The organism is Flavobacterium gilvum (assembly GCF_001761465.1).
In the GTDB taxonomy this organism is placed as follows: Bacteria; Bacteroidota; Bacteroidia; order Flavobacteriales; family Flavobacteriaceae; genus Flavobacterium; species Flavobacterium gilvum.
In genome coordinates this window covers 173,015-229,525 of record NZ_CP017479.1, presented here as the reverse complement: position 1 = coordinate 229,525, position 56,511 = coordinate 173,015, and the positions used below count along the sequence as shown (strand labels likewise).

General features: G+C 34.9%; 66 protein-coding genes (2 of these 66 only partly in view). 55 read left to right on the top strand and 11 right to left on the bottom strand.

All coding sequences use genetic code 11. The features are described from left to right. From EM308_RS01145 to EM308_RS01115, 6 genes are all read left to right on the top strand, one after another. Positions 1–286 carry the final stretch of a DUF1624 domain-containing protein gene (locus EM308_RS01145; protein WP_035637239.1) on the top strand. 887 nt of this gene lie to the left of the window's left edge, so only the last 286 of its 1,173 coding nucleotides appear in the window; its start codon lies off the left edge, out of view; its stop codon occupies positions 284–286. 313 nt (positions 287–599) lie between these two features. Next, positions 600–1,178: a YdeI/OmpD-associated family protein gene (locus EM308_RS01135; protein WP_035637242.1), complete on the top strand. Its 579-nt coding sequence runs from the start codon at positions 600–602 to the stop codon at positions 1,176–1,178. Between the two features lie 27 nt (positions 1,179–1,205). Next, a complete protein-coding gene (locus EM308_RS01130) occupies positions 1,206–1,781 on the top strand; it encodes a Crp/Fnr family transcriptional regulator (protein WP_035637245.1) in 576 nt (191 codons plus the stop codon). Positions 1,782–1,848: 67 nt separating this feature from the next. Next, positions 1,849–2,289, top strand: a complete 441-nt coding sequence (locus tag EM308_RS01125) for a carboxymuconolactone decarboxylase family protein (protein ID WP_035637247.1) — start codon at positions 1,849–1,851, stop codon at positions 2,287–2,289. Positions 2,290–2,408: 119 nt separating this feature from the next. After that, positions 2,409–3,098: a tetratricopeptide repeat protein gene (locus EM308_RS01120; protein WP_035637249.1), complete on the top strand. Its 690-nt coding sequence runs from the start codon at positions 2,409–2,411 to the stop codon at positions 3,096–3,098. 62 nt (positions 3,099–3,160) lie between these two features. Further along, on the top strand, positions 3,161–4,516 hold the full coding sequence (locus EM308_RS01115; RefSeq protein WP_035637252.1) for a UDP-N-acetylmuramate--L-alanine ligase: 1,356 nt from the start codon (positions 3,161–3,163) through the stop codon (positions 4,514–4,516). A gap of 57 nt (positions 4,517–4,573) precedes the next feature. Here EM308_RS01115 and EM308_RS01110 read toward each other — a convergent pair whose 3' ends face one another. Further along, on the bottom strand, positions 4,574–5,200 hold the full coding sequence (locus EM308_RS01110; protein ID WP_035637254.1) for a DUF1287 domain-containing protein: 627 nt from the start codon (positions 5,198–5,200) through the stop codon (positions 4,574–4,576). Between the two features lie 144 nt (positions 5,201–5,344). On the opposite strand from EM308_RS01110, the gene radC reads away from it, so the two are divergent. Genes radC through EM308_RS01085 form a run of 5 tightly spaced genes read left to right on the top strand, consistent with a single transcriptional unit; the run spans position 5,345 to position 8,579 of the window. Beyond that, a complete protein-coding gene (gene radC / locus EM308_RS01105; RefSeq protein ID WP_051877791.1) occupies positions 5,345–6,067 on the top strand; it encodes a RadC family protein in 723 nt (240 codons plus the stop codon). 54 nt (positions 6,068–6,121) lie between these two features. Next, positions 6,122–6,625: a type II RES/Xre toxin-antitoxin system antitoxin gene (gene parS / locus EM308_RS01100; RefSeq protein WP_035637256.1), complete on the top strand. Its 504-nt coding sequence runs from the start codon at positions 6,122–6,124 to the stop codon at positions 6,623–6,625. Then, positions 6,625–7,083: an RES family NAD+ phosphorylase gene (locus EM308_RS01095; protein WP_035637259.1), complete on the top strand. Its 459-nt coding sequence runs from the start codon at positions 6,625–6,627 to the stop codon at positions 7,081–7,083. The genes parS and EM308_RS01095 overlap by 1 nt, the downstream gene beginning before the upstream one ends. Before the next feature lie 8 nt (positions 7,084–7,091). Continuing rightward, entirely contained in the window at positions 7,092–7,781 is a 690-nt protein-coding gene (locus EM308_RS01090) for a YjjG family noncanonical pyrimidine nucleotidase (protein ID WP_035637261.1), read from the top strand. 3 nt (positions 7,782–7,784) lie between these two features. Next, entirely contained in the window at positions 7,785–8,579 is a 795-nt protein-coding gene (locus tag EM308_RS01085; RefSeq protein ID WP_035637264.1) for a hypothetical protein, read from the top strand. A 132-nt stretch (positions 8,580–8,711) separates the two neighbouring features. Here the strand turns inward: EM308_RS01085 and EM308_RS01080 are convergent, their stop codons facing one another. After that, entirely contained in the window at positions 8,712–9,989 is a 1,278-nt protein-coding gene (locus EM308_RS01080) for a replication-associated recombination protein A (RefSeq protein WP_035637267.1), read from the bottom strand. A gap of 504 nt (positions 9,990–10,493) precedes the next feature. Here EM308_RS01080 and EM308_RS01075 point away from each other — a divergent pair. Then, on the top strand, positions 10,494–11,294 hold the full coding sequence (locus tag EM308_RS01075) for a rhomboid family intramembrane serine protease (RefSeq protein WP_035637269.1): 801 nt from the start codon (positions 10,494–10,496) through the stop codon (positions 11,292–11,294). Positions 11,295–11,387: 93 nt separating this feature from the next. Here EM308_RS01075 and rlmB read toward each other — a convergent pair whose 3' ends face one another. The 8 genes from rlmB to EM308_RS01035 all read right to left on the bottom strand — a co-directional run bounded on the left by rlmB (position 11,388) and on the right by EM308_RS01035 (position 25,564). Beyond that, a complete protein-coding gene (gene rlmB, locus EM308_RS01070) occupies positions 11,388–12,122 on the bottom strand; it encodes a 23S rRNA (guanosine(2251)-2'-O)-methyltransferase RlmB (RefSeq protein WP_035637272.1) in 735 nt (244 codons plus the stop codon). A gap of 227 nt (positions 12,123–12,349) precedes the next feature. Next, complete coding sequence (locus EM308_RS01065) at positions 12,350–13,807, bottom strand: SusD/RagB family nutrient-binding outer membrane lipoprotein (RefSeq protein WP_035637274.1); 1,458 nt, start codon at positions 13,805–13,807, stop codon at positions 12,350–12,352. A 16-nt stretch (positions 13,808–13,823) separates the two neighbouring features. Continuing rightward, positions 13,824–16,985 (bottom strand): SusC/RagA family TonB-linked outer membrane protein, encoded by a 3,162-nt coding sequence (locus EM308_RS01060; RefSeq protein ID WP_035637276.1) that lies wholly within the window; start codon positions 16,983–16,985, stop codon positions 13,824–13,826. 548 nt (positions 16,986–17,533) lie between these two features. Beyond that, the gene (locus tag EM308_RS01055; RefSeq protein WP_051877781.1) at positions 17,534–18,058 is read right to left on the bottom strand and encodes a lipid-binding protein; all 525 of its coding nucleotides are present in this window, start codon (positions 18,056–18,058) and stop codon (positions 17,534–17,536) included. Between the two features lie 7 nt (positions 18,059–18,065). Continuing rightward, positions 18,066–18,863, bottom strand: coding sequence for a DUF5011 domain-containing protein (locus tag EM308_RS01050; protein ID WP_035637279.1), 798 nt, complete (start codon positions 18,861–18,863; stop codon positions 18,066–18,068). A 13-nt stretch (positions 18,864–18,876) separates the two neighbouring features. Then, a complete protein-coding gene (locus EM308_RS01045; RefSeq protein WP_081907277.1) occupies positions 18,877–20,379 on the bottom strand; it encodes a SusD/RagB family nutrient-binding outer membrane lipoprotein in 1,503 nt (500 codons plus the stop codon). Between the two features lie 14 nt (positions 20,380–20,393). After that, entirely contained in the window at positions 20,394–23,591 is a 3,198-nt protein-coding gene (locus EM308_RS01040) for a SusC/RagA family TonB-linked outer membrane protein (RefSeq protein ID WP_051877782.1), read from the bottom strand. Positions 23,592–23,866: 275 nt separating this feature from the next. Further along, on the bottom strand, positions 23,867–25,564 hold the full coding sequence (locus EM308_RS01035; RefSeq protein ID WP_035637285.1) for a BamA/TamA family outer membrane protein: 1,698 nt from the start codon (positions 25,562–25,564) through the stop codon (positions 23,867–23,869). A 269-nt stretch (positions 25,565–25,833) separates the two neighbouring features. On the opposite strand from EM308_RS01035, the gene rpsL reads away from it, so the two are divergent. The 37 genes from rpsL (at position 25,834) to ctlX (ending at position 49,304) form a co-directional block, all read left to right on the top strand. Then, entirely contained in the window at positions 25,834–26,217 is a 384-nt protein-coding gene (rpsL, locus tag EM308_RS01030) for a 30S ribosomal protein S12 (protein WP_007136570.1), read from the top strand. 53 nt (positions 26,218–26,270) lie between these two features. Then, the gene (rpsG, locus tag EM308_RS01025; RefSeq protein WP_035637287.1) at positions 26,271–26,747 is read left to right on the top strand and encodes a 30S ribosomal protein S7; all 477 of its coding nucleotides are present in this window, start codon (positions 26,271–26,273) and stop codon (positions 26,745–26,747) included. A 10-nt stretch (positions 26,748–26,757) separates the two neighbouring features. Next, a complete protein-coding gene (fusA, locus tag EM308_RS01020) occupies positions 26,758–28,914 on the top strand; it encodes an elongation factor G (RefSeq protein ID WP_035637290.1) in 2,157 nt (718 codons plus the stop codon). Between the two features lie 10 nt (positions 28,915–28,924). Further along, positions 28,925–29,230, top strand: a complete 306-nt coding sequence (gene rpsJ, locus EM308_RS01015) for a 30S ribosomal protein S10 (RefSeq protein ID WP_007803605.1) — start codon at positions 28,925–28,927, stop codon at positions 29,228–29,230. Between the two features lie 156 nt (positions 29,231–29,386). Beyond that, positions 29,387–30,004 (top strand): 50S ribosomal protein L3, encoded by a 618-nt coding sequence (gene rplC, locus EM308_RS01010; RefSeq protein WP_035637292.1) that lies wholly within the window; start codon positions 29,387–29,389, stop codon positions 30,002–30,004. Continuing rightward, complete coding sequence (gene rplD / locus EM308_RS01005) at positions 30,004–30,633, top strand: 50S ribosomal protein L4 (RefSeq protein WP_035637294.1); 630 nt, start codon at positions 30,004–30,006, stop codon at positions 30,631–30,633. Before rplC ends, rplD begins: the two co-directional genes overlap by 1 nt. Positions 30,634–30,639: 6 nt before the next feature. Further along, positions 30,640–30,930, top strand: coding sequence for a 50S ribosomal protein L23 (gene rplW, locus EM308_RS01000; RefSeq protein ID WP_035637296.1), 291 nt, complete (start codon positions 30,640–30,642; stop codon positions 30,928–30,930). A 16-nt stretch (positions 30,931–30,946) separates the two neighbouring features. Then, positions 30,947–31,771: a 50S ribosomal protein L2 gene (rplB, locus tag EM308_RS00995; RefSeq protein ID WP_035637297.1), complete on the top strand. Its 825-nt coding sequence runs from the start codon at positions 30,947–30,949 to the stop codon at positions 31,769–31,771. Positions 31,772–31,777: 6 nt separating this feature from the next. After that, positions 31,778–32,056, top strand: coding sequence for a 30S ribosomal protein S19 (gene rpsS / locus EM308_RS00990; protein WP_035637298.1), 279 nt, complete (start codon positions 31,778–31,780; stop codon positions 32,054–32,056). Between the two features lie 6 nt (positions 32,057–32,062). After that, complete coding sequence (gene rplV / locus EM308_RS00985) at positions 32,063–32,476, top strand: 50S ribosomal protein L22 (RefSeq protein WP_007803631.1); 414 nt, start codon at positions 32,063–32,065, stop codon at positions 32,474–32,476. A 5-nt stretch (positions 32,477–32,481) separates the two neighbouring features. Continuing rightward, on the top strand, positions 32,482–33,234 hold the full coding sequence (gene rpsC, locus EM308_RS00980) for a 30S ribosomal protein S3 (RefSeq protein ID WP_035637300.1): 753 nt from the start codon (positions 32,482–32,484) through the stop codon (positions 33,232–33,234). A 19-nt stretch (positions 33,235–33,253) separates the two neighbouring features. Beyond that, complete coding sequence (gene rplP / locus EM308_RS00975) at positions 33,254–33,679, top strand: 50S ribosomal protein L16 (RefSeq protein WP_035637302.1); 426 nt, start codon at positions 33,254–33,256, stop codon at positions 33,677–33,679. Positions 33,680–33,692: 13 nt separating this feature from the next. Then, positions 33,693–33,884 (top strand): 50S ribosomal protein L29, encoded by a 192-nt coding sequence (rpmC, locus tag EM308_RS00970; RefSeq protein WP_031456038.1) that lies wholly within the window; start codon positions 33,693–33,695, stop codon positions 33,882–33,884. Between the two features lie 17 nt (positions 33,885–33,901). Further along, positions 33,902–34,162 carry a 30S ribosomal protein S17 gene (gene rpsQ / locus EM308_RS00965; RefSeq protein ID WP_035637306.1) on the top strand — a complete coding sequence of 87 codons (261 nt, stop codon included), beginning with the start codon at positions 33,902–33,904 and terminating at the stop codon, positions 34,160–34,162. Between the two features lie 2 nt (positions 34,163–34,164). Further along, positions 34,165–34,533: a 50S ribosomal protein L14 gene (rplN, locus tag EM308_RS00960; RefSeq protein WP_007803649.1), complete on the top strand. Its 369-nt coding sequence runs from the start codon at positions 34,165–34,167 to the stop codon at positions 34,531–34,533. 12 nt (positions 34,534–34,545) lie between these two features. Continuing rightward, the gene (gene rplX, locus EM308_RS00955) at positions 34,546–34,860 is read left to right on the top strand and encodes a 50S ribosomal protein L24 (protein WP_035637309.1); all 315 of its coding nucleotides are present in this window, start codon (positions 34,546–34,548) and stop codon (positions 34,858–34,860) included. 2 nt (positions 34,861–34,862) lie between these two features. Further along, a complete protein-coding gene (rplE, locus tag EM308_RS00950; RefSeq protein ID WP_035637313.1) occupies positions 34,863–35,414 on the top strand; it encodes a 50S ribosomal protein L5 in 552 nt (183 codons plus the stop codon). A gap of 3 nt (positions 35,415–35,417) precedes the next feature. Next, positions 35,418–35,687: a 30S ribosomal protein S14 gene (gene rpsN / locus EM308_RS00945; protein ID WP_035637316.1), complete on the top strand. Its 270-nt coding sequence runs from the start codon at positions 35,418–35,420 to the stop codon at positions 35,685–35,687. A 159-nt stretch (positions 35,688–35,846) separates the two neighbouring features. Next, entirely contained in the window at positions 35,847–36,245 is a 399-nt protein-coding gene (gene rpsH / locus EM308_RS00940; protein WP_035637318.1) for a 30S ribosomal protein S8, read from the top strand. Between the two features lie 20 nt (positions 36,246–36,265). Next, the gene (rplF, locus tag EM308_RS00935) at positions 36,266–36,808 is read left to right on the top strand and encodes a 50S ribosomal protein L6 (RefSeq protein WP_035637319.1); all 543 of its coding nucleotides are present in this window, start codon (positions 36,266–36,268) and stop codon (positions 36,806–36,808) included. A gap of 11 nt (positions 36,809–36,819) precedes the next feature. Beyond that, on the top strand, positions 36,820–37,170 hold the full coding sequence (gene rplR, locus EM308_RS00930; RefSeq protein WP_035637321.1) for a 50S ribosomal protein L18: 351 nt from the start codon (positions 36,820–36,822) through the stop codon (positions 37,168–37,170). Positions 37,171–37,173: 3 nt separating this feature from the next. Next, positions 37,174–37,698: a 30S ribosomal protein S5 gene (rpsE, locus tag EM308_RS00925; protein WP_156101349.1), complete on the top strand. Its 525-nt coding sequence runs from the start codon at positions 37,174–37,176 to the stop codon at positions 37,696–37,698. Between the two features lie 12 nt (positions 37,699–37,710). Further along, on the top strand, positions 37,711–37,893 hold the full coding sequence (gene rpmD / locus EM308_RS00920; protein WP_035637325.1) for a 50S ribosomal protein L30: 183 nt from the start codon (positions 37,711–37,713) through the stop codon (positions 37,891–37,893). A gap of 11 nt (positions 37,894–37,904) precedes the next feature. Then, positions 37,905–38,357 carry a 50S ribosomal protein L15 gene (gene rplO, locus EM308_RS00915; protein ID WP_035637327.1) on the top strand — a complete coding sequence of 151 codons (453 nt, stop codon included), beginning with the start codon at positions 37,905–37,907 and terminating at the stop codon, positions 38,355–38,357. 13 nt (positions 38,358–38,370) lie between these two features. Beyond that, positions 38,371–39,717 (top strand): preprotein translocase subunit SecY, encoded by a 1,347-nt coding sequence (gene secY, locus EM308_RS00910; RefSeq protein WP_035637329.1) that lies wholly within the window; start codon positions 38,371–38,373, stop codon positions 39,715–39,717. 3 nt (positions 39,718–39,720) lie between these two features. Beyond that, the gene (infA, locus tag EM308_RS00905; RefSeq protein WP_007136545.1) at positions 39,721–39,936 is read left to right on the top strand and encodes a translation initiation factor IF-1; all 216 of its coding nucleotides are present in this window, start codon (positions 39,721–39,723) and stop codon (positions 39,934–39,936) included. A gap of 11 nt (positions 39,937–39,947) precedes the next feature. After that, positions 39,948–40,064, top strand: coding sequence for a type B 50S ribosomal protein L36 (gene ykgO / locus EM308_RS17840; RefSeq protein ID WP_002987490.1), 117 nt, complete (start codon positions 39,948–39,950; stop codon positions 40,062–40,064). 2 nt (positions 40,065–40,066) lie between these two features. Continuing rightward, positions 40,067–40,441, top strand: coding sequence for a 30S ribosomal protein S13 (gene rpsM / locus EM308_RS00900; protein ID WP_035637331.1), 375 nt, complete (start codon positions 40,067–40,069; stop codon positions 40,439–40,441). Between the two features lie 8 nt (positions 40,442–40,449). Then, positions 40,450–40,833: a 30S ribosomal protein S11 gene (rpsK, locus tag EM308_RS00895; protein WP_035637333.1), complete on the top strand. Its 384-nt coding sequence runs from the start codon at positions 40,450–40,452 to the stop codon at positions 40,831–40,833. 94 nt (positions 40,834–40,927) lie between these two features. Continuing rightward, positions 40,928–41,533: a 30S ribosomal protein S4 gene (gene rpsD / locus EM308_RS00890; protein WP_035637335.1), complete on the top strand. Its 606-nt coding sequence runs from the start codon at positions 40,928–40,930 to the stop codon at positions 41,531–41,533. 21 nt (positions 41,534–41,554) lie between these two features. Continuing rightward, on the top strand, positions 41,555–42,547 hold the full coding sequence (locus tag EM308_RS00885) for a DNA-directed RNA polymerase subunit alpha (RefSeq protein WP_035637337.1): 993 nt from the start codon (positions 41,555–41,557) through the stop codon (positions 42,545–42,547). 38 nt (positions 42,548–42,585) lie between these two features. Then, a complete protein-coding gene (gene rplQ / locus EM308_RS00880) occupies positions 42,586–43,074 on the top strand; it encodes a 50S ribosomal protein L17 (RefSeq protein WP_035637339.1) in 489 nt (162 codons plus the stop codon). 294 nt (positions 43,075–43,368) lie between these two features. Continuing rightward, positions 43,369–44,472, top strand: coding sequence for a glutamine-hydrolyzing carbamoyl-phosphate synthase small subunit (gene carA / locus EM308_RS00875; RefSeq protein ID WP_035637341.1), 1,104 nt, complete (start codon positions 43,369–43,371; stop codon positions 44,470–44,472). Between the two features lie 118 nt (positions 44,473–44,590). Next, the gene (eno, locus tag EM308_RS00870) at positions 44,591–45,883 is read left to right on the top strand and encodes a phosphopyruvate hydratase (RefSeq protein WP_035637343.1); all 1,293 of its coding nucleotides are present in this window, start codon (positions 44,591–44,593) and stop codon (positions 45,881–45,883) included. A gap of 153 nt (positions 45,884–46,036) precedes the next feature. Beyond that, the gene (locus EM308_RS00865; protein ID WP_035637345.1) at positions 46,037–47,308 is read left to right on the top strand and encodes a citrate synthase; all 1,272 of its coding nucleotides are present in this window, start codon (positions 46,037–46,039) and stop codon (positions 47,306–47,308) included. A gap of 79 nt (positions 47,309–47,387) precedes the next feature. Next, the gene (locus EM308_RS00860) at positions 47,388–48,302 is read left to right on the top strand and encodes a dimethylarginine dimethylaminohydrolase family protein (RefSeq protein WP_035637348.1); all 915 of its coding nucleotides are present in this window, start codon (positions 47,388–47,390) and stop codon (positions 48,300–48,302) included. 66 nt (positions 48,303–48,368) lie between these two features. Beyond that, positions 48,369–49,304, top strand: coding sequence for a citrulline utilization hydrolase CtlX (gene ctlX / locus EM308_RS00855; protein ID WP_035637350.1), 936 nt, complete (start codon positions 48,369–48,371; stop codon positions 49,302–49,304). An 83-nt stretch (positions 49,305–49,387) separates the two neighbouring features. On the opposite strand, the gene EM308_RS00850 is transcribed toward ctlX, so the two are convergent. Continuing rightward, positions 49,388–50,017: a MarC family NAAT transporter gene (locus tag EM308_RS00850; RefSeq protein WP_035637351.1), complete on the bottom strand. Its 630-nt coding sequence runs from the start codon at positions 50,015–50,017 to the stop codon at positions 49,388–49,390. A 202-nt stretch (positions 50,018–50,219) separates the two neighbouring features. On the opposite strand from EM308_RS00850, the gene EM308_RS00845 reads away from it, so the two are divergent. The 6 genes from EM308_RS00845 to EM308_RS00820 all read left to right on the top strand — a co-directional run. Further along, positions 50,220–50,588 carry a CoA-binding protein gene (locus EM308_RS00845; protein WP_035637354.1) on the top strand — a complete coding sequence of 123 codons (369 nt, stop codon included), beginning with the start codon at positions 50,220–50,222 and terminating at the stop codon, positions 50,586–50,588. 50 nt (positions 50,589–50,638) lie between these two features. Continuing rightward, entirely contained in the window at positions 50,639–51,259 is a 621-nt protein-coding gene (gene recR / locus EM308_RS00840; RefSeq protein ID WP_035637356.1) for a recombination mediator RecR, read from the top strand. A 71-nt stretch (positions 51,260–51,330) separates the two neighbouring features. Further along, entirely contained in the window at positions 51,331–52,122 is a 792-nt protein-coding gene (locus EM308_RS00835; protein WP_035637358.1) for a polysaccharide biosynthesis/export family protein, read from the top strand. A gap of 15 nt (positions 52,123–52,137) precedes the next feature. Then, positions 52,138–54,588 carry a polysaccharide biosynthesis tyrosine autokinase gene (locus EM308_RS00830; RefSeq protein ID WP_035637360.1) on the top strand — a complete coding sequence of 817 codons (2,451 nt, stop codon included), beginning with the start codon at positions 52,138–52,140 and terminating at the stop codon, positions 54,586–54,588. Positions 54,589–54,615: 27 nt separating this feature from the next. Further along, entirely contained in the window at positions 54,616–55,602 is a 987-nt protein-coding gene (locus tag EM308_RS00825) for an SDR family oxidoreductase (protein WP_035637363.1), read from the top strand. Between the two features lie 61 nt (positions 55,603–55,663). Further along, positions 55,664–56,511, top strand: the 5' portion of a protein-coding gene (locus EM308_RS00820; protein ID WP_035637365.1) for a UDP-glucose 6-dehydrogenase. The gene runs 544 nt beyond the window's last position; only the first 848 of its 1,392 coding nucleotides appear in the window; it begins with the start codon at positions 55,664–55,666; its stop codon lies beyond the right edge, outside the window.

Here is a 56,511-nt window from a genome sequence, read left to right as displayed (position 1 = left end):
TATTATTACGACATTCGGTAGAGCACCTTTCTTTTATTACATTCTGCATCTTTATTTAATTCACATATTGGCATTGATTTTTGCCGAGTTCTCTGGATTTGGTTGGCAAAAAGTCATCTTATCTACATGGATAGGATTGGAGCCCGACATGAAAGGTTACGGTTTTGACCTTTGGGTCGTTTACGCCGTTTGGATTGCAGTTGTCGTAATGCTTTATCCGTTATGCAAAAAATTTGATAAATATAAACGAGCCCACAAAGAAATATGGTGGCTTAGTTATTTGTAAATAGATTTTTTTTTTGGAGCAGAAAGATTAGGTGTTTTTCAGTAAGCATTGGTCCCGCTATCCGCTACAATCTTGTGTGCCGAACCCCGGCCCACAAGGATTTCCACTTCTATCGGGGCTAAAAAGGAAATATTTTCGCATTTTTGTAAACATTCAAAAACAAACTTATATGGGCTTATATATCTTATATGGTTTAAAAAAAAATGAATTAGTTTTTTGATTTTGCGTTTTTGCAATGACCACAAAAACAAACTTAAATGTTCTTATATGCCTTATATGGTTTAAAAAAAGGACGAAAATGATATGATAAATTATGAACCCAAAAGTTGATTTTTATTTCACCAAATCATCAAAATGGAAAACTGAATTAGAGCAATTAAGAAAGATTGCGCTCGATTGTCAGTTAACCGAAGAATTAAAGTGGGGCACGCCTTGTTACACACTTGGAGAAAAAAATATTGTTTTAATTCATGATTTTAAAGAATACTGCGCTTTTTTGTTTTTCAAAGGAGTATTGCTGAATGATTCTGACGGTATTTTAATTCAGCAATCCGCGAACATGCAGGCACAACGGCAAATTCGGTTTACCAATGTCGAAGAAATAATAGAAAATCAGTCTATTTTGAAAGCCTATATTTATGAAGCCATCGAAGTGGAAAAAGCAGGTTTGGAAGTAAAATTCAAAAAAACCGAAGAATTCACAGTAGCCGAAGAATTTCAAATCAAATTGGACGAATTACCCGATTTGAAAAAAGCATTCGAAGCCTTAACTCCTGGCCGACAAAAAGCCTATTTACTACATTTTTCTTCACCAAAACAATCTAAAACCCGAGAGTCAAGAGTCGAAAAATGTATTCCGAAAATTCTTAGCGGCAAAGGGTTAAATGATTAGTAAATTTGGTTAATTCTTTAATGAAACATGTCTCAATTATTTAAAAACCATTTAGATAAATTCATCAAAATAGATGAAAAAGAATTCGCTGCTATTTTATCTTTTTTTGAGATTAAAAATGTAAAGAAAAAAGAAAATTTGTTAGTTGAAGGGCAAATATGTAAGTCGCATTATTTTGTTCTGAACGGTTGCCTTCGAAAATTTTTCATTAACGGAAAAGGCATGGAACAAACCACCGAATTTGCCATAGAAAATTGGTGGATTACAGATAATCTTGCCTATGAGCGAGGATTGTCAACAGAATTTTATATTCAGGCGGTCGAAAAATCCGAAATTCTGGTTATTGACCGAGATGCCCAAGAGAAATTGTTGCTGGAATTTCCAAAAATGGAACGCTATTTTAGATTTGTTTACCAAAGGGCTTATGCTGCGACACAATTGCGATTAAAGTATTTGTATGACTTTTCCAAAGAAGAATTCTACGAACACCTTTGCAACGGACACCCTGAATTTGTCCAAAGGATTCCACAATATTTAATCGCTTCTTTTTTGGGTTTTACACCAGAATATTTAAGCGAAATCCGAAATAAAAAGCGTTCTTAAACTGGTTTAAGTTTTTCCCATTATATATTTCCGTACTTTGTCCTGTTAATTTAAATAAGACAAAAAAATGGAAAAGAGAATAGATATCAACGAGATAGAACCTCAGGCGTATAAAGCGATGTATGCTTTGGAGGGTTATTTGGCAACAACTCAATTGTCACATACACAAAAGGAATTAATCAAAATTAGAGCTTCCCAAATAAACGGCTGTGCGTTTTGTATCGATATGCATACAAAAGATGCGCTGAAATATGGAGAAACCGCACAACGTATTTTTTTACTGAATGCTTGGCGCGAAACCAGTTTGTTTACTGAAGAAGAAAAAGTAATCCTGGCAATTACCGAAGAAATTACTTTGATTCATAATCATGGTTTATCTACAGAAACGTACAAAAAAGCGGAGCAGTTTTTTGATAAAAATACAATCGCTCAGATTATTATGGCTGTTGTGACGATCAATGCCTGGAACAGAATCGCGATAAGCACTTTGATGGAGCCCGCAAAATAAAGAGTATAATAAACAGTAAGAATAGAAAAGCGCAGGAGTCAAGAACTTTTGCGCTTTTTTTGTGGTTAATCAGAGTTCAAATATTGTTATTTTTTCTTTTTTATCTTTATTTTTGGAAGATGAAATTACTGCTAGGCTTTTTTTTACTATTTCCTTTGTTGTTGCTTTCCCAATCTTTTGAAAAAGGGGAAAAGTTATTCGTTGAAGGGAAATACAATCAAGCGCAGCCCATTCTTGAAAATTACCTTAAAAACAATCCATCAAACCTTAAAACCCTGGAATACTTAGGAGATATAGCTTCGTACAATAAGGTTTGGGATAAGGCGATTATGTATTATAAAAAGCTAAAAATTTTGAAACCAACAGAGGCTAATTATTTTTACAAATATGGAGGAGCTTTGGCAATGAAAGCTTCAGAAATTAGCAAAATAAAAGCGTTGGGAATGGTTGGTGAAGTGCGTTCTTCTTTTGAAAAAACTATTACTTTAAATCCAAAACACATCGAAGCAAGATGGGCTCTCATCGAACTGAATTTGGAATTGCCCGGAATTGTTGGCGGAAGCGAATCCAAAGCCATCAAATATTCGTCTGAATTACGTGAATTGTCACCTGTTGACGGGTATTTGTCTCGAGGCCATATTGAAGAATATTTTAAAAGATATACCAATGCCGAAGAGCAATATAAAAGAGCTATTTTGATTGGAAAATCCAAAGTTTGTTATCAAAAATTAGCCGATTTGTATAAGAATAAAATGAAACAACCCGATAAAGCAAATAAGGTTTGGGAAGAGTTTAAAATTAAAAAATAGTGGGTGTTCGATAATAGTATCTTTCGATTAAACCTAAATAACGAATAAACGAATAAACAAATATGAAAACACATTTCATAGCTATAGGCGGAAGCGCAATGCACAACTTAGCATTGGCATTACACAACAAAGGATATCAGGTTACGGGAAGCGACGACGCTATTTTTGAACCTTCAAAATCAAGATTGGAAAAAAAAGGAATTATGCCCGCAGAGCTGGGTTGGTTTCCTGAGAAAATAACTGCCGATATTGATGCCATAATCCTTGGAATGCACGCCAAAGCTGATAATCCAGAACTTTTGAAAGCACAGGAATTGGGGCTCAAAATTTATTCCTATCCCGAATTTTTATACGAGCAATCCAAAAACAAAACCCGTGTCGTTGTTGGCGGTTCTCACGGAAAAACGACCATAACATCAATGATTTTGCACGTGATGCATTATCATAATATCGAAGTGGATTATATGGTTGGAGCACAATTGGAAGGCTTTGACACGATGGTGCATCTTACCGAAGAGAATGATTTTATGGTTTTGGAAGGCGACGAATATTTGTCTTCACCAATAGACAGAAGACCTAAATTTCATTTGTACCAACCCAATATCGCCTTGATTTCTGGAATTGCATGGGATCATATTAATGTTTTTCCAACGTATGATTTTTATGTGGAGCAGTTTGAAATTTTTATCGATAAAATTACAAACGGAGGGATTTTGGTTTACAATGAAGACGATTCCGAAGTAAAACGAGTAGCCGAAAAAGCGACAAATCCAATTCGTAAAATTCCTTATACAACGCCAAAATACGAGGTGAAGGATGGTGTGACGCTTTTGGAAACGCCAGAAGGGCCAATGCCTATTGAAGTTTTTGGTGCGCACAATTTAAATAATTTGGCGGGAGCCAAATGGATTTGCCAAAACATGGGAGTTGATGAAGCCGATTTTTATGAAGCAATTGCCAGTTTCAAAGGAGCGTCCAAGCGTTTGGAAAAAATCGCCGAAAGCAAAACCAAAGTAGCTTATAAAGATTTTGCCCATTCGCCAAGTAAAGTTTCTGCAACGACCAAAGCCGTGAAAGAGCAATATCCAAACCGCACTGTTGTGGCCTGTTTGGAATTGCATACTTATAGCAGTTTGAATGCTGAGTTTTTGAAAGAATACGAAGGAGCATTACAATATGCTGATGTTGCTGTAGTTTTCTACTCGCCCGATGCTGTAAAAATCAAACAATTAGAGGAAGTAACTTATGAGCAAATCGCTAAAGCTTTCAACAGAGAAGATTTGATTATTTACACCAATCCGGTGGCTTTCAAAGAATATTTGTTTAACCTGAATCTTGATAATTCAGCTTTATTATTGATGAGTTCCGGAAATTACGGAGGCCTGAATTTTGATGAGGTAAAAGGTTTGGTTGAGTAAATTTGTCAATTAGGAAATCAGATAATGTGTCAATTGTTTTTGCAGTTGGCACATTTTTTATTTCACATACTTAAAATGCCCGACAATTTCATAATCGAATAAACAATCTTCGAGAACCTGGCCTCGTCCGACATTATGAACGATGAGATTTCGTTCGCCATCTCGTGATTTTTTATTGGTGATGATGCCAATGTGCGGCAACTTTCCGTTAATCATCCAAGTCACTATTTCTCCGGTTTTATAATCGGCTGCATTTTCGGTAACGGGTAATTTTGTTCCTTTTCGTTCAAAGAAAGTCTCCAAGTTTGGAACCCGTCTATGGTCGATATTGGTGTCTGGTTTTGTCATTCCCCATTTTTTTAAATTTGGATATAGCTTAAAATTCGCTTTCATATCCTCGTGAACTTCTTTTTGCAAATCAATTCCAAGTTTTCGATAAGCTCTGATAACTACATCGGTACAAACCCCTTTATTTTTGGGAATATCACCATTTGGATATTTTATCGAATAATAAGCCGGGTCGTATTCTATGGTTGGGTCAATGATGCCGATTGCTGCCAAAGCCAATTTTTCTTCAAAAGTATTAGTAACAGAACTCGAATGGAGGGATTGTGTTTTGTTTTTTTCTTTTTGGCTACAGCCAAGAAAAAGAAACGCAATTAGAAATAGGACTACTAGCTTCATGTTTTTTTTCTTAAATATAATCATATTCAAAATGCGATTAGAATTTATTGTCTGATTTTTCTCTTTTTTTAATATATTAGCAAAACTAAGAGTTTGAATATGAGAACTCAAAGATCAACGTTGTTGGACTTAATTTTAGAGAATATGATTTTAGACGGTTCAAAGGGCTCTTTTCGGGAACAAGAGGGATTTCCGATTACCAATTGGGCAGAAGACGATAAGCCTCGTGAGAAATTAATGCTCAAAGGGAAAAGCGTTTTGAGTGATGCCGAATTGATTGCAATTTTGATTGGTTCTGGAAGTCGGAATGAATCGGCGGTGGATTTGAGCAAGCGGATTTTGGGCAGTGTGGATAATAATTTGAATGCTTTGGGAAAGCTTTCCATAGCCCAATTAATGAATTTTAAAGGAATTGGCGAAGCCAAAGCAATATCAATAATTGCTGCGATGGAGTTGGGGAGACGACGAAAGAATGAAGATGTGGTTGAGTTGACAAAAATAACTTCCAGCAAAGCAGTTTTTGGACTGATGCAACCGATAATAGGGGAATTGGCACATGAAGAATTTTGGGTTTTGTTCCTGAATAATTCCAATAAAGTACTTTTTAAATCTCAATTAAGTAAAGGCGGGATGACGGGGACAATGGTCGATGTTCGGATTGTTTTTAAAATTGCATTGGAACAAAATGCAACGGCTATTATTCTTGCGCATAATCATCCTTCGGGGAAATTGCAGCCAAGTGATGCCGATATTCAGTTAACCAAAAAATTAAAAATAGCTGGACAACAATTGGATATTCCAGTTTTGGATCATTTAATTATCACAGAAAATGGCTATTACAGTTTTGCCGATGAAGGGATTTTTTAAAAAAGTTGTCCAAACAGGACATTTGTCTTATATTTGTAGTCAAATGTCTTTTTTATGGAAGCAATAAAATTTAGATCCAGTGAAGCTATTGATAAAGCGGTTCGGGTTTTGGTCAATAGAATAGAGAAGGAAAGGGGTTATAAAATTTTGAATAAGAAGATTACTTATGAAGAGTTTTTAAAAAACCGAATGTTAATTGTTCATGCCATTCGCGAGGGAATTTCTTATGATTTGTTCAGTTTGATAAAAGAAATAACGCCTTTTAATGAAGAGGACTGGGCTTCTTTTTTAGGAATTTCCACAAAATCACTACAGAGAAATAAAATTAAAGAAGATTTTATTTTTAAATCTTTGCAATCCGAAAAAATATTAGAATTGGCCGAAGTAACTTCTTTGGGGAATACTGTTTTTGATACCGAAGCTCAATTTTATCTGTGGTTGAAAACGCCTTCGTTTGCACTTGGAAATTTGCAGCCAATAGAGTTGCTTAAGGACTCCTATGGTAAAGAAATGGTAGTCAATGAATTGAATAAAATTGATCAAGGAATTTTTATCTAATGGAAGTTTTTCGATTGGCACGGAAAAAATATCCTATTGAATTATCCGGAAAAGGTGCGTCTGTCTCTGGTGCGCGTTGGAATTCAAAGGGGACAGAGATTATATATTGTGCGCAAAACCGAGCTTTGGCAATGGCCGAAGTCTTGGTGCATTTGTCATTGGCGACATTGCCTAGTGATTTTGTAATGCTGACTATTGAAATTCCTGATGCTATTTTTGTTGAAGTGTTAAATATCGGCAAACTAAGTGTCGATTGGAATGTTTTTCCTTGTACCTTTGAAACACCTCTTTTGGGAGACGATTTTATAAGAAGAAATGAAGCTTGTGTTTTGAAAGTTCCGTCGGCGGTTGTGAAAGGTGATTACAATTTTTTGATTAATCCTTATCATTCCGATTTTTATAATATTAGAATTACGGAGCAGGTTGATTTTCCTTTTGATAAACGAATTTTTAAATAATACCATACATGTTTTCTAATACTATTTCTGATGTTTTCTTCGATTTGGATCATACTCTTTGGGATTTTGATGTCAACTCGGGCTTGGCTTTTGAGGCTATATTGAAGAAAGACCACCCTACAATCGAAATAACCGATTTTATCGAAAAATACATTCCCATCAATCAGGCATGCTGGAAATTATATCAGCACGATAAAATTACTCACGACGAATTACGGTATAATCGCCTCAAATACACTTTTGATGCTTTGGAGTATTTTATTTCCGATGACCAAATAGAAAGTATGGCCCATGAATATATCCAACTCTTGCCAGAAAATAATCATTTGTTTGAAGGAGCTGTTGAAGTACTGGAATATCTCGAAAAAAAGTATAAATTGCACATTATTACAAACGGTTTTGCCGAAGTGCAATACAAGAAAATAAAAAATTCCAATATTGCAGGATTTTTCAAGACGATTACCAATTCTGAAATGGCAGGAGTGAAGAAACCAAATCCTACTATTTTTGAGCATGCTCTTAATTTGGCACAAGCCAAAAAAGAAAATAGTGTCATGATTGGTGATTGTCTCGATGCAGACGTGCAGGGAGCGTTAAATGCAGGGTTGGATGCTATTTTTTTTAATGACAAAAAAATTAAAGTCGATCAGGATATTAAACAGGTAACACATTTATTAGAACTAAAAAAATATTTATAAGTTATGAAGTCGAGATTATTATTCCTTTTTTTGCTTGTTTCAAGCTATGTTTTTTCTCAATCTGTTAACGATTACGCAGCTGTATTGGTTCCGTTGAATTATGATTTTCTTAAAAGTGATAATCAGTACAGATTAAATACGTTGACCAAATTCAATTTGCAAAAAGCCGGATTTGTAGCCTATTATACCAATGAAATGATTCCAGAAGAATTAAATGTGAATAACAGATGTAATCTTTTGAATGTAGATGTGTTAAAAGAAAGTGCTTTTTTGGTGACAAAATTATATGTCGTTTTAAAAGACTGTTATGGTAAAGTTGTTTACAAGTCGGAGGTTGGTAAAAGTAAAGAAAAGGAATTTGATGTTGCTTATGTTGAAGCATTGAATAAAGCCTTTGAATATGTTTATGCATTGCATTATAAATACAATGGTAAAACTGCTAGTGTTATTCAAAATGCGGTGCCTGCTTCTTTGGCTGCAGTACCTACATCTTCGACATCAGTTACCGCTCCTGCTGTTGTCGCTACGGCCGCCGCCACTGTTGCGGTAAATGTGCCGAACAACAATGCCGAACCAGATGCAACAACATTGTTTGCGCAGCCAATCAAAAATGGATTCCAATTAATTGACAGCACGCCAAAAGTGATTATGAAAGTTTATAAAACTACAAATCCTTCTGTTTATCAAGCTATTAAAGGGGGTGTTCAGGGAGTGATGACATTAAAAGATAACCAATGGTTTTTTGAATATTATCAAAATGACACCTTGATGTCTGAGAAAATCAATGTGAAGTTTTAATTTCTTAATATAAAATTGTTCTTATAAATACCTCGGTGGCTTTGCTCCGAGGTTTTTTTTATCATAATATCAATGTCAATGATATTCTGAAATTTCTAAGTATTCGTAAAATCTAAAATCTGCAATCAAAAATCAATACCCGTATTTGTCTTTCCATCTGTTTCTTAGGAATTCCCTCGTGGTATTTTCTCTAGAATTGGCTCCCGGAATATAAATTGGAGTATTGCTTAACGCTTCAGGCAGGAATTCCTGTTCTGCAAAATTATTGGCATAATCGTGCGAATATTTATAGTCATCTCCGTATCCCAATTCCTTCATTAATTTAGTTGGAGCGTTGCGTAAATGCAAGGGAACAGGTAGGTCTCCAGTTTGTTTAACCAATTGTTGCGCCGTTCCGATAGCCAGATACGAAGCATTACTTTTGGGTGAAGTTGCAAGGTAAATGGCGCACTGACTCAAAATGATTCGGCTTTCAGGATATCCAATTGTCGATACCGCCTGAAAAGCATTGTTTGCCATAATAAAAGCGGTTGGATTTGCATTTCCAATATCTTCACTCGACAAAATCAACATTCTTCTTGCGATGAATTTTACGTCTTCACCGCCTTCAATCATTCGTGCCAGCCAATAAACAGCTCCATTGGGATCGCTCCCTCGAATCGATTTAATAAATGCTGAAACAATGTCATAATGTTGTTCGCCGCTTTTGTCATACAAAACTGTATTTTGTTGCACCAATTCAAAAACGCGCTCATTGGTAATCAAAATTTGGCTTTCAGCAGAAGCGTTTACAACAAGTTCAAAAATATTTAATAGTTTACGTCCATCGCCACCAGAAAGACGTAATAGCGCCTCTGTTTCACGGAGTTCTATTTTTTTTGAAGCCAAATAGCTATCTGTTTTAATAGCTCTTTGCAATAAATGTTCCAAATCTGCCTTTGTAAAAGCGTTCAGAATATAAACCTGACAACGTGATAATAAAGCAGGGATAACTTCAAAACTCGGATTTTCAGTCGTGGCGCCAATAAGTGTAATCCATCCTTTTTCTACTGCTGCCAATAAGGAATCTTGCTGAGATTTGCTAAAACGGTGAATCTCGTCAATAAACAAAATAGGGTTTTTGGCGGTAAATAAACCCCCGCTTTGTTTGGCTTTTTCAATAACGTCCCGAATATCTTTTACTCCCGAGTTTATAGCACTTAGGATGTAAAAAGGACGTTTGGATTCTTGGGCGATAATTTGCGCCAAAGTCGTTTTCCCCGTTCCTGGTGGTCCCCAGAAAATTAAGGACGGGATAATTCCTTTGGATATTTGTTGTGTCAACGAACCATTTGGTCCAACCAAATGAGACTGACTGATGTAATCTTCTAGTTTTTGTGGGCGTATGCGTTCTGCCAGTGGTGCTTCCATGAGGTAAAATTACACAATTTTCAGTTTTTATAATCATATTTTTCAGGAGCTTCTTCCTGCTGTTCATTTCAAGTCCTCGTCCCGATGGCAACATTTTTAAGTGCCGGCAAGAGCTTCCTTTGGTCGCTTTGCCTGCACAAAAAATGTAAGCCATCGGGACTCCGGGCTTTCCATTTCCATCAGGGCTAGGGCATTTGTTTTCATAAGAGAAATTTCGGTTTATATGACAAATTAGCACTAAATTGCTTTTGGATACATTTTTGATTTAGTTTATAGCATGTTAGATGTAGCTTTCTTTCTTTAAATAAAGAAAAAAGAAACCACATAGCATAGGTTGAAAGACTACTTATTAAAGATAGAGTAGAAATAGGACTGTTTTTCACATGGATTGCTATGTGAAAGTAAAACGCCTATCAAACTCTTTTCAAAAACTATGAATTCTATGTGCCTATGTGGTTAAAAAAATTTACTTTGGGGATGTTTACAGCAATTTGAATTCAAAAAATGGAAGACAATAATTTTAAATTTACCAATGCTGTAATAGGAGTGCCACTTTTTTTTGTGCTGTTCCTGTGGTTTGTCTATTGGTTAGAAATTCGTTTTGGATTTGATTTTGATGAAAACGGAATTTTACCAAGAACTTTTTCTGGATTACAGGGTATAATTTTCAGTCCATTTATTCATTCAAATATTGAACATCTTTATAATAATTCAATTCCGTTATTAGTGCTTTTGGCGGCACTGTTCTTTTTTTATCAAAAAGAAGCTGTTGGAATATTGGTCTATGGGATTCTGCTTTCGGGAAGCCTGACCTGGCTTATCGGAAGAGAAAATTATCATATTGGAGCCAGTGGTTTGATTTATGTATTGGTTTCTTTTATGTTTTTCAAAGGGCTACAAACCCACTATTATAGATTAGTGGCGTTGTCGCTTACAGTTGTGGTTCTTTATGGCGGAATGGTTTGGTATGTTTTTCCAAAAGTTGACGAAACCATTTCTTGGGAAGGTCATTTGTCAGGACTCATTGCCGGTTTTGTGCTTACCTTTTTCTATAAAAAACAAGAATTCAGGAAGGTGATAAAATACGATTGGGAACTTCCAGATTACGACCCATCGGAAGATAAATTTATGCAGCGCTTTGACGAAAACGGCAACTTTGTCAATCCGCCAAAACCCGAAATAGTTGAAGAAAATCAAATGGAAATCAATTCTTATTTTCAATCAAACTTTAATGTAACTTATGATTTCATTGAAAATAAAAAGGAGGATATAAATGAAAAAAATGAACCAAAACCCGAGTCTTGATTCATTTTTAATATCAATTTCAGTAGCATCTAAATTCTGAATTCTTCAATCTGCCTTCTCCAATCTAAAATCTCCAATCTAAAATCTGCAATCTTATCCTCTTTGTCTCACAGCTTCGTATAAAAAGGCACCACAGGCAACAGAAACATTCAATGATCCAATTGTACCAAACATAGGAAGTTTTGCTTTTTCATCAACTATTTTAAGAACAGAAGGATTAACACCTCTGTCTTCAGATCCCATGATAATTGCTACAGGTTCGTTCAAAGAAATATCATAAATATTCTGATCTGTTTTTTCGGTGGCCGCAACAGTTTTTATGCCGCTGGCTTGCAAAAGGAAAATAGCGTCTTTAATGTGTTCTACTTTACAGATTGGAATATTGAATACAGCGCCAGCTGATGTTTTTACTGTATCTCCATTTACCGGAGCCGAGCCACTTTTTTGGACGATTATTCCGCTAACACCAGTACATTCTGCCGTTCTGATAATGGCTCCAAAATTTCGAGCATCCGATACTTGATCCAAAATCAAAAACAAAGGCTTTTTTCCGTTTTCAATAACGGTTTCTATTAAGGATTCCAAATCATAAAATGAAATAGGAGAGACCGTAGCTACAGCACCTTGATGGTTGTTGGGCGTTAGTCGGTTTAATTTTTCAACAGGAACATAGGAAAAATTGATATTACCACGTTTCATCACTTTCATTAAGTCTTTCATCAGTTCGCCGCTTGCTTCCTTCTGAATATAAACTTTATCAACTGTTGCACCTGCTTGTATGGCTTCAATTATTGCCCTAATCCCAAAAATTTGATGTTCTTTTTCCATTTGGCAAAGATAGTTTTTTGTTTCAAGTTTTAAATAGACTTAAGTAAATTTCTATTATGTTTTGGTTGTGAAGTTTAAAATAGAATAGTCGTGATTATTATTAAGTTTAGAATTACATGGTCAAGGTTTTTATATACAAAAAAAAACCACCCCAAAAAAGGGGATGGTTTCCAGATATTAAAAATTTATCTAAATAAATTTTTTAAGTTGATGTTTGCGGAAAAACATTAACGAGTTCCTCCAGCCCACCAAACTTTTTCTGAATAGACATAAGTTCCGTTGCCAAATGCTGCTTTAACGTTATCATTTGTTGATACATCAGAATCTCCGTAAGGCAATCTAAGTGGGAACTGAGTTGCATTTTTAGGGTTTGCCAATTGAATTGGATGTGCTGCAGCAGATCCATATATAGCCAATAGACGTCTGTAATCGTTGTACGCTTCAGCTGTTTCGTTTTCGTAGAAAGACAAGTATTTTTGTACTGAAATTTCTTTTAGCAAACTAGCATTAGTTGTAATACCTAATCCAGCAACATAAGTAGCTGCATTTGTAGTTGAGAAATTAACAGCTTCGTCTTTGTTGAAAGCAGCATTTACAGCGGCAGTCAAACTAGCTGTGCTTGTTACAGCAGCTGAGTTTCTTGCTTCAGCTTCAGCTTTGATGAACAATAACTCGTGGTAGCTCATCATAAATATAGGATTGCTAGAATCTATTAATGCTGAGTAAGAATAATTTTGACTCTGTGGGCTAACTCCATTTGTAAAAAGCTCTAATGTAAGCGGAGCTCCAGAAGTTTTTCTGATTTTTTGGAAATAACCATCGGCACGAGGGTCATTTGCTCTAGCGATTAACTTGTCGTATAAACTTTTACTGGCAAATAAGTATCCTCTGTCATTATCGAATTGGTAATAAGGGTTTGGAATACCATCGTTTTTCATCTTAAATTCTTCACTTTTACTAGCAAATGATTTACTAACATAAGTTAATACTTTAGCGTAATCAGGAGTTTTAAAAGAAAGATGTAGTGTGTAACGAGCTAACAAACCATTGGCTGCTTTTATCCATAGCGCTTTATTTCCTCCATAAATTAAATCTTGAGTTCCTAAAGCTGCATAAGAAGATGTTTTTCCTAAATTAACTATTGCATCATTCAGATTTGTGAAAACAATATTATAAAGGTCTTGCTGACGGTCTAATTTAGGTTGGAATATTACACCAGGTTGAAAAGACTGAGAGAAAGGAACATCTCCGTACATATCTGTTAGCAAAGCTAAATTATATGCATAAAGGATTTGAGCAATTCCCAATGTAGTATAGTTACCTTTTTCGGCACCAGTTGTACATTTATCGATTATCAACTTTAGGTTGTACATCGTTTGGTAGATACTGTTCCAAGAGTTGTTAAAAGTTGTCTGATTTTGAGGCTCGGCATTTCTTACCTCTGCGTTGTACATTTGACCAAAACCACCCGCGTTTAATTCTACATAGACACCTGTATAGAAAGCTATTTCTGAACCAGTATTGCTAAAAGCAGTACTTGTCATTGCATCAGTGATAGCAAAACGGGTTGGTACATCTTGTGGATCGTTTACATTGGTGTTGATATCGTCCATTACATCCTCTGAACAAGAATTAAATGAAATTGACGCAATCACCGAAAGTAATATGACTTTATATTTTTTCATGATTTTCTGAATTATATTAATTAATAGTTAAATTGATTCCAACCCCAATACTTGTGGTTTGTGGAACAGATAACCTTTCAAAAGCTCCAGCCATATTGTTATTTCCTTGTGATGATTCTGGGTCTAAATTTGGCATAGCAGCCCATAACAGGATATTTCTGGCAAATGCTGAAATACGCATATCGATTGCTTTTGAAAATTGTGGCATTGTGTATCCTAAAGATAACTCTCTAAGTTTTACGAAAGAAGCATCATATATTGCAGTTTCAGCAATATTTGAATATCTTGTATAGGTATCTTGTTTCGTGGCACCTTTTGTGTTTACGGCTCCAGATTCAGTTACTCCTTCTTGAACCATTAGTTGGTCACGGTTTCCTGTTTTAGTACTTAATCCGTAGGTATCCATTAATGAATTTGTTCCGCTGTACATTACACCTCCATTTTTCCAGTCGAAAGTAGCAGCAAGAGTTAATTTCTTATATCTGAAAGTAGTTGTTCCTCCTAGGGTATACTTTGGAGCAGCTGTACCTAGAGATTTAGTTTCTCCAGACATAGCCAATCCGTTTGAATCAACTATAATGTTTCCTTTAGTATCTCTTGCAAAAGATGTTCCGTAAATTACAGGAAAACGTTCTCCTATGCTGGCTCTAACTTGTGGAGTTGTAAATCCTCCTAAGAAAATGTTGTTTACTCCTTCTTTCAATTCATCCACATAGTTGTCTATTTGTGTATAATTTGCAGATACAGTCCATTCAAAATCGTTTGTTCTTACCGGAATTACGCTTACTGATAATTCGTGGCTGTTCGTATGGATTTTTCCTCCATTCATTACTAAAGTAGCAGCACCTGTTGAACCCGCTAAAGGCACTTGGAAAATTTGGTCAACTACATCTTGTCTTGCATATGTGTAATCAATACTTACGCGATCTTTAAATAATCTTAATTCACCACCCACTTCATACGATTTTGTGTTTTGTGGTTTTAAGTTTGGATCATACATTACATTGTTTGGTATGTATGAGTTTACTCCACCAATTGGGTAGCTTACAGGAATATTTGTCCAGAAACCACCTGAATAGTCAGGTACTGTGTAGTAGTTAGCAAGATAACTTCCAGCTTGACCTACTTCAGCCCATGATCCTCTTAATTTAGCAAAAGAAATTGTCGAGTTTCCTTTTAGTGCTTCCAATTCTGTTAATACCACACCTAAAGATACAGAAGGGTACACAAAATCACGATTGTTTCTTGGCATGGACGATACGATATCTTTTCGTATTGTTGAACCCAAGAAAATAAAGTTTTTGTAGGAAAGGTTTAAGTTTCCAAAAAGACCAAAAGTTCTGTTTTTGCTAATATCATCTGATGCAACAGTTTGTTGTGTGTTTTTCAAATTAGCCCAACCACCAAAGTTAAGATCATTTCCAGTCATGCTATATGATTTCTCATATTTATCATTGATTTCATTACCAACCATAGCTGTCAAATTGAAATCATCTGAAATTTTATATTCATAATTGGCTGTCAATAATGAATTTACAGTTCTAGATGTGATTCCGTAAATTTCTAAGTGACCAGCTGTAGTTTGAGCGTTTCCGTATTCCTGGATGTCTCTGTAATTTGTAGTATAAGAATCAGCTCCAAGTTGGTAACGGAATGATATTTTATGCTTATCGTCTGTTGATATTTTTGGAGCAAATTCAACATAACTATTTCCATAAAAACGATCGGTTTGCTCATCAAATATATTGTGCGCTGCTGCCCAATAAGGGTTGTTGAATCCTGTCGTTCTGTAGTAAATTTGTTTGTAAGGATCAGTAGGAGTTTGGTATCCGTTTCCTTTTAAGTCGTAGCTTCTTGGACTTGCGTATGCACCCGCAACGGATGAATCATTTGCTCCTGTAGCCTTATCGATTTTAGAGTGAACATAATTACCTACAAATCCTGTTTTCCATTCATTGCTTAATTTTGTGCTAAACGCTCCTTTTGCATTATAACGGTCAAAACCAGTTCCTGGTATAAAACCGTCTTGGTTTGATGAACCTAGGTTAAATGCGTAATTAGTTTTGTCAGTAGCTTGTGTTAAACTGAAAGAATTGTTTATTGTAATTCCTGTTGTGAAAAATTGACCAAAATTGTCATAAGTCTGAGGCTTAACCCATGGATCTAAGCCTGCTTGAGCTCTTTGTGGTACATAATATTGACCTGCATGAGTTTTTGTGTCCCCTCCATTCAGAATGTTTGAAACGTTACCTCCGTAAGTTGGATTGTTTGGTAATTCAGAAATTTTAGGTCCCCAAGTTAAGGAGTTTGTTGGAACAAAATTACCAGCGGTTCCTTGAGCATATTCATTTTGATAATCAATTTTTCTAGATACATTATCAGCTGTAAATGAGCTTGAGAAATTTATTGTTGGTTTTCCATTTTTAGAAGCACCTTTACCGCTTTTTGTTGTTATTACAATTACCCCGTTTGAGGCTCTAAGTCCATAAAGAGCTGATGCAGCTTGTCCTTTTAAAACGTTTATGGATTCAATATCATTTGGGTCAATGTCTATAGCTCTGTTTGAACTATCTGATCCAGTTACACTGTTTCCGGTAGTGTAATCAGCTGTTGATGCAATTGGCATACCGTCGACAACATATAGAGGAGTGTTGTTTCCAGTGAATGAACGTGCTCCACGGATTACGATTTGGGAAGAAGCTCCAGGGGCACCACTTGAAGGCGTGATATTTACACCAGATAATTTTCCTTGTAGAGCTCCAGCAAGGCTATTATTTGCACCTTTGGTTAATTCTTCTGATTTAATTTCTTGAGTAGCATATCCTAATGCTTTTTTCTCTCTCTTAACACCCATTGCTGTTACAACTACATTCTCTAGTTGTGTTGCGTCACTTGTTAATTTGATATTAATACTAGTTGAGCTTGCAGATTTTTCTGAAGATTTCATACCAACATAGCTAAACACCAATACGTCGCTTGGGGCTGCTTTGATCGTGTACTTACCATCAAAATCTGATTGTGTTCCATTTTTTGTTCCTTTTACTAATACACTTACGCCTGGTAAAGGCATGCCTGCATTGTCGGAAACAATTCCAGAAACAGATCTTTCTTGCGCAAAAGTAAGTTGCGCTACTAGTACCACAAGGAGTACCAGGAATCCATTGAACTTTAGTTTCATTTTTAAATGTTTTGAATTAGTCTGGCAAAAATCATAATAATTTGTTAATTCACCTAATTTGTGATGGTTTATTTTTAAATTATTTTTGCTTTATTTTAACGTTTTGCTGATGATTCTGTTTAGATAACTGTTTAAATGGTATTTTTTAAATAACAAATATGTAAAATATGAATAACTATTTGTTAATTTATCAGGTGTTTTTTGATTTTGAAAATTTGAAGATAACGTGTGAATTTAAGACTATTTGAATGTGAATTTTAGAAATAAATGAAAAATCATTAACTGAGTTTACATTGCATTAGACAAAATAATAGTCTCAAATAATTAGTTGAAATATTTCTTTTTTGGGGATGATATGTGTTGCATTTATTCATTTCAATGAATAATAGATTTTGTATTGTTTTGAAACAATAAATAATCTGATTTATGTTTTAAATTAATGTATGAGAATCGATTTTTTTCAATGGTTTTTTTTCAAAAAAAAACACCAACCGAAGTTGATGTTTTTTGAATTTAATAAATTGTACGTATTTAATACGTCGCAATTTTTAATATTCGTCTTCTTTGAAACCAGTTCTTTTGGTTCCTACATAAGTGTATTTAATTCCTGGTTCAGTACTAAATTCAACAGTAAACGAAATTTTGTCAACGGTATGCCCACCTCTTGATGTTCCTCCCAATTTTTCAATTTTACCATTTGTAATAGTTACTGTTTTTCCAGTTTGTCTCAAGTTTGGGGTATTTACATCAGATGTAAAACTACCGTCAGCAATATTAATGGTGTATTTGGCTTTCAATACTTGTGAGGTAGGTACAGTTTGCGAAAGACCATTGTCATCAATAAACATGGTATTGTCATTTGCCGAAGCATTATAGGTAGTAAATCGGATATATTTATTAATTACAGTACCAGTTGCATCTTTGGCATTAATGTTTATAAACCAATCACCGGCGAAATCTTGAGTGGTTGTACCACCAGCTTCTGGATCTCCTCCTGCATCACAGGATGCAAAAGAAACCGAAATAAGAATACTGAAAAGTATTTTTATGATGTTGTTTTTTATATTCTTCATTTTCTTTTTATTGAGGTTGATATTGAGTTAATGTTACGTCAAATTTCCATTTTGTAGCAGCATTCTCTTTCCAAGTCGTTGTGAATTTGATTGTTTTATTAACGGCGTCAATAGTAAGTGGAGCAGATGTTGTAGTTAACAAATCTGGGTCGTTGTTGATGTATGCAGATCCACCCAATGTGCTATTAGAAAGCTTGGTTTTGGCTGGGGTAAAAACACCAGCAGCACCTGTAAACTGACCATTTACCAATGATTGGGCAACCCCTTTTGATCCACCGATTTCAAAAAATCCGCCATAAGCATCGGATATTTGGTAAGTACCGTTGGCGTTTTTCCATACATGTACATACTTAAGGTTTGTATATGGTTTTGGTGTTAATCCAGGTATAGGTGCAAATGGAGGTGTAGTTGCTATTGCCGTTCTTGTAACTGCAGCAATATAAATACCTTCGATACTGGTAGTCAAATCTCCGTTTTTATACACAAAAACTTTTCGTGTTAGGGAAGGTTGTTTTTGTGTCCAGTAAGTAACTAAGTATTCACCTGCTAGGGCAGTATTAATGCTCTGTGCCACTCTGTATTTGCCACTGTAATAAGGTAAAACTTCTAAAGACTTACCTGTTTTATCAGTTGAAGTCATTCCCAATTCGTTATAGGTTCCGTTTAGTGGTACAAAAACTGAGGACGGGCCGTTCAATGCTACCGTAGGTTTTTCCAAAAGAGAGGAAACATTGTCGGTATCTGTATTATCGCAAGACACAAAGAGTGAAGCCGCGATTAATAGTAGTGTTATAAATTTTTTCATAGTGAATTAAGTTTTATTGATTCCACCAAATTTTATCAGTAATTGCTTTAAGAGCAGGAACATTTGGATTTGCATTTCTTTCAGACAATGGATAAGGAATTCTTTTTGGGAAAAGAGTCTTTTGTTGTACATCTGGGCTGGCAGTAAAAGCCAGCTGTCCAGCAACGTATGCAGGATTGTTTTGGGCTACTGCAGAAATTTTAGGGAAACCTGTTCTGTTTTGCTCAAAGAAGGCTTCAAATCCGTTTTCAGGGAAACTCGCTGCCCATTTCTGAGTAATGATTGCCTCTAACTTTACTGCAGCTGTAGCTCCTGTAGGATATGCATAAGAAGGAGGAATGTTTGCAGCAGTTAGACCATATTTTGCAAAATTAGCAGTTATTGCCTGCGTATATTTTGTTGAACCATCTTGTCCAGCTCTTTCTAAAGCTTCAGCTTGCAAGAATAAACTTTCTTCCTTAGATAGTAAATAAACTGGTTTTACTGCGCCATTGTAGATAACGTCAGCTATAGAGGCATTTTTTGGCCCTGGATCTGAATAACCTAGTGAAGTGTTTGCACCGTAGTTACCTTGGTCTTGCCAGATATACAGTTTTGTGGTTTTTGCAGCATCGTCTTCAGCATAAGCATCATACACATAAGCGTCTTTTCTTGGATCTGCATTAGCATCTAAGAATGAACCAAGAGTTTTACTTAATCTCATGTTGGTTCTTACATTCAATTTGAAGTTAAACTCATACAATGGATTTTCGTAGTTTGGCAATCCTGTAAAGTTAGCCATTGCCGCATCTGTATCCAAGAATGGAACTCCGCTGCTTAATAATGCTTTTATTCCATTTAATGCCATAGTGCCCCTTGTTGCACTGGCAGTTTGGCGCATGTAAATTTTCAATTTTAGTGTATTTGCAAAATTTTTCCAGTTTTGCATTTTTCCACCAAAGATGAAATCATCTTTGCCAGGAGCAGTTCCTTGTGATGTAGTCAAGTCTTTAGCCAAGGCTGCATCCAAATCTGCAATCATTAAGTCATAAACTTCTTCTCCTTTGTTGAATTTTGGAGTTGCAATTTTTGGGTCACATGCTTCTGTATAAGGAATGTCTCCATAAAAATCGGTCATTACTTGTTGCGCTTGAACATACAAAGTAGTTGCAATTAAGTAATAGTTCCAGTTTTGTTCAGCAAGTGCTCTTCTTTGAACATTTTTAATGTCTGCAAGACCATCATACATTGAATTCCATGCATAGTTATAATCATTTGTTGTAACTGTGTAAGAATCTATGTTTTTGAATTGATTTGCAGCAGAAGATTGGGTGTAATATTGTGCCCAAAATCCTCCAATGATTGAAAATATCCCTCCTTCGGCTCCTACGATTCCGATAATTCCGGCAGGAAGTTGTGATGCCATAGGGATTGTGTCAGGATCTAAGTTGTCTGGATCCTTGTTTATATCTAAATCAGTGCTACATCCCATGAATGTAGTTGATAACACCAATAGGCCTATAATAATTTTTTTCATTTTCTTCTTTCTTTTTAGAATGTTAATTTAAGACTTGCTCCAAAAGATCTTTGAGAAGGATTGGTTGCAAATTCTCCAGCTTCACTCAATAAACCATCTCCATAAGTTGATAATTCTGGATCTATATAAGGGTTCTCAGCAGGTGTCCACATAAATAGATTTTTTCCATAAAGGCTAATACTTGCATTGGTAAGTTTTAATTTTTGAGCATAAGTGTTTGGAATGCTATATGAAACTACCACATCTCTCAATCTTACAAATGTTTTGTCTATTACGTGAGTAGCTTCGATGCCAGGGTTAGCAGAAGTGTTGTAGAAGTTTGTTATGTTAGCTAGCGTCACTGGATTTGTGTTTTCAGCATATTGCATGTTTCCATTTGAATCAACAACTGTTTCGACAACAGAATTTGGGATGATGAAAGGGTTTCTGTCATTAAATGTAGTTTCTATACCGCTTCCTGAGAAATTAGCAGCTCTTTTTGTGTAAGAATACATTTCGCCACCTTGTTTCCAGTCAAAGCTACAACCCAATGTGAAGTTTTTGTATCTAAAATTGTTTTTCAATCCCATTACAAAATCTCTTTGTGATGTTCCTACCGTAGTTTGATCACTTCCTATTTTGTAATAACCTGCTGAAGTAGCGATTGGTCGGCCGTCAGGAGTGTATTGTGGCATGTATGCTTTGAATACTCCTAAAGGTTGTCCTTTTTCAGCAACAAAATTCACTCCGTATATAGAGGCCAAAGTAATTTTGTCCAAACCATAGGCAACATCAAGAACTTTGGATTCGTTTTTGGTGAAGGTTGTTGTGAAATCCCATTGGAAATCCTTTACTCTAACCGGTACAATATTCAAAACAATCTCTATACCTTTGTTTTGAAGATCTAAAATATTGTCTGTTTGAGAAGCAAATCCTGACGAAGCAGCCAATGGTCTTGAGAACAATAAATCAGTTGTTTTTTTCTGATAAACTGATAAATCCAAGTTTACTCTTTTTTCGTAGAAATTACTTTCAAAACCTAATTCGAACTCGGTTGTTCTTTCTGGTTTTAAGTTGCTGTTACCTAAGTTGGAAGCAAATTCATATCCATTTACTCCCCCAATTGGTAGGAAGATATTACCAAAGCCTAAGGCAGCATTCCCTTGAATCATAGTGTTGTTGGTTTGGTAAAAACCTGTGTCATTACCAATTTGGGCAACACCAGCTCTTAATTTGATAAAGTGCTCTGGAGTTTCCAATACCACCCCACTGATGTTTAAGGAAGGATAGAAGTATGAATTGTTTCCTTTTGGAAGTGTTGAAGTCCAGTCATTTCTACCTGTCAAAGTTGCGAAAAGTTTGTTTTTGTATGAACCTTCAACAGATGCAAAAACACCGTAGCTGCGTCTCATAAAGTCATCTTGTACAACTATTGGAGATAAAGCAGAATTCGACAATTCGTAGAAATTCGGAATATCCAAGTTGGTTACTGATGCTCTTAATGAAGAACCTCCTCTTTGATTTGCATTGAATCCTGCCATAATGTTAAGATTGAAATCTTCGTTTATGGCCGTATTATAATTGATACTGAAGTTAGAATCCATTTCTAAGTTCTCGTTAATACGTTCTGTAACACCTCCAAGAACTGGTGCTTTTCCAGCGTCAGCATTTGCTGATCCTGGGAGAAAACTCATTATGGCACCATAGGATTTGATTTTTTCATTTCTATAATCACCACCCATTTGGTAGTTTGCTACCAATTTATCAGTGATTTTATAGCTCAAATTAACATTTCCAAAAACTCTATTTCCAATGATATTGGTTGAGTTTTCTTGTAAACTCCAATATGGGTTATCAACATAAGGAGAGAAAAAATTACTTGGAGTGTTGAAAGGATTGTTTTTGTAATCTTTAAGGTCTACAATGCTTATGTCCAAAGGAATTTGTAGCAAAGTTTGTTGAACAGTACTCCCTTCTTGAGTGTTTCCTTGTCCTGTATTTACTACATTTTGATCTTTATAGATATAGTTTAAACTTGTTCTAACGGTAAGTTTATTTGATGAAATACCTGCATTTAATCCAAACGTATGTCTTTTGTATGCATCGGCGTCAGATGGGAAAACTCCGTCTGAATCAACTGTTGACATATTAAGAGAGAAGTTTGAGTTTTCTCCTCCACCGCTCAAGCGAAGACTATTTGTGAATGTTGTTCCAGTATCGTAAAAATCTTTTATATTATTTGGAAGTGCTACATATGGTTTTACTTGTTGTACACCATTGACGATTGAACCCCAAGCTCTTTCTTCGCCGTTGTATTTAGCTCCCCAAGATCCATTTTCGTTACTTACAGTATTGTTTGCATTTGCAGCTCCTTGCCAAGTAGAATAAGAAAGACCATTCCATCCTTGTCCAAATCCGTCCTGTAAATGTGGTACTCTTGAAACTTCATTAAAGTCTGTTGAAGTTAAAAAATCAATAGATATTTTTGATTTGTTTTTTGCTGATTTTGTTGTAATCAGAATTACTCCATTCGCAGCTCTTGAACCATACAAAGCTGAAGCCGCCGCTCCTTTAAGGATAGACATACTTTCGATATTGTTTGGATCCAAATCACTAACACCATTTCCAGCGTCATAGCTTCTTGTGCTAGTTGTTCCACTGTTTGAGCTGTTGTTAATAGGTGTTCCGTCAACCACGTACAAAGGGCTGTTGTTTGACAATGAATTGAAACCACGAATAATTACCTTTGAGGATGCACCTGGTTGTGCAGGGGTGCTGATATCTACACCGGCAACTTTTCCCGACAATGATTCAAAAACGTTTACATTGGCAACATCGGTAAGATCTTTGGCACCAACACTTGCAGTTGCGTAACCAAGGGATCTTTTTTGTTTTTTGATCCCCATTGCTGTTGTTACAGTTACACCTTCTAGTTCTGTGGCAGAATTTGTAAGGGTAACGTTTAGAGATGTTGAGTTGGCTTTGTGCTCTTGTGATTTCATACCAACATAACTAAACACCAATGTTTGATCTGGGGTTACTTTGATAGTGTATTTACCATCAAAATCAGTTTGTGTTCCATTTCGAGTGCCTTTGATTATTACGCTTACACCTGGGATGGGTAAGTTCGCATTGTCTTTTACAATACCCGAAACAGTTCTTTCTTGCGCAAAAGAAATTTGCGCCAATAGTGCTAGGAAAAGCACTACTAGTCCTTTGAACTTTAGTCTCATTTTTAAATATTTTGAATTAGTGGAGGCAAAAGTCACAATAATTTGTTAACCATCCTATAGTATTCAAAATTTTTTATGCATGCATATTAATGTTTGTTTTTTAACTTTTTTTTAAAATCATATAATGTGATTACGTTAATTACTTTGTCGATTTGTTGGTTTTTTTGCATAAAAACAAATAAATGTTAAATTTTTTTAGAATTAAGAAAATGTTAAATTTTTATTTTATAACATATAACAGTATTTTTGTTTAATACATAACAATTTTTTATTTTTTAAAAATTTATACAGTAATTGACTGAAATGGAGGTGTTTGAGAATTTGATTTCGTCTTGGTTGGTTTTTCCATTGGTTATCGAAAACTTTAGTAATCCATTTGTGGTTTGTACTCCCAATCCTAGTCCTATTCCGAGAAGGTTTTTGGTTTTTTTTGTGAATGTAAAGGTTGTTGGGTCTTCATAGTAGCAGTAGTCTAGTATGGAATTGAAATATAAATTGGGAGAAACGATATATCGGTACTCGGTCATAAGGGCAATCATTAGGTTGGCTTGAAGGCTGTTTTCCGAAAACCCCCTTACGGAATTGATTCCGCCAAAACGGAATAGTTCATTTGTTATATATGTTTTGCTTTTTAGGTAATAATTTTGGTTTTTTATATTTATAATATTTTTCTCATTAATATAAAAATCATTCATCATGTTAAAATTTAGAAAACTTTGTTTTAAGGATGGGTTTGATATTGAGTTTCTGTTTCCGGTGCCGAGCGTTAGGTTGAAATATGATTTTAATGGGAATGGATTGTTTTTTAAGTTGTTTATTTTATACTCTATTGTTGAATTAAAAAATGTGTTTTTAAAATCGTTAAGGTTTTGACTGTTTGAATTTTGAATATCACTTGATTCTGTTGATTCAAATCCGAGGTAGAATCGTTTGTTGTGGTCTATGGAGTAGCCTAGCTGTAATGCTGTTTTTGTGTTTTGAAAAATACTGTCTTGTTTAAAGATATTTATTTGTCCTTTAATCCCTATTGGTGTTTTGAATAGATAGGGTATTGATAGGTTGGCGTCAAAAATCTTTTGATTGTTTCCATCGTTTTTCCAGTAGATGGATAGTGTTTCTCCGTTTCGAATAGCATTGACTAGTGTTAGGTTTAAATATCCGTTCAATTGGATTTTTTTGTTTTCTGAGTTGTTGAAGCCTAAAAATCCGTCAAAAACATTAGCTTTCCTTTTTTCTAAATAAATAAATGCTTTGGTAGTGTCTTTTGTGAATAGAACTTCTGGGAATTTGATTTGATGAACGAATTCAAATTTTTCAAAATCATGATAAAGCTGCTCTATTGTTTTTTGGTTGAATACGGTGTTTTGGTATTTTTTGGCTATTTGCTTTTTTGCTCCTTCAGGGAATAGGTTTTTTTGCTTTTGATTAGTGTTTACTATTTCAATTGTATTTAGTGTTCTTTTTTGGCCAGTTTCGATTGTTAAATCGGCATAAATAGCATGACCTTTTTTTTGAATGTTGATGAGTTTTACTTTTGCGAAAGCGTAACCATTTTGCTCTAAATTTTGTGTTGTTTGATGCAAAAAAGATTCAGTTTGTGAATATGGTAAAATTATTGTGTCCTGATTTGTTTTGAATAAAGTAGAGAGAAAGATGTTGTTTTTTATACCTATATATATATGAGTGTTTTTTATTTTGTTTCCGAGTGAAATTGTGACGGAATAACATCTATCGTTTTCTTTTGTTTTGTCGAGTATTTGGTTTTCGATATAGCCACTGTCGGACAGTTTTTTTCTTGTTGAATTTATTTCGTCAACTAATTGTTTTGTGGTTTTGTGTTTTGTGATGTATCCTATTGAATCAATAATTTTTGTTTCGATTGTTGTTTTTCCAATTATTTTTAATTCCAAAGTTTGGCTTATGGAAGCCATGGTGATGAATGAAAATAATAGTATAAGAATTTTGGACTTCAATTTTTGATTTCTTTAAATACAGCTATTGCAAATATCAGGTCTTTGTTGGAATAATCATAATGTTCTCTTTGTGAAGTTTATTGTCTTGATTGTGTTTATTTGCTTTTAATTGTTGCTAATTTGGTTCAATGTCTATATTGTTAATAAACAAATATTTACTTATGGTGAAAATTAATCAATTACGGTTTGTTTAGTGAAAAATATTTTCTACATTTGCAACCCCGTAAAAAGCGGGAAATTTATAAACAAGTAATTTTTAGTATTTAATTATGCCAACTATTCAACAATTAGTAAGAACAGGAAGAACTCAAATCACTAAGAAGAGTAAATCGGTTGCTTTAGATTCTTGTCCACAACGTCGTGGTGTATGTACTCGTGTTTACACAACAACTCCAAAAAAACCAAACTCTGCAATGCGTAAAGTAGCGCGTGTACGTTTGACTAATGGAAATGAGGTAAATGCTTACATCCCTGGTGAAGGACATAATCTACAAGAGCACTCGATAGTATTAGTGCGAGGCGGAAGAGTAAAAGATTTACCAGGAGTTAGGTATCACATTGTTCGTGGTGCGCTTGATACATCAGGTGTAGCAGGAAGAACGCAACGTCGTTCAAAATACGGTGCAAAACGTCCAAAAGAAGCTAAAAAGTAAATCAACTCACGTAAAGATGCGATTTATCGCAACTGCGTAAAAAAACAAAAGACATGAGAAAAAGAGCGGCAAAGAAAAGACCACTTTTACCAGATCCAAGGTTTAATGACCAATTGGTAACACGTTTTGTAAACAACTTAATGTGGGATGGTAAGAAATCAACAGCTTTTAAAGTTTTTTATGATGCAATTGACATTATAGAGACTAAAAAGCAAGATTCAGAAAAATCTTCATTAGAAATTTGGAAAGATGCTTTAACAAACGTTATGCCTCACGTAGAAGTACGTAGCCGTAGAGTAGGTGGAGCTACATTTCAAATTCCAATGCAAATTAGACCAGACAGAAAAATTTCTATGGCTATGAAATGGTTGATTCTTTATTCAAGAAGAAGAAACGAAAAATCAATGGCTCAGAGATTGGCTTCAGAATGTTTAGCAGCTGCTAAAGAAGAAGGTGCGGCTGTTAAGAAAAGAATGGATACTCACAAAATGGCAGAAGCTAATAAAGCTTTCTCTCACTTTAGATTTTAATTCTTAAGAAATGGCTAGAGATCTTAAATATACAAGAAACATAGGAATTGCTGCTCATATTGATGCTGGTAAAACAACAACAACTGAGCGTATATTATTCTATACTGGAAAATCACACAAAATTGGTGAGGTGCACGATGGTGCTGCAACAATGGACTGGATGGCACAAGAGCAAGAAAGAGGTATTACTATTACTTCTGCTGCTACAACTTGTGAATGGAATTTTCCAACTGAACAAGGTAAAGTTTTACCTGAAACATTACCATATCACTTTAATATTATCGATACCCCAGGACACGTTGACTTTACAGTTGAAGTAAATCGTTCTTTGCGTGTACTTGATGGTTTGGTTTTCTTGTTTAGTGCAGTTGATGGTGTTGAGCCTCAATCTGAAACTAACTGGAGATTAGCAGATCAATATCGTGTGCCACGTATGGGATTCGTTAATAAAATGGACCGTCAAGGTTCTAACTTTTTGGCAGTTTGTCAACAAGTTAGAGATATGTTGAAATCAAACGCTGTTGCAATCACTTTGCCAATTGGTGAAGAAAATGATTTTAAAGGTGTTGTTGATTTGGTTAAAAATCAAGCTATTGTTTGGCATGATGCTACGCAAGGAGCTACTTTTGATATTATTGATATCCCTGCGGATATGGTTGATGAAGTGAAAGAATATAGAGATATCCTTATCGAAGCAGTTGCTGATTATGATGAGAACTTGCTTGATAAATACATGGAAGATCCTGATTCTATCACAGAAGAAGAAATTAACAAAGCATTAAGAGCTGCGACTATTGATATGGCTATCATTCCTATGATTGCTGGTTCTTCTTTCAAAAATAAAGGAGTTCAATTCATGCTAGATGCGGTGTGTAAATACTTGCCATCTCCAATGGATAAAGAAGGTATTGCTGGAATTCACCCAGATGATGCTGAATTGCTTGAAGAAGATCAAACTCAAATTTTGCGCAAACCAGATGTAAAAGAGCCTTTCGCTGCTTTAGCATTTAAGATCGCTACTGATCCATTCGTTGGTCGTTTGGCTTTCTTCCGTGCTTATTCAGGAAGATTGGATGCTGGTTCTTATGTTTTGAATACTCGTTCTGGAAACAAAGAAAGAATTTCTCGTATCTACCAAATGCATGCTAACAAACAAAATCCAATCGAATATATTGAGGCTGGAGATATTGGAGCTGCTGTTGGATTTAAAGATATCAAAACTGGAGATACATTGTGTGATGAAAAACATCCAATTATTCTTGAGTCAATGAAATTTCCTGCGCCGGTAATTGGTATTGCAATTGAGCCTAAAACAAAAGCTGATGTTGATAAAATGGGTATGGCTTTGGCTAAATTAGCTGAAGAAGATCCAACATTTACAGTTAGAACTGATGAGGCTTCGGGACAAACTATTATCTCGGGTATGGGTGAGCTTCACTTGGATATCTTGGTTGATAGAATGAAACGTGAATTCAAAGTTGAAGTAAACCAAGGTGAGCCTCAAGTTGAATACAAAGAAGCTTTTACAAAATCTGCTCAACACAGAGAAACTTATAAAAAACAATCTGGAGGTCGTGGTAAATTCGGTGACATCGTATTTAGAGTTGAGCCTGCTGACGAAGTGGATGGTAAGGTTCCTGTAGGGTTGCAGTTTGTTAACGAGGTAAAAGGTGGTAATGTTCCTAAAGAATATATTCCTTCTGTTGAAAAAGGTTTCAGAGAAGCTATGAAAACTGGTCCTTTAGCTGGATACCAAGTGGATAGTTTGAAAGTTACCTTGTTAGATGGATCTTTTCACCCTGTGGATTCTGATGCACTTTCATTTGAATTGGCGGCTAGAATGGGTTATAGAGAAGTTGCCAAAGCGGCTGGAGCAATCATTCTTGAGCCAATCATGAAAATGGAAGTTATTACACCAGAAGAAAACATGGGAGATATCGTAGGTGATATTAATCGTCGTAGAGGTCAAGTTAATGATATGGGTGATAGAAATGGTGCTAAAACTATTAAAGCAGATGTGCCATTGTCTGAAATGTTTGGATATGTAACAACTCTAAGAACTCTATCTTCGGGTCGTGCAACGTCTACAATGGAATTTTCGCACTATGCAGAAACGCCTTCTAATATTTCAGAAGCAGTAATCAAAAAAGCAAAAGGAAACGCTTAATTTTAAGAAAATGAGTCAAAAAATCAGAATAAAACTAAAATCTTACGATCACATGTTGGTGGATAAATCTGCTGAAAAGATTGTAAAAACAGTAAAAACTACAGGTGCTGTTGTAACTGGTCCAATTCCATTACCAACTCACAAAAAACTTTTTACAGTATTGCGTTCTCCGCACGTAAACAAAAAAGCTAGAGAGCAATTTGAAGTAATGTCATACAAGAGATTGATTGATATTTATTCATCTTCTTCAAAAACTATTGATGCTTTAATGAAGCTTGAATTACCAAGTGGTGTTGAAGTAGAAATCAAAGTTTAAGTACTTTAAGAGTAAAACAGAACGCTGTTTTTAGGTAAAAAATATTTTTTTGGTTTGTGTGTAAATAAGTTATACATTTGCACCTCGTAAAAAAAATAGAGTTTTGCTTAAAAGCTGCGTTCTATATTTATATTTAATAATTAATAATTAATATTTATGTCTGGGTTAATTGGTAGAAAAATCGGCATGACTAGTATTTTCGATGAAAACGGGAAGAATATTCCTTGTACAGTAATCGAGGCTGGACCATGTGTTGTTACCCAAGTCAGAACCAAAGGGGTTGACGGGTATGAAGCGTTGCAACTTGGTTTCGATGACAAAAACGAGAAACATTCCACGAAAGCGGCTTTAGGTCACTTTAAGAAAGCTGGAACTGTTGCTAAGAAAAAAGTCGTTGAATTCCATGATTTTGCAACTGAACAAAAATTAGGAGATCTTATTGATGTTTCTATTTTTGCTGAAGGAGAATTTGTAGATGTACAAGGTGTATCTAAAGGTAAAGGTTTTCAAGGGGTTGTGAAGCGTCACGGTTTTGGTGGTGTTGGACAAGCAACTCATGGTCAGCATAACCGTTTAAGAGCGCCAGGTTCTGTGGGAGCTTCTTCTTATCCATCTAGAGTGTTCAAAGGAATGCGTATGGCTGGAAGAATGGGAGGAGATAATGTAAAAGTTCAAAACCTTAGAGTTTTAAAAGTAGTGGCTGACAAGAATTTGCTTGTTGTTAAAGGATGTGTTCCTGGTCATAAAGACTCTTATGTAATCATTCAGAAGTAATGGAAGTAAAAGTATTAGATTTCAACGGAAAAGATACTGGAAGAAAAGTTCAACTTTCTGATTCAGTTTTCGCAATCGAACCAAATAACCATGCTGTATATCTTGATGTAAAGCAATATTTGGCAAATCAAAGACAAGGAACGCACAAAGCTAAAGAAAGAGCTGAAGTTGCGGGAAGTACTCGTAAGATTAAAAAACAAAAAGGTACTGGTACTGCTCGTGCGGGAAGTGCTAAAAATCCATTGTTTAAAGGAGGGGGTACTGTTTTTGGACCAAGACCAAGAAGTTATTCATTCAAATTGAATAAAAGCTTAAAACGTCTTGCTAGAAAATCTGCATTTTCAATTAAAGCAAAAGAATCGAATATCATCGTTCTTGAAGATTTTAATTTTGAAACGCCAAACACTAAAAATTTCATTAACGTTTTGAAAGCTTTAGAGTTAGAAAATAAAAAATCACTATTTGTGTTGGGTGGTACGAATAAAAATGTATATTTGTCCTCACGAAATTTAAAGGCTTCAAATGTTGTAAGTAGCTTGGAATTAAGTACTTATGATATTTTAAATGCTAATAATTTAGTGCTTTTAGAGAGTTCTTTGGAAGTAATTGAAGAAAATTTAAGTAAATAATAGGATATGAGTATCATAATTAAACCTATAGTAACGGAAAAAGTAACCAAAGAAAGTGAAGTTTTAAACCGCTTCGGATTTGTTGTTGACAGAAAAGCAAACAAAGTGCAAATTAAGAAAGCTGTTGAAGCTGCTTATGGAGTAAATGTTGTGAGTGTTAACACAATTAACGTAAGACCGGATAGAACTACAAAATACACTAAAAGTGGTTTAATCAGTGGAAAGACCAATGCAATCAAAAAAGCAATTGTTCAAGTACAAGAAGGAGAAACAATTGATTTTTACAACAATATCTAATATTTAAGATAGAAAAATGTCAGTAAGAAAATTAAAACCTATTACCGCAGGTCAGCGATTTAGAGTTGTGAATGGTTATGACGCCATTACAACTGATAAGCCGGAACGCTCTTTGATAGCGCCGATAAAAAACTCTGGAGGTAGAAATAGTCAAGGAAAGATGACCATGCGTTATACGGGTGGTGGTCACAAGCAGAGATATCGTATTATTGATTTCAAAAGAACTAAAGACGGAATTCCGGCTACAGTGAAATCAATTGAGTATGATCCAAATCGTACTGCTTTTATTGCTTTATTAGCTTATGCTGATGGAGAAAAAACATATATTATTGCTCAAAATGGATTGAAAGTTGGTCAGAAAGTTGTTTCTGGTGCTGATGCTCAACCAGAAATTGGTAACACATTGCCATTGAGTAAAATTCCTTTGGGAACTGTAATATCTTGTATTGAGTTAAGACCTGGTCAAGGAGCTGTTATTGCTCGTTCTGCTGGTACATTTGCTCAATTGATGGCAAGAGATGGAAAATATGCAACAATAAAAATGCCTTCTGGAGAGACAAGATTAATCTTGTTGACCTGTTCGGCAACAATTGGAGCAGTTTCAAACTCTGATCACCAATTGGTTGTATCTGGTAAAGCAGGTAGAACAAGATGGTTAGGAAGAAGACCTAGAACAAGACCAGTTGCGATGAACCCTGTTGATCACCCAATGGGAGGTGGTGAAGGACGTTCTTCTGGAGGTCACCCACGTTCTAGAAAAGGATTGCCGGCTAAAGGTTATAGAACCCGTGCTAAGCAAAACCCAAGTAACAAGTATATTGTAGAACGTAGAAAGAAATAATAAGATATGGCACGTTCATTAAAAAAAGGACCTTTCGTTCATTATAAGTTAGATAAGAAAGTTGCAGAAAACATTGCAGGTGGAAATAAAGGAGTGGTTAAGACTTGGTCTAGAGCTTCTATGATTACTCCAGACTTTGTTGGGCAAACTATCGCAGTTCATAACGGTCGTCAATTTGTACCTGTTTACGTTACTGAAAACATGGTAGGACACAAATTAGGAGAATTTTCACCAACTAGATCTTTTAGAGGTCATGCTGGAGCAAAAAATAAAGGTAAAAAATAAGAAGCAATGGGAGTTCGTAAAAGAGAAACAGCAGATGCGAGAAAAGAGGCTAATAAGTCTATTGCTTTCGCGAAATTGAATAACTGCCCTACTTCACCTAGAAAAATGCGCTTAGTAGCGGACTTGGTAAGAGGTCAGAAGGTAGAAAGAGCACTTAACATTTTAAGATTCAGCTCAAAAGAAGCTTCAAGAAAATTAGAAAAACTATTGTTGTCTGCTATCAATAACTGGGAGCAAAAAAACAGTGAAGGTAATCTTGAAGAAGCTGGATTATTTGTTAAAGAAATCCGTGTAGATGGTGGAATGATGTTGAAAAGACTTCGTCCAGCTCCACAAGGTAGAGCACATAGAATAAGAAAACGTTCTAATCACGTAACAATCGTGTTAGGAGCTATCAATAACACACAAAGCAATTCTTAAGCAGCATGGGACAAAAGACAAATCCAATTGGAAATAGACTTGGTATCATCAGAGGATGGGACTCAAACTGGTATGGTGGAAATGATTACGGTGATAAATTAGCCGAAGATCACAAAATCAGAAAGTATATCCATGCTCGTTTATCAAAAGCTAGTGTATCAAAAGTAATCATCGAGAGAACTTTGAAACTTGTAACCGTTACTATCACTACTGCTAGACCTGGTATCATTATCGGAAAAGGTGGGCAAGAGGTAGACAAGTTGAAGGAAGAGCTTAAGAAAATTACTGACAAAGAGGTTCAAATCAACATCTTTGAAATTAAAAGACCTGAGCTTGACGCTTATTTAGTAGCTACTAGTATTTGTCGTCAAATCGAAAGTCGTATTTCTTACAGACGTGCTATCAAAATGGCTATTGCCGCTTCTATGCGTATGAACGCTGAAGGTGTCAAAGTTTTGATTTCTGGTCGTTTGAATGGCGCAGAGATGGCTCGTTCAGAAGGTTTCAAAGAAGGTAGAATTCCTCTATCAACTTTCAGAGCTGATATTGATTATGCTTTGGCTGAAGCTCATACTACTTATGGTAGAATGGGAATCAAAGTATGGATCATGAAAGGTGAAGTTTATGGAAAGAGAGATCTTTCTCCACTTGCAGGAATGGATAAGAAACAACCTAGCAGTGGTAAAGGTGGAGATGCTCCTCGTGGCAAATCTAACTTTAATAAAGGTGGGAAACCAGACGCTCGTAAAAGAAAGTAAATTTTTAAACTAAAGAAAAATGTTACAGCCTAAAAGAACAAAATACCGTAAGGTACAAAAAGGTAGAATGAAAGGAAATTCCCAAAGAGGGCATGAACTTTCAAATGGGATGTTTGGTATCAAATCTGTACATGAAGATGGAATGTTCTTAACTTCTCGTCAAATCGAAGCTGCACGTATTGCTGCAACTCGTTATATGAAAAGAGAGGGACAATTATGGATTAAAATATTTCCAGACAAGCCTATCACAAAGAAACCTCTTGAGGTACGTATGGGTAAAGGTAAGGGAGCCGTTGAGTATTGGGCTGCCGTTGTTAAACCCGGAAGAATTATGTTTGAGGTTGGAGGAGTTCCTTTGTCAGTTGCAAAAGAGGCGTTACGTCTTGCAGCTCAAAAGCTTCCAGTAAAAACTAAATTCGTTATTGCTAGAGATTTCGAAGCATAATCTATATTATATTATGAAACAATCAGAAATAAAAGATCTTTCTGCAGCGGAGTTGCAAGAAAAACTTAGCCAAACGAAGAAAGTGTATGCTGACTTGAAAATGGCTCACGCGATTTCTCCAATTGAGAATCCGCTTCAAATTAGAAGTGTAAGAAGAACAGTTGCGAGATTAGCTACAGAACTTACTAAAAGAGAGTTACAATAATTGTATTCTGCTGAAAGATGGAAGAAAAAAGAAATTTAAGAAAAGAGAGAATTGGGGTTGTTACTTCAAATAAAATGGATAAATCCATTGTAGTTGCTCAGGTAACGAGAGTAAAACACCCATTATACGGTAAGTTCGTGTTGAAAACAAAGAAATTTGTTGCGCATGACGAAAAAAACGACTGTAACATTGGAGATACTGTAAGAATTAGCGAAACGCGTCCTTTGAGTAAAACAAAATGTTGGAGATTAGTTGAAATCCTAGAAAGAGCTAAATAATTATGGTACAACAAGAATCAAGACTAAAAGTAGCAGATAACACAGGAGCTAAAGAAGTTTTAACTATCCGTGTTTTAGGAGGTACCAAAAGAAGGTATGCCTCTGTTGGAGACAAGATTGTAGTATCTATAAAAGATGCAACACCTAACGGTAACGTTAAAAAAGGTGCTGTTTCGACTGCAGTTGTTGTACGTACCAAAAAAGAAGTGAGAAGAGCCGATGGTTCTTATATCCGTTTCGATGATAATGCTTGTGTTCTTTTGAATGCAGCTGGAGAGATGAGAGGAACACGTGTTTTTGGTCCGGTAGCAAGAGAACTTCGTGAAAAACAATTCATGAAAATTGTATCATTAGCACCAGAAGTGCTTTAATTCGTTTTTAAGATGATAAAGCTAAAAATAAAATCAGGAGATATCGTAAGAGTTATTGCTGGAGACCATAAGGGTGCTGAAGGTAAAGTTTTACGTGTATACCGTGAGAAGAACAAAGCAATTGTTGAAGGTGTAAATATGGTTTCAAAACACACGAAACCTAGTGCAAAAAACCCTCAAGGTGGTATTGTAAAAAAAGAGGCTTCTATTCAAATATCAAATATCTCTTTAATTGATCCTAAAACTAAGGATACAACGAGAGTAGGTATTAGAGTTGAGGGAGATAAGAAAGTAAGATTTTCAAAAAAATCTAATCAAGTACTATAGTAATGGCATATATACCTAGACTAAAAGAAGAATATAAGAGTAGAGTTATCTCTGCTCTTAAAGAAGAGTTCGGTTACTCAAATGTAATGCAAGTTCCAAAATTGGAAAAAATCGTTTTGAGTAAAGGAGTTGGTGCAGCAGTATCTGATAAAAAATTAATCGACTATGCAGTTGATGAATTGACTAAGATAACTGGACAAAAAGCAGTATCTACTATTTCTAAGAAAGACGTTGCGTCTTTTAAATTGAGAAAAGGAATGCCTATTGGAGCAAAAGTAACTTTGCGAGGTGAAAGAATGTATGAGTTTTTAGATAGACTTATCACTTCAGCGTTGCCACGTGTTAGAGATTTCGGTGGTATTAAAGCGACTGGTTTTGACGGTAGAGGAAATTACAATTTAGGTGTTTTAGAACAAATCATTTTCCCAGAAATTGATATTGATAAAGTAAATAAAATATCTGGAATGGACATTACATTTGTTACTACTGCAAAAACAGATAAAGAAGCAAAGTCATTGTTGGCTGAATTAGGTTTACCTTTTAAAAAGAATTAAGATATGGCTAAAGAATCAATGAAAGCCCGTGAGGTTAAGAGAGAAAAAACGGTAGCTAAGTACGCTGAGAAAAGAAAAGCTTTGTTGGAAGCTGGAGATTACGAAGGTTTACAAAAATTACCGAAAAATGCTTCTCCAGTTCGTTTGCACAATCGTTGCAAATTAACAGGAAGACCGAGAGGGTATATGCGTCAATTCGGTATTTCACGTGTTACATTCCGTGAGATGGCTAATAATGGATTGATTCCAGGTGTGAAAAAAGCAAGCTGGTAAAATATTATTTTCGATTTTGATATGTCAACAGATAGTTGTAAGTTTGCCGGATTTTTGTCGGTAAATTGACGACTATCTGTTGATTAATTAAGTAAGTTTAATGGTTTCAGGTTCTTTCGGAAGGTCCGATAGGAAAACCAAAACCGCAATTTTATACATATGTATACAGATCCAATTGCAGATTATTTGACGCGAGTTAGAAACGCTGTGGCTGCAAACCACAAAGTTGTTGAAATTCCGGCATCTAATCTTAAAAAAGAAATAACAAAGATCTTATTTGATCAGGGTTATATCTTAAGTTACAAATTTGAACAGAACACAGTTCAAGGTTCGATTAAAATTGCTTTGAAGTATGATAAAGATACTAAGGAGCCAGTAATCAAAGATATCCAAAGAATTAGTAAACCAGGTTTACGTAAGTACGCAGGTGCTTCAAAATTACCAAGAATCCTTAACGGATTAGGAATTGCTATTGTTTCAACTTCAAAAGGGTTGATGACAGGTAAACAAGCCAAGCAATTAAATGTAGGTGGAGAAGTAATTTGTTACGTATACTAATTTTAAAGACTAAAAATAAGATGTCAAGAATAGGTAAAAGCCCAGTAACAATACCAGCAGGAGTAACTGTTTCAGTTGCTGATGGTGTTATTACAGTAAAAGGAAAAAATGGTCAGCTTACACAGGAGTTTTCGGACGTTACTGTTACGGTTGAAGGAGATCAGGTCTTGGTAGAAAGATCTTCTGATCACAAAGATCAAAGAGCAAAACACGGTTTGTACAGATCTTTAATCAATAATATGATTACTGGTGTGACAGAAGGATTTACTAAGGAATTAGAATTGGTTGGGGTTGGTTATAGAGCTTCAAATCAAGGACAAAAATTAGATTTAGCGCTTGGGTTCTCACACAATATCATTTTAGAAGTAGCTCCAGAAGTAAAATTGGAAACTATATCTGAAAAAGGTAAAAACCCAATTGTAAAGTTAACATCATTTGATAAACAACTTTTAGGTCAAGTTGCTGCAAAAATTAGAGGTTTCCGCAGACCAGAACCATATAAAGGAAAAGGTGTTAAATTTGTAGGTGAAGTATTAAGAAGAAAAGCAGGTAAATCAGCTTAAAAAATAAGATTATGTCATTAACAAAACCTGAAAGAAGACAACGTATTAGATTCAGAATTAGAAAAACGATTAGTGGTACTGCTGCTAAGCCTAGACTATCTGTTTTTAGAAGTAACAAAGAAATTTACGCTCAATTAATTGATGATGTAAATGGAGTTACTTTATTAGCTGCTTCTTCAAGAGAAAAAGAAATAGGGAAAGGTACGAACATTGAAGTTGCTACTGCTGTTGGTAAACTTGCGGCAGAGAAAGCTTTAAAAGCCGGAATAAGTGAAGTTACTTTCGATAGAGGAGGTTATTTATACCATGGTCGTATTAAATCATTAGCGGAAGGCGCAAGAGCGGCTGGACTTAAATTCTAATATATTATGTCTAAATACAAAAATATCGAGATAGTAAAACCTAGTGGTCTTGAATTGAAAGATCGTTTGGTGAGTGTAAATCGTGTTACTAAGGTTACAAAAGGGGGTAGAGCTTTTGGTTTTTCTGCTATTGTAGTTGTAGGTGATGAAAATGGAGTAGTTGGTCACGGATTAGGAAAATCTAAAGATGTTTCTGAAGCAATTGCGAAAGCAGTAGAAGATGCTAAGAAAAATTTAGTAAAAATTCCTTTGAATGGACAATCTGTTCCTCACGAACAAAAAGGTAAATTTGGTGGTGCACGTGTATTCTTAATTCCTGCGTCTCATGGTACGGGAGTTATTGCTGGTGGGGCTGTTCGTTCAGTTCTTGAATCAGTTGGTATTCACGATGTATTATCTAAATCTCAAGGATCTTCAAATCCGCATAACGTAGTGAAAGCAACTTTTGATGCTTTATTACAAATGAGAAGTGCTCATACTGTTGCAAAACAAAGAGGTATTTCTTTAGAGAAAGTTTTTAAAGGTTAATTCAAGGAAATTATGGCTAAATTATTAGTAAAACAAGTTCGAAGCAAAATCAACTGTCCTCTTACACAAAAAAGAGGTTTAGAAGCTTTGGGTCTACGTAAAATGGGACAAGTTGTAGAGCATGAGTCAAATCCTGCTATCCTTGGGATGATAAATAAAGTTAAACACTTAGTTTCTGTCGAAGAAGCTAAATAACAAATACTGTTATGAATTTAAGTAACTTACAACCTGCTGAGGGTTCTACGCACAATCAAAACAAAAGATTAGGTAGAGGAGAAGGTTCTGGTAAAGGTGGTACTGCAGCACGTGGACACAAAGGAGCCAAATCTCGTTCCGGTTATTCTAAAAAGATTGGTTTTGAGGGAGGGCAAATGCCACTTCAAAGACGTGTACCTAAGTTTGGTTTTAAAAACATCAATCGTAAAGAATACGAAGGTGTGAATTTAGATACTCTTCAATCATTAGTTGATAATGGAGTTATTACTGATACTGTTGATATGACAGTTTTTGTTGCAAATCGTCTAGCTACCAAAAATGAAATCGTTAAGGTTTTGGGTAGAGGGGAATTGAAAGCAAAATTAAAAGTAACTGCTCACAAATTCACTGCTACTGCAAAAGCTGCTATCGAAGCTGCTGGTGGAGAAGCTGTAATCATGTAATATTACAATTAAGATGAAGAAATTTATTGAATCAATAAGTAATGTTTGGAAAATAGAAGAATTAAAAAATAGAATTTTAATTACTTTAGGTTTGCTTCTTGTTTATCGTTTTGGAGCTCATGTTACGCTTCCTGGAATTGATGCAACTCAATTGACAGGATTGGCTGGGCAAACCAAAAACGGACTAGGATCTATTCTGGACATGTTTACCGGAGGTGCATTTTCTAAGGCTTCAGTTTTTGCTTTAGGGATTATGCCTTATATTTCTGCATCTATTGTAGTGCAACTTATGGGAATTGCGATTCCTTATTTGCAAAAACTTCAGAGTGACGGAGAGAGTGGTAGAAAGAAAATCAATCAAATTACACGTTGGTTAACTATCGTTATTACTTTAGTTCAAGGACCAACTTATATCTACAACCTTTACAGAACTTTGCCTAGTTCAGCTTTTATTTTGGGATTTAACTCTTTTGAATTTTTATTTTCTTCAGTTGTTATCTTGGTTACGGGTACTATATTTGCCATGTGGTTAGGAGAAAAAATCACTGATAAAGGAATTGGAAACGGTATTTCCCTTTTGATAATGGTTGGTATTTTGGCCAGGTTGCCACAAGCTTTTATTCAAGAATTCACGACAAGAGTAACTAATAATAATGGTGGGCCAATGTTATTGGTAGTTGAAATCATTATTTGGTTATTGGTGATAATATCTTGTGTATTACTGGTAATGGCAATAAGAAAAATTCCAGTTCAGTATGCGCGTCGTACTTCTTCTGGTGATTTCGAACAAGATATGATGGGAGGTAACAGACAATGGATACCATTGAAGCTTAATGCAGCTGGTGTAATGCCAATTATATTTGCACAAGCAATTATGTTTATTCCTGCAGCTGTTGCTGGTTTGTCAAAATCAGATGCTTCTCAGTCTATTGTTGGTGCTTTTAGTAATATGTTTGGGTTTTGGTATAATTTTGTTTTCGCAACGTTAATTGTTGTGTTCACTTTCTTCTATACTGCAATTACAGTTCCTACTAATAAGATGTCTGACGATTTAAAGAGAAGTGGCGGTTTTATTCCTGGAATAAGACCAGGTGTAGAAACTTCTGATTATCTTGATAAAGTGATGTCTTTAATAACTTTTCCAGGATCTTTATTTCTTGCTTTGATAGCTGTGTTCCCAGCCATTGTTGTAAGTCTTATGGATGTTCAACAATCTTGGGCTATGTTTTTTGGAGGGACTTCATTGATAATTATGGTTGGAGTTGCAATAGATACTATCCAGCAGATTAATTCATATTTGTTGAATAAACATTATGATGGTTTGATGAAAAGTGGTAAAAATAGAAAAGCAGTAGCTTAACTTATGGCAAAACAATCAGCAATAGAACAAGACGGATCCATCATTGAAGCATTGTCAAATGCGATGTTCCGTGTAGAGTTAGAAAATGGACATATTGTAATTGCTCATATTTCTGGTAAGATGCGTATGCATTATATCAAATTATTACCTGGTGATAAAGTGAAACTGGAAATGAGTCCTTACGATTTGTCAAAAGCAAGAATTACTTACAGATATTAAAGGATATTCCTATGAAAGTTAGAGCATCAGTAAAAAAGAGAAGTGCCGAGTGCATTATCGTACGTAGAAAAGGAAGATTATACGTAATCAACAAAAAGAATCCTAGATTTAAACAAAGACAAGGATAATTATGGCAAGAATAGCAGGGGTAGACATCCCAAAAAACAAAAGAGGTGTTATTGCACTTACCTACATCTTCGGATTAGGAAAAAGTAGAGCTATTGAGATTTTAGAAAAAGCTCAAGTTAGCCAAGATAAAAAAGTTCAAGAATGGAATGATGACGAAATCGGAGCGATTCGTGAGGCAGTTTCATCTTTCAAAATTGAAGGTGAATTGCGTTCAGAAATTTCTTTGAACATCAAACGTTTAATGGATATTGGATGTTATAGAGGTATTCGTCACAGATCTGGTCTTCCTTTAAGAGGGCAAAGAACTAAAAACAACTCTAGAACAAGAAAAGGTAAAAGAAAAACTGTTGCTAACAAGAAAAAAGCAACTAAATAATAAGTAATATGGCTAAAGCAACAACAAAAAAACGTAAAGTTATCGTTGAATCAACGGGTGAGGCTCATATTTCTGCTACCTTCAATAACATCATCATTTCTTTGACAAATAAAAAAGGTGAAGTTATTTCTTGGTCATCAGCTGGTAAAATGGGTTTTAGAGGTTCTAAAAAGAATACTCCATATGCAGCTCAAATGGCAGCAGAAGATTGTAGTAAAGTAGCTCTTGAAGCTGGACTTAAAAAAGTAAAAGTTTATGTTAAAGGACCAGGTAACGGACGTGAGTCTGCTATACGTTCTTTGCACAATGGAGGAATTGAAGTTACAGAAATTATTGATGTTACTCCAATGCCTCATAATGGATGTCGTCCTCCAAAAAGACGTAGAGTTTAATTACTCAAATTTATTATAGTATAACAAAGGTAGAACATAGATTATCGAAGGATACGACCTGAATTCATAATCTCTACCTTAAATTTTTTTTAAAATGGCAAGATATACTGGTCCAAAAACCAAAATCGCTCGTAAATTTGGCGAGGCAATTTTCGGAGACGACAAAGCTTTCGAAAAAAGAAATTACCCACCTGGACAACACGGGATGGCTAAAAAAAGAGGAAAAAAATCTGAGTATGCTGTTCAGTTAATGGAAAAGCAAAAAGCTAAATATTCTTATGGAATTTTAGAAAAACAATTCAGAAATTTATTCGAAAAAGCATCAGCTACTAAAGGAGTTACTGGTGAGGTATTATTACAATTATGTGAAGCAAGATTGGACAATGTTGTTTTTAGAATGGGTATAGCTCCTTCTAGAAGAGGTGCTCGTCAAATCGTATCTCACAGACATATTACCGTAAATGGTGAAGTAGTTAATATACCTTCTTACCACCTTAAGCCTGGTGATAAAGTTGCAGTTCGTGAAAAATCTAAATCATTAGAAGCTATCGAACGTTCTTTATCTAATTCAAGTCATGTTTATGAATGGATTACTTGGAACAATGATCTTAAAGAGGGAACTTTTGTTTCTGTACCTGCAAGACTTCAAATTCCAGAAAACATTAAAGAACAATTAATCGTAGAGTTGTACAACAAATAATAATTGACTTAGTCGAAATTTATGGCAATATTTAATTTTCAGAAGCCCGATAAAGTTATCATGATCGATTCAACCGATTTTGAAGGTAAATTTGAATTTAGACCTTTAGAACCTGGATACGGATTGACTGTTGGTAATGCACTTAGAAGAGTTTTGCTTTCAGCATTAGAAGGTTATGCTATTACATCAGTTCGTATAGAAGGTGTAGATCATGAGTTTTCTACTATTTCAGGAGTTGTTGAAGATGTTACCGAAATTATTCTTAATCTTAAACAAGTACGTTTCAAACGTCAGATTGAGGATATAGATAATGAATCAGTTACTATTTCTGTTTCTGGTAAAGATCAATTGACAGCTGGAGATTTTCAAAAATTCATATCAGGTTTCCAAGTTTTGAATCCAGAACTTGTTATCTGTAATTTAGATAGTAAAATCAAACTGAATTTCGATTTAACTATCGAAAAAGGTAGAGGTTATGTTCCTGCTGAAGAGAACAAAAAACAGAATGCTGCAATTGGAACAATTTTTACAGATTCTATTTTTACTCCGGTAAAAAATGTAAAATATGCTATTGAAAACTTCCGTGTAGAGCAAAAAACAGATTATGAAAAATTAGTTTTTGAAATAAAAACTGACGGATCTATCAATCCTAAAGACGCTCTTACTGAGGCTGCTAAAGTTCTAATTCACCATTTCATGTTGTTTTCTGATGAAAGAATTACACTTGAGGCTGATGAAATTGCACAAACAGAATCTTATGACGAAGAGTCATTACATATGAGACAATTGCTTAAAACTAAGCTTGTTGATATGGATCTTTCTGTTAGAGCATTAAATTGTTTGAAAGCGGCTGAAGTTGATACACTTGGTGATTTAGTATCGTTCAATAAAAATGACCTAATGAAATTCCGTAATTTCGGTAAAAAATCTTTAACTGAACTAGATGAACTAGTGGCAATTAAAAATTTGACCTTCGGTATGGATTTAGCAAAATACAAACTAGATAAAGAATAATCTAATCCTGTTTAATCAGGGTTAAATTTCATAAAGCAATGAGACACGGAAAAAAATTCAATCACTTAAGCAGACAGACTGCACATAGAAGTTCTATGTTGGCTAATATGGCTTGTTCTCTTATCGAGCACAAACGTATTAACACTACTGTTGCTAAAGCTAAAGCGCTTAAACAATTTGTTGAGCCGCTTATAACAAAATCAAAATCTGATACTACACATAATCGTCGTATCGTTTTTTCTTACTTACGTAGCAAATATGCTGTTACTGATTTGTTCAGAGATGTAGCTGCTAAAGTAGGTGATCGTCCAGGAGGATACACTCGTATCATTAAAGTTGGAAATCGTTTAGGAGATAATGCTGATATGGCAATGATCGAATTAGTAGATTTCAATGAACTTTACAACGGAGGTAAAAAAGAAGTTAAAAAAGCAAAAAGCCGTCGTGGTGGAAAAGCTAAAAAAGCTGAAGGAGTTGTTGAAGCTCCAGCTGCTGAAGCTGAACCAACAGCAGACGCTGCTGAATAATTATGAAAATAATCATTCGATAATAATAAAGGATAAGCTATTTATAGTTTATCCTTTTTTTTTTGATTTTTTTATAAAATAAACTGGCAATTATTGCTCTTTTAGCTATTTGTCAGATATAGAAATAGTGATATAGTTGTTCGCTTTCTAGAATATATTAGGGGATGTTTTTAAAACATTTTGTTGTCATTTTGTTATGCTTTTGAATTGAGTTTCAAATGGACAGAATTATTCGTAGAAAAACGTTGCGTTCACTGTTTTAAAAATCTAAATTTGCACAATATTAAATTAGACATGAAATATACAACACGAAAAAGCGCTATTCTATTATTAAGTGACGGAACAATATTCCACGGAAAGTCAATAGGAATTAGTGGAAAAACTTTTGGAGAAGTTTGTTTTAATACTGGTATGACCGGTTATCAAGAGATTTTTACGGATCCTTCTTATTTTGGGCAATTAATGGTTGCTACAAATGCTCATATCGGAAATTATGGAGTAAATGATAAAGAAGTTGAATCTAATAGCATTAAAATTGCAGGTTTAATTTGTAAAAATTTTAGTTTTAATTATTCCAGAACCGATTCATCCGGAAGTTTGGAAGATTATTTTGCTAAGCAAAATTTAATCTGCATATCTGATGTTGATACTCGAGCTTTAGTGAGTTATATTCGTGATAATGGTGCTATGAATGCAGTTATCTGTACAGATGATACACCTCTTGAAGAATTAAAAAAATTATTGGCAGAGGTTCCAGATATGAAAGGTCTTGAGTTAGCTTCAAAAGTTTCTACTCTTGAACCTTATTTTTATGGTGACGAAAATGCAAAGTATAAGATTTCTGCTTTAGATTTAGGAATTAAAGAAAATATTTTGCGCAACTTAGCCAAAAGAGATTGTTATATTAAGGTTTTTCCATATAATGCATCTTATTCTGAATTGGCTTCTTTTAATCCAGATGGTTTCTTCCTTTCAAACGGCCCTGGGGATCCAGATCCTCTAGATGGTGCTATTCAGGTTGCAAAAGAAATTTTAGAAAATAACAAACCATTGTTTGGTATTTGTTTAGGACATCAGGTTATTGCTTTGGCAAATGGTGTTTCGACCTATAAAATGTTCAATGGTCACAGGGGTATAAATCATCCTGTAAAAAATATTATTACTGGTAAAGGGGAAATTACTTCTCAAAACCACGGATTTGCTGTAAATAAAGAAGAATTGGAAAATCATCCGGATTTAGAAATTACGCATTTGCACTTGAATGATGAGACAGTAGCAGGTATGAGGATGAAAAATAAAAATTGTTTTTCTGTACAATATCACCCTGAAGCAAGTCCGGGACCACATGATTCTTCTTATCTTTTTGATCAATTTATAGAAAATATTAAATCCGTATAAGGCTAAAACGTTATCGTTAATAAATAAAAAGATATTAACGTTTTTTTAATGAAGACTTGTAGATTTTTTTGTTTAATTTTGATTAAAATACAAATTAATAACATTAAAAATAAGAATAATGAGTATTATCGTTAAAATTCACGCTAGACAAATTTTTGATTCAAGAGGGAACCCTACTGTAGAGGTTGATGTAATTACTGAGAATGGGGTTTTAGGAAGAGCTGCTGTTCCTTCTGGAGCTTCTACTGGAGCGCATGAGGCACATGAATTACGTGATGGAGGAAAAGCTTTCTTAGGAAAAGGAGTTTTGAAGGCCGTTGAAAATGTAAATACTAAAATTGCTGAAGAGTTAGTTGGAACTTCTGTTTTTGAACAAAATCTTATTGATCAAATGATGATTGATTTAGATGGTACTTCAACTAAATCTAACTTAGGAGCTAATGCAATTTTAGGTGTTTCTTTGGCAGTTGCAAAAGCTGCAGCTGAGGAATTAGGTCTGCCTTTGTATAGATATGTTGGTGGAGTTTCTGCAAATACTTTGCCTTTGCCAATGATGAATATCATCAATGGAGGATCTCACTCTGATGCGCCTATCGCATTTCAGGAATTTATGATTATGCCGGTTAAGGCTACATCTTTTGCTCATGCATTGCAAATGGGTACGGAGATTTTCCACAATCTTAAAAAAGTATTGCATGATAGAAATCTTTCTACAGCAGTTGGTGATGAAGGTGGTTTTGCGCCAACTTTGGCTGGAGGTACTGAAGATGCATTAGATACTATCAAAAAAGCGGTTGAAGCTGCTGGTTATACTTTTGGTGATGATATCATGGTTGCTCTTGATTGTGCTGCTTCTGAGTTCTATAAAGACGGTAAGTATGATTATTCTAAATTTGAAGGTCCTACTGGTAAAATCAGAACATCTGCTGAGCAAGTTGACTATTTAACTGAATTGGCTACTAAATACCCAATTATTTCTATCGAAGATGGAATGGATGAAAATGACTGGGATGGTTGGAAATTGTTAACAGAAAAAATTGGTAACAGAGTTCAATTAGTAGGAGATGATTTGTTTGTGACTAATGTTGATCGTTTGTCAACAGGAATCGAAAAGGGAATTGCAAATTCTATTTTGATTAAAGTTAACCAAATTGGAACTTTGACTGAAACTATTGCGGCTGTTAATATGGCTAAAAATGCTGGATATACATCTGTGATGTCACACCGTTCTGGAGAGACTGAAGATTATACAATTGCTGATTTGGCAGTAGCATTAAACTGTGGTCAAATTAAAACAGGATCTGCTTCTCGTTCTGATCGTATGGCAAAATACAATCAATTACTAAGAATAGAAGAGGAATTAGGGAATTCTGCATATTTTCCCGGAAAAAAGGCTTTTAAAATAAAGTAATTGTAAAGAATTTATAGGAATTGAGCCATTCATCATAGATGAATGGCTTTTTTTTGAATTTTTAACAAATTCAATGTTCAATTAGTTTTTAATTTACTTTGGAATTCCTTAGTTTTGATAAATTATAAATCAAACCCTATTTCATAAAAAAATATGTCAAAAACAGCAATATTAGAAATTGACGGTAATAAGTTTGACCTGCCAATAATAGTTGGTAGTGAGAACGAAGTTGCTATAGATATTAGTAAATTAAGAGATTTATCGGGTGTAATTACCCTTGATCCAGGTTATAAAAACTCTGGAGCTTGTAAAAGCGAAATCACATTTTTGGATGGAGAACTTGGGATTTTACGTTATAGAGGATATTCAATTGAGGATTTGGCTGAAAAATCACATTTTTTAGAAGTTTCCTATTTGTTGATTTTTGGAAATTTGCCTTCTGCTGAAACATTGGAGCAATTTGAAAATGATATTCGTAGATTCACTTTAGTGAGTGAAGAAATGAAAATTATTATAGATGGTTTTCCACGTACAGCCCACCCAATGGGGGTTTTATCAGCTTTGACAAGTGCTTTGACTGCGTTTCACCCAAAATCTGTAGATGTTAATAACGAAAAAGATATGTATGACGCAATTTGTAAAACAATTGCAAAATTTTTAGTTATTGCTACTTGGACTTATAGAAAAAGTATGGGGTATCCTTTGAATTATTATGATAATACCATAGGATATGTTGAAAATTTCATGAGTTTAATGTTTAAGTTGCCTACAGGACCTTATGCTGTAAATCCTGTTATTGTTGATGCATTGGATAAACTATTTATTCTTCATGCTGACCACGAACAAAACTGTTCTACATCAACAGTAAGAATGGTGGGGTCTTCTCATGCTGGCTTATTTGCTTCTATATCTTCTGGAGTTTCTGCTTTGTGGGGGCCTTTGCATGGTGGTGCAAATCAGGCAGTGCTTGAAATGCTTGAGGAAATTCATGCTTCTGGAGGTGATGCAGATAAATATTTAGCGAAAGCTAAAGATAAAGACGATCCTTTTAGATTGATGGGATTTGGTCATAGAGTTTATAAAAACTTTGATCCAAGAGCCAAAATAATCAAGAAAGCTGCAGATGATGTTCTAGCAACTTTGGGAGTAAATGACCCAATTCTTGAAATCGCCAAAAAATTGGAGGCTGCTGCTTTGGAAGATGAGTATTTCAAATCAAGAAATTTATATCCAAACGTAGATTTTTACTCAGGAATTATTTATAGAGCTTTAGGAATCCCAACCGATATGTTTACTGTATTGTTTGCAATTGGAAGATTACCGGGTTGGATCGCTCAATGGAAAGAAATGAGAGAAAACAAAGAACCGATAGGAAGACCAAGACAAGTTTATACAGGTTATCCTTTGAGAGATTATGTTAAATAATAATTCTTAAAATAGATTATAGAAGCTTCACTTTTACGGTGAAGCTTTTTTTTTATCTTTGACTAAAAACAATATAACAATGCTGAAATTAAATGTTAAGAATGAAACTTCCAGGTTGAGGGTGGTAGTTTTGGGGACTGCAATTAGCAACGGGCCAACGCCAAAAGCAGAAGAAGCGTACGATCCTAAATCTTTGGAACATATTCTAGCCAATACTTACCCAGTTGAAGCAGATATGGTTGCTGAAATGGAAGCTTTTAATTCGGTATTTCAAAAATATGGGGTCACTGTTTTACGTCCAGAAATGATTGATAATTACAACCAGATTTTTGTTCGGGATATTGGTTTTGTGATTGATGATACTTTTGTTAAATCAAATATTTTGCCCGATCGTGAAAGGGAATTGGATGCCATTCAGTATGTAATCGATCAGATAAATCCTGAAAATGTGGTTCGCCCACCTGAAGATGTTCATATCGAGGGAGGTGATGTTATGCTTTGGAACGATTATATTTTTATCGGGACTTACAAGGGAAGTGATTATTCTAATTACATCACGGCAAGAACCAATATGCAAGGAGTGAATTTTATTAAGAACCTTTTTCCTGAAAAAAAAATAAAAGAATTTGATTTGGTTAAATCAAAAATTGAAGCCCGGGATAATGCTTTGCATCTTGATTGTTGTTTTCAGCCAGTAGGTAAGGATAAAGGAATTATTTATAAGAGAGGATTTAGGGAAGAGGCAGATTATATGTTTCTTGTGAATCTTTTTGGAAAAGAGAATCTTTTTCATATTACAAGGGAAGAAATGTATAATATGAATTCCAATGTGTTTTCGATAGCTGAAAATGTTGTGGTTTCTGAAAAGAATTTTACGAGATTGAATAATTGGTTGCGTGCCAATGGGTTTGTGGTTGAGGAAATTCCCTATGCTGAAATCGCCAAACAAGAAGGTCTGTTAAGGTGCTCTACTTTACCTTTAGTAAGAGATTAACAAATGATTTTGGTTTTATTGTTTACCTTTAGCCAGTTGATTTTTGGAACAATAAAAAATTAGAATATGAAACAAACAACAAACTCCATTTTGATGATTAGGCCAGTTGCATTCCGTATGAATGAACAAACGGCAGTGAATAATTATTATCAAAAAGTTTTGGACGGACTTTTGCCAGCGACCGTAAATGCAAAAGCGCAACAGGAATTTGATGTTTTTGTTGAAAAACTTCGCGCTGTTGGGGTAGATGTAACTGTGGTTGATGACAAAGAGGGTTCGGATACACCAGACAGTATTTTTCCAAACAATTGGATTTCTTTTCATGAAAATGGAGACGTAGCGTTGTATCCTATGTTTGCCGAGAATCGTCGTCTGGAACGTCGTGAAGATATTCTGGATACTTTGGAAGATAAAGGATTTATAATCGATAATATTATGGATTATACTTCTGCCGAAGAAGACGGTTTTTTCCTTGAAGGAACAGGAAGCTTATTGCTGGATAGAGAGAATGGTAAGGCCTATTGTGCACTTTCTCCAAGAGCTGATGAAGAATTGTTTATTGAATTTTGTGAAGATTTTGAATTTACTCCCGTAATTTTTGAGGCTTTTCATACTGTCAACAAGGAACGAAAATTGATTTACCATACCAATGTAATGATGTGTATTGGTGAGACTTTTGCCGTTGTTTGCGCCGATTGTATCGATGATAAAAAAGAGCGAAAAATGGTTCTTGAAAGTCTGAAGGGAGACGAAAAAGAAGTTGTTTTAATTACCGAAGATCAATTGAATAATTTTGCTGGAAATATGCTTGAAGTTAAAGGTACTGATGATAGAAGGTATTTGGTAATGAGTGACTCGGCATATAAAAGTCTGACCAAAAAGCAGATTGCCCAATTAGAGGAACATGTGACTATTTTGAGTTCAAATCTAGATACAATTGAAGCTTGTGGCGGAGGTAGTGCTCGATGTATGATGGCCGAAATTTTCCTGCCAAGAGAATAAAAAATAAATTCCAAAGTTTAAATTCCCAAATCCCAAACATTAACAATTGGAATTTGGGAATTTTTATTGATTATTTTTTGGAACTACATCAAATTACCTTTTACGATATTGATAAGAGCACTTACGATGTATTGGATACCAATCGCGACAACAATAAAACCAACAATTCTTGAAATGGCAACGATGCCCGAAGCTCCAAGTATTTGGGCCAGATAATGTGCACTCCTAAGAATAATGAAAATTGTGAAGGCGATTGCTATTATTGCCAATGAGGCAACTATAAGTTCGTTGGTAGCATTATGTTCTTGATAAAATGCAATCAATAAAGAGATGGAGCCGGGTCCTGCAAGCATTGGCATAGCCAAAGGAGTTAAGGCGATATCATTTCTTTTCTGGGCTTCGTTTTCAATCTTTTTATTGATTCCCCTTTTTTTGTTGAATTTTCCCGAAAGCAAAGAAAACCCCGAACTCACGATGATTAATCCGCCAGCAATTCTTAAAGAATCAATGCTAATTCCGAAGAAATTCAAAACATATTTTCCAATAAAAAATGAAATAATCAAAATCAAGAATACGTTTATCGAAGTCCATAATGAAATTCTGGAGCATTCCTGTTTTGAATCGTTTTGGGTAAGACCAACAAAAATCGGAACTGTTCCTATTGGATTTAATACCGAGAATAATGCTACAAATAAGTAAATAAATAAATCCATTCAGTTTTGGTTTTTGGTTGCGAAATTACGAATTTATGAAAGAATAAGTTTAAATAAGTGTTATAGAATTGTTTATTTAAAAAAAAGGATTGAAAAATAAGAATTGTTTAAAGTAATCTTTGTGGAGTTTTGGTGCTTTAGGGAATCATTTAGTTAGTGGCTTAATCCTTTTTGATTACTTTTGTAACTTATATTATTTAAAATGACAAAAAATAAAAAAACATTAGTTTTAGGAGCCTCAATAAAACAGTCCAGATATGCTTTTCTGGCTATTGAAAAATTGGTTGAAAAAGGTCATTCTGTTCTTGCGATTGGTCAAAATGCAGGAGAAGTGGCAGGGGTAAAAATCCAAACTAAAACAATTCCATTAAAAAACATCGATACCGTTACACTTTATCTTAATCCTTCTCATCAACGTGATTATTATAATTATATAGTTGAAGCAAGACCTAAACGCGTTTTGTTTAATCCCGGAACCGAAAATCCAGAGTTTTATCAATTGTTGGAGTTGAATAATATAAAGTATGAAACTGCCTGTACATTAGTTTTGCTGTCAATAAATAAGTATTAAAGATTTAATTTTCTAAAGGGCAGTTTGTCAAATTGCTTACTTTTGTAGCCATGGAATTTTCATCAAAATTAATAGAGAAAGCAGTTAACGAGATGTCACAATTGCCCGGAATAGGCAAACGGACAGCTTTGCGATTGGTTTTGCATCTTTTAAAACAACCCAAAGAACAGACTACATTTTTGTCTCAAGCGTTGGTAACCATGCGGGAAGAAATCAAATATTGTAATAGCTGTCATAATATTTCAGATAGTGAAGTTTGTGAAATTTGTGCCAATCCAAGCCGAAACCATCAGATTATTTGTGTTGTAGAGGATATTCGGGATGTAATGGCCATCGAAAATACAGGTCAATTTAGAGGGATTTATCATGTTTTGGGAGGGAAAATTTCGCCAATTGACGGCGTGGGCCCGAGTCAGCTTACTATTAATTCATTGGTGGAGAAAGTTAAGTCCGAAAAAGTAAACGAGATAATATTTGCCCTGAGCTCAACAATGGAAGGGGATACGACCAATTTTTATATTTATAAGCAAATAGCTGATTCGTCAGTCATAGTTTCAACAATTGCAAGAGGGATTGCTGTTGGTGATGAGTTGGAATATGCAGATGAAGTAACTCTCGGTCGAAGTATATTGCAAAGAGTTCCTTTTGAAAAATCATTAAAAACAAATTAAAAGGTTTATTGAGCGTGATGCTTTTTTTATACTAATTGAAAAAAACTATATTTGTTACTAAATTGACACGAATGAACAAACGTTTACTCTTTATTTTTCTATTTATCAGTGTGTTGTTTACATCCTGTATTCCGGTAAAAGATTTGGTTTATCTTCAAAAAAAAGATAATTCTTCTAATGAAGAAGCGGTTACAATGATAGAATCGAAACCTTATCGTTTGCAGACTCATGACGTGTTAAGTATTTCAATAAAAGCTTCGGATCCAAAACTTGTGTCTATTTTCAATCCGACCGCCAATGGTTCTGAAACCAGTCAATCAGAATCTGGATTGTATTTTGACGGTTTCACAGTTGATGATCATGGAAATATTCGGATTCCTGTTTTGGGAGAAATGAATGTTTTGGGATTTACTTTGGAAGAAGTTAGAATTAAAATTGAAAAACAACTCTTGGCTGACTATTTTAAAGATAACGCGAGCATTTTTGTGGTAGTAAAATTAGCCGGTTTTCGATATACTATAAACGGGGAAGTGGGCAGTACCGGTACCAAAACTCTGTTTCAGGAAAAAGTGAACATAATGGAAGCTATTGCCAATGCAGGTGATATAACCACCACTGGAGACAGGAAATCGGTGACTATTATAAGACAAACGCCAAACGGAACCGAGATGAAAGATTTGGATTTGACCAATATCAATGTGATGAACTCGCCGTATTATTTTTTGCAGCCTAATGATTATATCTACGTAAAACCACTCAAGCAAAAAACATGGGGGACAGGTAGTACGGGACTTCAGTCTTTGACAACACTTATTACATTGTTTTCATTATTAACTTCCGTTTTTTTGTTGGTTAAAAATTAAAATCAATTTCAAAATATGTTAGATATTAAGGATTTTACGGTTTTCGAAAATCAGCCTACTTTTGATTTTAAGGGGTTTTTAATCAAGATATTGAGTTATTGGAAATGGTTTTTACTGTCTTTAACCATTGCATTTGTAATTGCCTATCAGATAAATATCCGAAAGGAGAAAATTTATGGAATTGAGACATTAATTTCGGTTAAGGAAGAAACCAATCCGCTTTTTACATCAAGTACCAATTTGGTTTTCAACTGGGGAGGAGCTTCAGATCAAATGCAGACCATTTCCACCACATTGCAATCCCGTTCTCATAACGAGTTGGTAGTAGATAAGTTGCAGTTTTATATCGATTATTTGGTGCAGGGAAAATACAATCTTGTCGATGCTTATGGAGCCGTTCCGTTTCATGTCGAGATTGATAAAAAACAGGGGCAACTTGCTGGAAACCTTATAAAAGTTAAGTTTATCACTGAAAATGAGTATGAAATTAGAGTTCCATTTGATGGGACATCGGTTTCAGTTATCCATTATTCAGACAATAGTTATGGTACCACTTCGGTTGTAGAAGGTGAATTTGTGAAACGATATAAAGTGGGACAAAAAGTGTCTTTGCCATTTTTGAACTGGACTTTGCAAATAAACGATAAGCCGGGACTTTATAAGGGAAATGAGTACTTTGTGCGATTTAATGATTTTGACGGAACGGTTTCGGGTTACAGAAATATTAATGTTAAAACTGATGATAGAGGGAGTTCTATCATTACTTTGGGAATGCAGGGTACCAATAAAGCCCGAATGGTTGAATATCTGAATGCAACCGTAAATATGCTGATAAAAAGGCAGTTGGATAGTAAAAACCAATTTGCGACCAACACTATTAATTTTATTGACAGTACACTTGTCGCTATGGAATCCCAACTAAAACAAACGGGTGACGAGTTGAAATCTTTCAGAAAAGGTAAAAATATTTACGATGTTGAAGGTGGTGGAGCCGAAAAATTTTCGAATAAAATCCTTGATTTTGATGTTGAAAAAGATGCCATAAACCGTAAAATGGCTTATTATAATTCCTTAAAATCGTATCTAAAAAACAGTGTTGATTATTCAAAATTACCAGCACCTTCTGTTGCGGGAATTGAGGATCCAAATATTGTTGTCAATGTGTCCAAATTAATAGCACTTTCTACTCAACGATCGGAGATGGCTTATGCTGTAAAAAGCGAAAAAATATTCAGGGATTTTGACAATCAGATGGAAGCCATCAAAAACGTTTTGCTTGAAAATATTGGCACGGCAAAATCATCTCTAGAATATGATTTGGCCATGGTACAGAGCAAAGTGAATCAGGCTGAGAGTAAGATTAAACGATTTCCAGATGATCAGCAAGAATTAATAAAAATCAAAAGAAAATACGATTTAAATGATAATATTTATAGCACTTTTCTTCAAAAGCGAAGTGAGGCTGATATTGTAAAAGCGGCCAATCTTTCGGATATTCATTTTATTGATCCGGCCAAAGATATTGGTGGAGGACTTATTGGACCAAAGACTGGAGTGAATTATGTTTTGGCACTTTTTCTGGGGTTGCTGATTCCTTTATTGATTATTATTGTTTTGTATTTTATAAACAATAGTATCCAAAATCCAGATGATATCAGCAAATTGACAAATATTCCTGTAATTGGAATTGTGGGGGTAAATTTGGATCAAAATAATTTGGCTGTATTCGAAAAGCCAAAGTCGGCATTATCAGAATCTTTCAGGGCGATTCGTTCTTCGTTGCAATTTTTGTATAAAAAGAATAATGTGGATGGAGCCAAGACATTGATGATAACTTCATCGGTAAGTGGGGAAGGGAAAACATTTTGTTCGATAAATATTGCTACGGTTTTTGCTTTAAGCGAAAAAAAGACTGTGATTGTGGGAATGGATTTGAGAAAACCCAGATTGTTTGATGAATTTAATCTGACAAATACGGTAGGGGTTGTTAATTATTTGATTAAAGACAAAAATCTAGATGAAATTGTGAATCATACTCCGGTTCCTTTTCTTGATGTTATATTTTCAGGACCTGTTCCGCCCAATCCATCTGAATTGATTTTAGGTGATGCAATGAAAGAATTAATGGAGGAATTAAAGGCAAAGTACGATTATATTATTTTGGATACTCCTCCTGTTGGGCTTGTGGCTGATTCATTGGAACTGGATCAGTATTGTGATGTTTCGTTGTATATAGTTAGACAAAATTTCACCAAAAAAGGAATGATAACATTGCTCAACAATAGAATAAGTCGCGAAGAACTTCATAATACGAGCATCATTTTGAATGGCTTTGAGAATAAAGCCAAGTATGGAGGTGGTTATGGTTATGGATATGGTTATGGAAGTGGTAATTATTCCAGTGGCTATCATGAGGTTGAAAAAGAGAAAAGTTTTGTCGAAAAAATTATGAGCAGGAAAAAATAGAAATAGCTGCTTAAAAATAAATCAGAAATGACAGGAAATAATAAAAAGAAAATATTGATTACGGGAGGTGCCGGATTTATTGGGTCTAATTTATGTGAATATTTTTTGTCCAAAGAATACCAAGTGGTTTGCTTGGATAATTTTGCTACAGGGCATCGTCATAATTTAAAAGACTTTATAGATGACAAAGATTTTAATTTAATAGAAGGTGATATTCGTAGTCTGGATACTTGTCAAAAGGCTGTAGAAGGAGTTGATTATGTGTTGCATCAAGCAGCATTGGGTTCTGTGCCCCGGTCAATAAATGACCCTATTACGTCCAATGATGTCAATGTTTCCGGGTTCTTGAATATGTTGGTAGCTTCTCGTGATGCCAATGTAAAACGATTTGTTTATGCTGCCAGTTCTTCGACCTATGGTGACTCTGTGGGTTTGCCAAAGGTGGAAGATGTGATTGGGAAACCACTTTCTCCTTATGCCATAACGAAATATGTAAACGAATTGTATGCCGAAATTTTCAGCAGAACTTACGGGCTAGAAACTATCGGTCTGCGTTATTTTAATGTATTTGGACGCAAACAAGATCCTAATGGAGCTTATGCGGCGGTTATCCCAAAATTTGTTATGCAATTGATGCAACATGAAAGTCCCAAAATAAATGGAGATGGAAATTATTCAAGGGATTTTACTTATATTGATAATGTCATTCAGATGAATGAATTGGCAATGACAACAGAAAATCCTGAAGCGGTAAATACCGTTTACAATACCGCTTATGGTGATCGCAATACTTTAAATGATTTGGTAGGTTATTTAAAGAAATATTTGGCAGAATATGATTCAAAAATTGCCGAAGTTACAATTGAATATGGACCTAACAGAGCAGGTGACATTCCTCATTCATTGGCTAGTATTGATAAGGCAAAAACTATTTTAGGTTATAATCCAAAATTTTCTTTACAGGAAGGGCTCAAAGAAGCAGTGGGTTGGTATTGGAATAATCTTAGTAGATAGTATATTTTAGAAAGAAGAAAATAGAATATAGAGAATAGGGAAAGAATATAGAAGAAAGAATATGGAAATTACAAAGATTTGTTGCATCGGGGCAGGCTATGTCGGAGGTCCTACGATGGCAGTAATAGCACAAAAATGCCCACAGATTCAAGTTACGGTTGTCGATTTGAATACAGAAAGAATTTTAGCATGGAATGATAAAAACACCGAAAATATTCCAATTTATGAACCGGGATTATCAGAAATTGTAGCTGAAGCGAGGGGAAGAAATTTGTTTTTTTCTACTGATGTTGAAAAAGCAATTGATGAAGCTCAAATCATTTTTATATCGGTAAATACACCAACCAAAACCTACGGAAAAGGAAAAGGGATGGCTGCTGATTTGAAATACATTGAATTGTGTGCCAGGCAGATTGCTAAAGTTGCTAAAGGTGATAAAATTGTTGTTGAGAAATCGACTTTGCCGGTACGTACGGCTGAAGCGATTAAAAGTATCCTTGATTCTACAGGAAATGGAGTGCAGTTTCAGATTCTTTCCAATCCAGAATTTTTGGCTGAAGGAACTGCTGTTCAGGATTTATTAAGTCCAGACCGAATTTTGATTGGAGGAGATTATTCAGTAGAAGGACAAAAAGCGATTAAGGCTTTGGTTGATGTGTATTCCAATTGGGTAAGTCCAGAAAAAATATTAACTACAAATGTTTGGTCTTCGGAATTATCAAAATTGACTGCCAATGCTTTTTTGGCACAAAGAATTTCATCCATTAATGCAATGTCTGAGCTTTGCGAAAAAACAGGTGCCGATGTGAATGAGGTTGCAAGAGCTATTGGAATGGACAGCCGAATTGGTTCTAAATTCCTGAAAGCTTCGGTTGGATTTGGGGGATCTTGTTTCCAAAAAGACATTTT

What these genes read in the sequence shown, in the direction of transcription:
- EM308_RS01135 (WP_035637242.1), top strand. Translation starts at nt 600, where the DNA reads ATGAACCCAAAAGTTGATTTTTATTTCACCAAATCATCAAAATGGAAA.
- EM308_RS01130 (WP_035637245.1), top strand. Translation starts at nt 1,206, where the DNA reads ATGTCTCAATTATTTAAAAACCATTTAGATAAATTCATCAAAATAGAT.
- EM308_RS01125 (WP_035637247.1), top strand. Translation starts at nt 1,849, where the DNA reads ATGGAAAAGAGAATAGATATCAACGAGATAGAACCTCAGGCGTATAAA.
- EM308_RS01120 (WP_035637249.1), top strand. Translation starts at nt 2,409, where the DNA reads ATGAAATTACTGCTAGGCTTTTTTTTACTATTTCCTTTGTTGTTGCTT.
- EM308_RS01115 (WP_035637252.1), top strand. Translation starts at nt 3,161, where the DNA reads ATGAAAACACATTTCATAGCTATAGGCGGAAGCGCAATGCACAACTTA.
- EM308_RS01110 (WP_035637254.1), bottom strand. Translation starts at nt 5,200, where the DNA reads ATGAAGCTAGTAGTCCTATTTCTAATTGCGTTTCTTTTTCTTGGCTGT.
- radC (WP_051877791.1), top strand. Translation starts at nt 5,345, where the DNA reads ATGATTTTAGACGGTTCAAAGGGCTCTTTTCGGGAACAAGAGGGATTT.
- parS (WP_035637256.1), top strand. Translation starts at nt 6,122, where the DNA reads ATGGAAGCAATAAAATTTAGATCCAGTGAAGCTATTGATAAAGCGGTT.
- EM308_RS01095 (WP_035637259.1), top strand. Translation starts at nt 6,625, where the DNA reads ATGGAAGTTTTTCGATTGGCACGGAAAAAATATCCTATTGAATTATCC.
- EM308_RS01090 (WP_035637261.1), top strand. Translation starts at nt 7,092, where the DNA reads ATGTTTTCTAATACTATTTCTGATGTTTTCTTCGATTTGGATCATACT.
- EM308_RS01085 (WP_035637264.1), top strand. Translation starts at nt 7,785, where the DNA reads ATGAAGTCGAGATTATTATTCCTTTTTTTGCTTGTTTCAAGCTATGTT.
- EM308_RS01080 (WP_035637267.1), bottom strand. Translation starts at nt 9,989, where the DNA reads ATGGAAGCACCACTGGCAGAACGCATACGCCCACAAAAACTAGAAGAT.
- EM308_RS01075 (WP_035637269.1), top strand. Translation starts at nt 10,494, where the DNA reads ATGGAAGACAATAATTTTAAATTTACCAATGCTGTAATAGGAGTGCCA.
- rlmB (WP_035637272.1), bottom strand. Translation starts at nt 12,122, where the DNA reads ATGGAAAAAGAACATCAAATTTTTGGGATTAGGGCAATAATTGAAGCC.
- EM308_RS01065 (WP_035637274.1), bottom strand. Translation starts at nt 13,807, where the DNA reads ATGAAAAAATATAAAGTCATATTACTTTCGGTGATTGCGTCAATTTCA.
- EM308_RS01060 (WP_035637276.1), bottom strand. Translation starts at nt 16,985, where the DNA reads ATGAAACTAAAGTTCAATGGATTCCTGGTACTCCTTGTGGTACTAGTA.
- EM308_RS01055 (WP_051877781.1), bottom strand. Translation starts at nt 18,058, where the DNA reads ATGAAGAATATAAAAAACAACATCATAAAAATACTTTTCAGTATTCTT.
- EM308_RS01050 (WP_035637279.1), bottom strand. Translation starts at nt 18,863, where the DNA reads ATGAAAAAATTTATAACACTACTATTAATCGCGGCTTCACTCTTTGTG.
- EM308_RS01045 (WP_081907277.1), bottom strand. Translation starts at nt 20,379, where the DNA reads ATGAAAAAAATTATTATAGGCCTATTGGTGTTATCAACTACATTCATG.
- EM308_RS01040 (WP_051877782.1), bottom strand. Translation starts at nt 23,591, where the DNA reads ATGAGACTAAAGTTCAAAGGACTAGTAGTGCTTTTCCTAGCACTATTG.
- rpsL (WP_007136570.1), top strand. Translation starts at nt 25,834, where the DNA reads ATGCCAACTATTCAACAATTAGTAAGAACAGGAAGAACTCAAATCACT.
- rpsG (WP_035637287.1), top strand. Translation starts at nt 26,271, where the DNA reads ATGAGAAAAAGAGCGGCAAAGAAAAGACCACTTTTACCAGATCCAAGG.
- fusA (WP_035637290.1), top strand. Translation starts at nt 26,758, where the DNA reads ATGGCTAGAGATCTTAAATATACAAGAAACATAGGAATTGCTGCTCAT.
- rpsJ (WP_007803605.1), top strand. Translation starts at nt 28,925, where the DNA reads ATGAGTCAAAAAATCAGAATAAAACTAAAATCTTACGATCACATGTTG.
- rplC (WP_035637292.1), top strand. Translation starts at nt 29,387, where the DNA reads ATGTCTGGGTTAATTGGTAGAAAAATCGGCATGACTAGTATTTTCGAT.
- rplD (WP_035637294.1), top strand. Translation starts at nt 30,004, where the DNA reads ATGGAAGTAAAAGTATTAGATTTCAACGGAAAAGATACTGGAAGAAAA.
- rplW (WP_035637296.1), top strand. Translation starts at nt 30,640, where the DNA reads ATGAGTATCATAATTAAACCTATAGTAACGGAAAAAGTAACCAAAGAA.
- rplB (WP_035637297.1), top strand. Translation starts at nt 30,947, where the DNA reads ATGTCAGTAAGAAAATTAAAACCTATTACCGCAGGTCAGCGATTTAGA.
- rpsS (WP_035637298.1), top strand. Translation starts at nt 31,778, where the DNA reads ATGGCACGTTCATTAAAAAAAGGACCTTTCGTTCATTATAAGTTAGAT.
- rplV (WP_007803631.1), top strand. Translation starts at nt 32,063, where the DNA reads ATGGGAGTTCGTAAAAGAGAAACAGCAGATGCGAGAAAAGAGGCTAAT.
- rpsC (WP_035637300.1), top strand. Translation starts at nt 32,482, where the DNA reads ATGGGACAAAAGACAAATCCAATTGGAAATAGACTTGGTATCATCAGA.
- rplP (WP_035637302.1), top strand. Translation starts at nt 33,254, where the DNA reads ATGTTACAGCCTAAAAGAACAAAATACCGTAAGGTACAAAAAGGTAGA.
- rpmC (WP_031456038.1), top strand. Translation starts at nt 33,693, where the DNA reads ATGAAACAATCAGAAATAAAAGATCTTTCTGCAGCGGAGTTGCAAGAA.
- rpsQ (WP_035637306.1), top strand. Translation starts at nt 33,902, where the DNA reads ATGGAAGAAAAAAGAAATTTAAGAAAAGAGAGAATTGGGGTTGTTACT.
- rplN (WP_007803649.1), top strand. Translation starts at nt 34,165, where the DNA reads ATGGTACAACAAGAATCAAGACTAAAAGTAGCAGATAACACAGGAGCT.
- rplX (WP_035637309.1), top strand. Translation starts at nt 34,546, where the DNA reads ATGATAAAGCTAAAAATAAAATCAGGAGATATCGTAAGAGTTATTGCT.
- rplE (WP_035637313.1), top strand. Translation starts at nt 34,863, where the DNA reads ATGGCATATATACCTAGACTAAAAGAAGAATATAAGAGTAGAGTTATC.
- rpsN (WP_035637316.1), top strand. Translation starts at nt 35,418, where the DNA reads ATGGCTAAAGAATCAATGAAAGCCCGTGAGGTTAAGAGAGAAAAAACG.
- rpsH (WP_035637318.1), top strand. Translation starts at nt 35,847, where the DNA reads ATGTATACAGATCCAATTGCAGATTATTTGACGCGAGTTAGAAACGCT.
- rplF (WP_035637319.1), top strand. Translation starts at nt 36,266, where the DNA reads ATGTCAAGAATAGGTAAAAGCCCAGTAACAATACCAGCAGGAGTAACT.
- rplR (WP_035637321.1), top strand. Translation starts at nt 36,820, where the DNA reads ATGTCATTAACAAAACCTGAAAGAAGACAACGTATTAGATTCAGAATT.
- rpmD (WP_035637325.1), top strand. Translation starts at nt 37,711, where the DNA reads ATGGCTAAATTATTAGTAAAACAAGTTCGAAGCAAAATCAACTGTCCT.
- rplO (WP_035637327.1), top strand. Translation starts at nt 37,905, where the DNA reads ATGAATTTAAGTAACTTACAACCTGCTGAGGGTTCTACGCACAATCAA.
- secY (WP_035637329.1), top strand. Translation starts at nt 38,371, where the DNA reads ATGAAGAAATTTATTGAATCAATAAGTAATGTTTGGAAAATAGAAGAA.
- infA (WP_007136545.1), top strand. Translation starts at nt 39,721, where the DNA reads ATGGCAAAACAATCAGCAATAGAACAAGACGGATCCATCATTGAAGCA.
- ykgO (WP_002987490.1), top strand. Translation starts at nt 39,948, where the DNA reads ATGAAAGTTAGAGCATCAGTAAAAAAGAGAAGTGCCGAGTGCATTATC.
- rpsM (WP_035637331.1), top strand. Translation starts at nt 40,067, where the DNA reads ATGGCAAGAATAGCAGGGGTAGACATCCCAAAAAACAAAAGAGGTGTT.
- rpsK (WP_035637333.1), top strand. Translation starts at nt 40,450, where the DNA reads ATGGCTAAAGCAACAACAAAAAAACGTAAAGTTATCGTTGAATCAACG.
- rpsD (WP_035637335.1), top strand. Translation starts at nt 40,928, where the DNA reads ATGGCAAGATATACTGGTCCAAAAACCAAAATCGCTCGTAAATTTGGC.
- EM308_RS00885 (WP_035637337.1), top strand. Translation starts at nt 41,555, where the DNA reads ATGGCAATATTTAATTTTCAGAAGCCCGATAAAGTTATCATGATCGAT.
- rplQ (WP_035637339.1), top strand. Translation starts at nt 42,586, where the DNA reads ATGAGACACGGAAAAAAATTCAATCACTTAAGCAGACAGACTGCACAT.
- carA (WP_035637341.1), top strand. Translation starts at nt 43,369, where the DNA reads ATGAAATATACAACACGAAAAAGCGCTATTCTATTATTAAGTGACGGA.
- eno (WP_035637343.1), top strand. Translation starts at nt 44,591, where the DNA reads ATGAGTATTATCGTTAAAATTCACGCTAGACAAATTTTTGATTCAAGA.
- EM308_RS00865 (WP_035637345.1), top strand. Translation starts at nt 46,037, where the DNA reads ATGTCAAAAACAGCAATATTAGAAATTGACGGTAATAAGTTTGACCTG.
- EM308_RS00860 (WP_035637348.1), top strand. Translation starts at nt 47,388, where the DNA reads ATGCTGAAATTAAATGTTAAGAATGAAACTTCCAGGTTGAGGGTGGTA.
- ctlX (WP_035637350.1), top strand. Translation starts at nt 48,369, where the DNA reads ATGAAACAAACAACAAACTCCATTTTGATGATTAGGCCAGTTGCATTC.
- EM308_RS00850 (WP_035637351.1), bottom strand. Translation starts at nt 50,017, where the DNA reads ATGGATTTATTTATTTACTTATTTGTAGCATTATTCTCGGTATTAAAT.
- EM308_RS00845 (WP_035637354.1), top strand. Translation starts at nt 50,220, where the DNA reads ATGACAAAAAATAAAAAAACATTAGTTTTAGGAGCCTCAATAAAACAG.
- recR (WP_035637356.1), top strand. Translation starts at nt 50,639, where the DNA reads ATGGAATTTTCATCAAAATTAATAGAGAAAGCAGTTAACGAGATGTCA.
- EM308_RS00835 (WP_035637358.1), top strand. Translation starts at nt 51,331, where the DNA reads ATGAACAAACGTTTACTCTTTATTTTTCTATTTATCAGTGTGTTGTTT.
- EM308_RS00830 (WP_035637360.1), top strand. Translation starts at nt 52,138, where the DNA reads ATGTTAGATATTAAGGATTTTACGGTTTTCGAAAATCAGCCTACTTTT.
- EM308_RS00825 (WP_035637363.1), top strand. Translation starts at nt 54,616, where the DNA reads ATGACAGGAAATAATAAAAAGAAAATATTGATTACGGGAGGTGCCGGA.